The following is a 55,504-nucleotide window of genomic DNA, read 5'->3' as shown; positions in this document are numbered from 1 at the left end:
CGCGCAGGTCGGCAGTGGCGGCCAGCGGCGCAAGGGCCTGGAGGGCAAGGGTCCGACCCCGCCCGCCGAGATGCGCAAGGGCCACAAGAAGAACCGCATCGCCACCGCCAAGGCGAAGCAGACCACGCGCCGCCCGGCGCCCCGGGGCCGCGGCGGCAAGTCCGCCTCCGAACTGGTCGTCGGCCGCAACCCGGTCGTCGAGGCGCTGCGCGAGGGCGTGCCCGCCAACACGCTGTACGTGCAGCAGTTCATCGACAACGACGAGCGGGTGCGCGAGGCGCTCCAGCTCGCGGCCGAGCGCGGCGGCATCAACCTCATGGAGGCGCCCCGCCCCGAGCTCGACCGGATGACGAACGGGCTCAACCACCAGGGCCTCGTCCTCCAGGTGCCGCCCTACGAGTACGCGCACCCCGAGGACCTCGTCGGGGCCGCTCACGACGCGGGCGAGGACCCGCTGATCGTGGCGCTCGACGGCGTCACCGACCCGCGCAACCTGGGCGCCGTGGTCCGTTCCGTCTCCGCCTTCGGCGGGCACGGCGTGGTCGTGCCCGAGCGGCGCGCGGCGGGCATGACGGCGGGCGCCTGGAAGACGTCCGCCGGTACGGCCGCCCGTACGCCGGTCGCGCGCGCCACCAACCTGACGCGCGCCCTGGAGGCGTACAAGAAGGCCGGGATCACGGTCGTGGGACTGGCCGCCGACGGGGAGGCCGCGCTGGGCGACCTGGCGGTGCTCGACGGTCCGGTCGTCATCGTCGTCGGCAGCGAGGGCAAGGGCCTGTCGCGGCTGGTCGGCGAGACCTGTGACGTGCGGGTGCGCATCCCGATGCCGGGCGGCGCGGAGTCCCTCAACGCCGGTGTCGCGGCGGGGATCGTGCTGTACGAGACGGCGCGCCGCCGGGCCTGAGCGCCCCCGAATGCCCGTTCGCCCCGTCACCTGATCGGGGCGAAGCGGGCAGGGCCGCCCACCTTGACGCGGTCCGGACAGTTCGGCGGGGTCAAAGCAGTGTCCTAACGACACGTCACTCGGTTAGATGAGTGTGGACACCAGAACACCCCGCACACCCTCGGGGGGCCGAGCGCCGGGCTTCGGGACGCCGGCCCCGGACGACACTCCCGCGTTCAGCATGGTGAAGGTGCCGAGCGATCCGGCGCAGGTCGTCGTCAACCATGCGAGCTTCCGCGTGGAACTGGGGGCGTCGACGCGGCGCGCCCGTTCGACCGCCGTCGCACGGCACTTGAGCGCCACGCAGGGCACCGCGCGCCCCGCGGGCCGGCCCGGCGAGGCCCGGCGCCGCCCCGTCGTCTGGAGCGGCCGCTCCGCCCCCGACGACACGGGCGCCCACCGGCTGCTCCAGGCCGTGCGGGCGGGCGGCGTGCGCCACGGCGAGGAACCGGCGGACGCCGGGGCGACGCAGGTCATCCCCCGCGTCGACGGCTTCTCCGGGGGCGGCGGCTACGACGACGACATGGGCGACGCGACCGTGCGCACCCCGGTCGTCGGCGGGCAGCGCACCCCCGACTCCGCCGCCGGAACCCGCCTGCTGCCCCAGATGCGCCGCGTGGGCAGCGCGTACGACGAACAGACGTACGACGAACAGGCGTACGGCGCGGCCGGGTACGACGACCCGGGCCAGGACGGCCGCGACGGTTACGGCGACGGCTTCGCGGACGACGAGACCGCCGAGGGCGCCGACGGCACCGGACGGCACGCCGGCACCGCGCAGGCCGACGTGCGCCACGCCTACTACCCCGGCCGCCGTATGAACCTCGGCGTGGTCCTGCTGCCGCTGCGGGTCTTCCTCGGCTTCATCTCCCTCTACGCCGGCATGGGCAAGCTGTGCGACCCCGTCTACTTCGACGGCGGCGAGCGCGGCTCCATGGTCAAGTGGCTCAACTCCCTGCACCCCTGGGAGGCGGCCGAACCGCTGCGGCAGTTCGCGCTGCAACACCCGGTCGGCGCCGGGCTGGTCATCGCCTTCCTCCAGGTGCTCGTCGGTGTCCTGACCGTGCTGGGGCTGTGGCAGCGGGTCGCGGCCGTCGTCGGCGCCGGGCTCTCGGCGGCGCTCATCGTCACCGTCAGCTGGAAGACCGTCCCGGTCTATGACGCGCCCGACATCATCTGCCTCGCCGCCTGGTCCCCGCTGATCATCGCCGGGGCGCCCGTCTACTCGGTCGACGGCCGGCTCGCCGCCGGGGCCTGGCGCCGGCTCGGCCCGCGCTCCGACATCTGGGACCTGCGGCGTTACGTCCTGCGCCGGGGCGCCCTGCTCACCACCGTCGTCACCGGGCTGACGCTGCTGATCGGCTCGCTGCTCGGCGGCGCGGTGCGGGACGCCGACCGGATCGTCGTGCCGGGGCCCGGCGAGGCACCGCACAACGAGCAGCCCGGCTCCCCGCTGCCGGAGACGCCGGGCGCGCGGCACCGGAAGGTCAGCCCGTCGGCCTCCGCCGAGGCGCCGTCGCAGGGGGCCACGTCCTCGCCGTCGCGGTCCGCCTCGGCACCGGGCGCGAGCCGGACGACGGGCGCGGTCACCGGCGGGCAGCCCAGCCAGACGCAGGGCACGGCCGGGCAGGCACCGCCGCAGAACCAGGCACCGGCCCAGCGGGCGCCGAGCACCAGCGCCGGACCGTCCACCGCGGGCGGCACGGGTGGCGCCGGCGGCACGGCGAGCGGCGGGACCAGCGGCACCGGAGGCTCCGGAGGCAACGGTTCCGGCGGCTCCGGCGGCTCCGGCGGCTCGGACCGGCTGGTCGGCGGACTGCTGGGGTAGGGCGACGAGTACGCCGTACGCCGGTGAACGGCAGGGGCCCCGCGCGGACTGTGCGCGGGGCCCCTGCCGTCGTGCGTGCCGTCTTGTGCAGCCCTGACGGGTGCCGTCACGCGTCGTCCTGGCCTGTGCCGTCCCGGAGGGGCGGGCTTCAGCGGGGGAGGCCCGCCAGTTCCTTCGCGGCCTCGCGGAGGTCCTTCGCCGTGTCGATGGCCCGCCAGTACGCGCCCTGCGGCAGCGGGAAGCCCGCCAGGCGCCGCTCCCGGGCCAGCCGGGGGAACGTGGTGCGCTCGTGGTCGCCCCGTTCGGGCAGCAGCGAGGCGAACTCGGGGGAGAAGACGTAGACACCCGCGTTGACCTCGAACGGGGAGGGCGGGGCCTCGATGAAGTCCGTGATGTGCCCGAAGCCGTCGGTCTGCACGGCGCCCCAGGGGATGCGCGGGCGGGCCAGTGCGAGGGTCGCGACGGCGTCCCGCTCGGTGTGGAAGTCCGCCATGTCGCGCAGCGGGAAACGGGTCCAGATGTCGCCGTTGGTGGCGTACCAGGGCCGGTCGGGGTGGGGGAGGTGCGCGGCGGCGTACTTCAGGCCGCCGCCGCGGCCGAGCGGCTCCGTCTCGACGACGGTGGTGACGGAGACGGGCAGGTCGGCGGAGTCCAGCCAGTCCTGCAACACCTCGGCGAGGTGGCCGCAGGAGACGACGACGTCCGTCACGCCCGCCTCGGCGAGCCAGGTGAGCTGGTGGCCGATGATCGGCGTGCCCGTGCCGGGGATCTCGACCATCGGCTTGGGGCGGTCGTCGGTGTACGGGCGCAGCCGGGTGCCTTGGCCTCCGGCCAGGATGACGGCTTGGCGGGGGCGGGAGGCGGTGGTCGGATCGGTCATGCGGATAGGTTAGGGGGCCTTTTCAGGGCTGCGCCCTGATGGCCCTCGGTTGTGTGCCTATGAGCTCGGGGGTGGGGTTCGTCGGCGGGTGCGGGGTGAGTGTGGTTGCTCGCGCCCCGCGGCGGAGCCGCAATTGAGGACAGCCCCGCGCCCCTTCAGGGGCGCGTCCCCGCGGGACGTCGCCCCTGTGGGGCGCCGCGCACCGTACCCCCCGCTCAGCCCTGGAACGCTGCCACGCCCGTGGCGAAGGACGTGTCGCAGACCGGGCGGGCGTAGGACTGGGCGCGGGTGGGGCCGTAGACGCGGACCGCGGCGCGGCCGAGGGCGCGGGCGATGGACGCGCAGTGCTTCGCCAGGGAGGGGCGTTCGTCGACCGCCTGCTGGAGGTGGGTCAGCGCGACGGCCGGGTCCTTCTCCTGCATCTCGAGCAGGAGCTTGTCGCGCAGCACGTCCTGCGGGGCGCGGGCCTTGGCGTGACCGGCGGGGCGGGACAGCTCGGCGTCGGACGCGGCCAGCACCGAGTCGGAGGAACTCCCGGACCAGTTGACCCGGGTGACCGCGAGTGTTCCGGAGAGCACCATGACGACGGGCAGGACGAGGGCGAGGGAACGGCCGATCCGGCGGGCGGGGCCCGGACCGCGCCGTGTCCGCGAGGTAGTGGAGTGCTTCACGCGAGTGAGCGTAGCGTGCGGTGATGACAAGGGGACATTCCGTCACCGGTTCGGGGGATGTCGAACCCCGTGATTCTGGGTACGGGGTTGACGCACACGGCTCGAAACGTCCGGTCTGCCGGGGTCTTTCCGGCATCCGTGCGGGCAGCGAAGAGGGCCCCGCGGCCGGCCGCGGGGCCCTCTTTCGTTCTCTCGGGTGAATCGCCGCGCCCGCCGGTTCCACGGCGGCGCGGGCGCCCGGGTCAGTCCGTCAGGCGCTCGCCCGTCGAGGTGGAGAACACGTGGGTCTCGCCCGGACGCGGCACGACGTGCAGCTGGGCGCCCTTGTCCGGCACCTGACGGCCGTTGACGCGGACCACGAGGTCCTTCGTCTCGCCGCCGACCTCGGCGGTGCCGTAGACGTAACCGTCGGCGCCGAGCTCCTCCACGACGTTGACGGAGACGGCCAGACCGGCCGGCGCGTCCTTGGACTCCTTGGAGAGCGCCGAGGCGGCGCCGCCGTTCTGCTCGACGATGTCGAAGTGCTCGGGACGGACGCCGACGGTGACCGTGCGGTCGCCCTTGTCGGCGGCGGCCTTCAAAGCGTCACGGTTGACCGGGACGACGCTGTTGCCGAACTTGACGCCGCCGTCGGTGATCGGGACCTCGACCAGGTTCATCGCCGGGGAGCCGATGAAGCCCGCGACGAAGAGGTTGGCCGGCTTGTCGTACATGTTGCGCGGCGAGTCGACCTGCTGGAGCAGACCGTCCTTGAGCACGGCCACCCGGTCGCCCATCGTCATGGCCTCGACCTGGTCGTGGGTGACGTAGACGGTGGTGATGCCGAGGCGGCGCTGCAACGAGGCGATCTGCGTACGGGTGGAGACACGGAGCTTGGCGTCCAGGTTGGACAGCGGCTCGTCCATGAGGAACACCTGGGGCTCACGCACGATGGCGCGGCCCATCGCGACACGCTGGCGCTGACCACCGGAGAGCGCCTTCGGCTTGCGGTCCAGGTACTCGGTCAGGTCGAGGATCTTGGCGGCCTCCTCGACCTTCTGCCGGATCTCCGCCTTGTTGACGCCGGCGATCTTGAGCGCGAAGCCCATGTTGTCGGCGACCGTCATGTGCGGGTAGAGCGCGTAGTTCTGGAACACCATGGCGATGTCCCGGTCCTTGGGCGGCAGGTGGGTGACGTCGCGGTCACCGATGCGGATGGCGCCGCCGTTGACGTCCTCGAGCCCCGCGAGCATGCGGAGCGAGGTGGACTTGCCGCAGCCGGACGGGCCGACCAGGACGAGGAACTCGCCGTCCTCGATGTCGATGTCGAGCGCGTCGACGGCGGGCTTGGTGGAACCCGGGTAGATCCGGGTCGCCTTGTCGAACTGGACAGTGGCCATGGTGAATGGGCCCCCTTCTACCGGCAGGAACGTGCCGGACGATCCGTTGTGGAAGGTGGTGCGCCACTACGGCTGATTCCGTTGTGGTGTGGTCCACACGAGTGAACTGGCACAGGACGGTACCTGGAGTTCACCTGATCTGTCAGTAGTTCCGGTCCTGTGAACTTCGCGGTAATTCCTGACAGGGCCCCCGGAGCCGATGGGTACACTGCAACACGCACGCCCGTGCGGTACCGCGTGCACGCCTCCTTAGCTCAGTCCGGCCAGAGCAACGCACTTGTAATGCGTAGGTCGTCGGTTCGAATCCGACAGGGGGCTCGGTCGTACGGCAGTGGAGCGGATGCGGGGCCCGGGTCAGTCGACCCGGGCCTTTCGCGTTGCCGTGCGGGTGCGGGTGCGGGGGCGGGTCAGGGGGCGGCAGGCCAGGCCGATCAGGACCGACGTGAGGTGGCCGAGGTCGGTGACCGTGCGGCCGGTGGCCAGGGGGACGGCGAACGCGGTGAGCAGGACGGCGGCGTAGGCGTACCGCCAGGGGCGCGGCACGCGGTACGTGAGGACGCCCAGGACGCCGGCGAGCGCGTAGCTGACGCCCGTGTCGAGAGTGTCGACGGCGGAGTGCGGGGCCGCGCCGAGGTGTATCGCCCACAGCAGGGCGCCCTCGCTGACGAGCGTGGCCAGGACGTGCGCCAGGGCGCACACGGCGAGCCAGCGCGGGGTGCCGAGCCAGTGCTCGGCGCGGGCGTGGAAGAGGGTGTAGAGGGCGGCGTACGGGAGCCAGTGGCCGTCGCCCGTCCACAGGGCGCTGGAGAGCAGCACGCGCAGGGGGTGCTCGGACAGTTCGTGGAGGTTGGTGGAGCGGTGCCGCAGGAACTCGTGTGCGAACCCGGGGGACATGCGGTGCAGCGCGACGGTGGTCCCGAAGAGGACGAGCAGCCAGAGGTATGTGCCGGGCGCGCGCCGTATGTACGTCCACAGGAGGCCGCCGCACCTGCGCGGCGCGCTCCACGCGCGCGTGGCCGTCGTCGCACGCTCACCCATGACCTCAAGGGTCGCAGGGGGGCCGGTGGACCGCAGTGGGGCGTGCGCGGGCCATGTGTGACACTGCCCGGGTGATCCGTACCGTGACCCCCGACGACATCCCCGTGCTGCACGCGATGATCCGCGAGCTGGCCGAGTACGAGAAGGCGGCCGATCAGGCGCGGGCGACCGAGGAGCAGCTGCGTGAGGCGCTCTTCGGGGAGCGCCCGGCGGCCTTCGCGCACCTCGCGGAGTCCGGCGGCGAGCCGGTCGGATTCGCGCTGTGGTTCCTGAACTTCTCCACCTGGCGCGGCGTCCACGGCATCTACCTGGAGGACCTGTTCGTGCGCCCGCACGCGCGCGGGGGCGGGCACGGCCGGGCGCTGCTGACCGAGCTGGCCCGGATCTGCGTGGCGCGCGGCTACGAGCGGCTGGAGTGGGCCGTACTGAACTGGAACGCCCCCTCGATCGCGTCCTACGAGGCGCTGGGCGCCCGTGCGCAGGACGAGTGGACGACGTACCGGCTGACGGACGGGGCGCTGGCGGCGCTCGGCGGGACGGACGGCGGGACGTCGGGCGCCGGGTCGGCGGACTGACGCGGCGGGCCGGGCGGCGGACTCAGCGGACCGACTCGGGGACCGGGGTCTCGGCGGGCGTGGTGTGCTTGGGCGCCCGGGCGGTCACCATGACGCCGGCGACCACGGCGGCCAGCAGGAACACGGCCGCCGCCCACCACAGGGCGGTCGTGTAGCCGTGCACGACGCCCTCGCGGACGACCAGGTTCCGGCGGGCGGGGTCGGTCAGGTGGGCGGCGATGTACGCGCTCGCGCTGCTCGTCGCGATCGTGTTGAGCAGGGCCGTGCCGATGGAGCCGCCGACCTGCTGCGAGGTGTTGACGGTGGCCGAGGTGACGCCCGAGTCGCGGGCGGCGACCCCGGCGGTGGCGGTGGAGAAGACCGGCATGAACGTCAGTCCCATGCCGAGGCCCATCAGCAGCAGCGGGGGCAGGATCTCGGTGGTGTACGAGGAGTGCACGGTCATCCGGGTGAGGATCACCATGCCGATCGCCGACAGGAGCATGCCCGGCACCATGAGGGCGCGCGGCGGGACGTGGTGCAGCAGCCGGGCGGAGATCTGCGTCGAGCCCACGATGATCGCCACGGTGAGCGGCAGGAAGGCGAGGCCCGCGCGGACCGGCGAGTAGCCGAGGATGACCTGGAGGTAGTAGGTCATGAACAGGAACATGCCGAACATGCCGATGACGGCCAGGGCCATGGTCAGGAAGCAGCCGGCCCGGTCGCGGTCGCGGATGATGTGCAGCGGCAGCAGCGGGTCGGGGGCCCTGGTCTGCCACCACACGAACGTGGCGAGCAGCGCGGCGGACACCGCGAACAGGGCGAGCACGAACGGGTCGGTCCAGCCGCGGGGCTGGGCCTCGCTGAAGCCGTAGACGAGGGCGACGAGGCCGCCGCAGCCCAGCAGGACGCCGGGCACGTCGAGGCGGGCGTCGCCGCGGCGCGGGTGGTCGTGCAGGAGGGCGAGCCCGCCGAGGACGGCGACGGCGGCGATCGGGATGTTGACGTACAGGCACCAGCGCCAGTTCAGGTACTCGGTGAGCAGTCCACCCGCGATGAAGCCGATCGCCGAGCCGCTGCCGGCCAGGGCGCCGTAGATGCCGAAGGCCTTGCCGCGTTCCCTGGGGTCGGAGAACGTGGTGGTGAGCAGGCTGAGCGCGGACGGGGCGAGGACGGCGGCGAAGACGCCCTGCAGCGCGCGGGCGCCGAACAGCATGCCGGAGCCGGTCGCGGCGCCGCCGAGCGCGGAGGCGATGGCGAAGCCGGCCAGTCCGACGAGGAAGGTGCGTTTGCGGCCGACGAGGTCGGCGATCCGTCCGCCGAGCAGCAGCAGGCCGCCGAAGGCCAGCGTGTAGGCGGTGATCACCCACTGCCGGTTGGCGTCGGACATGTGCAGGGCGTGCTGTGCGGAGGGCAGGGCGATGTTCACGATCGTCGCGTCCAGGACCACCATCAGCTGGGCCAGCGCGATGATCACGAGGACCCACCAGCGGCGGGGGTCGGCCTCCGTTGCTTCGCCCATTCGGGTGGCGCTCATGGGGTTCAGAACATCACGAATACGGGCATATCGCATCTCTGCGGAGGGGGTGGGGCCCGCTGGGGGCCGGGGCTTTGTCAGTGGGGTGGTGCAGCATGAGGGCGTGGTGGTCGAGGGCGTGGTGAGGGCGGTGGCGGGAGTGTCGGACGCGGTACGAGTGCGGGGAGGTGAGGTCGGGTGAAGAAGGCGCGGGTGGTCGCGCCGGCGCGGCGGCCGGAGGTGCGGCTGCCTCCGCCGGAGCCGTACGGGGGCGGGCCGCTGGAACCGGAGGGGGACTACGACGGGCTGGAGTTCGCGGACGCCGACCTGGCCGGACAGGACGGCACGGGCTCCCGGTTCATGGACTGCGCGCTGACGGGCTGCGCGCTGGACGACACGCGGCTGGCGCACGCGCGGCTGTACGACAGCCGGCTGACCGGCATACGCGGGGTGGGCACGAACCTGGCGGACGCCACCCTGCGGGACGTGGAGCTGCTGGACGCGCGGCTGGGCGGGACACAGCTGCACGGGGCGGTGCTGGAGCGGGTGCTGATACGCGGCGGCAAGATCGACTATCTGAACCTGCGGGCGGCCCGGCTCCGGGACGTCGTCTTCGAGGGCTGTGTCCTGGTCGAGCCGGACTTCGCGGGGGCGCGGCTGGAGCGGGTCGAGTTCGTGGACTGCGTGCTGAAGGAGGCGGACTTCGGCGCGGCGCGGTTGAAGGACGTCGACCTGCGCCGGGCGGCCGAGCTGGGCATCGCCCGGGGGGTGGAACGGCTGGCGGGAGCCGTGATCAGCCCGGCCCAGCTCATGGACCTGGCGCCGGTGCTCGCGGCGGAACTGGGGGTGAAGGTGGCGGCGGTGGACTGAGAGGGGAGATGGGCTGAGGGAGGGAGACGGGCCGAGGGGAGGTGGACCGCCGGGCGACGCGGGCCGTCAGGCGACGCGGGCCGTCAGGCGACGCGGGGGAAGCGGGCTTCCAGGGTCCAGATCGCCGGGTTGTCGCGGAGCGGTTCGTGCAGGTCGGTCAGGTCGGCGAGCAGGTCGTGCAGGAAGTCGCGGGCCTCGCGGCGCAGTTCGGTGAACTGGAAGGTGAGCGGGTCCTCGTCGCCGGGCATCCAGTCGGCCTCGATGTCCACCCAGCCGAAGCGGCGCTCGAAGAGCATGCGGTCGGTGGACTCGGTGAAGTCGATCTCGGCCTGCTGCCGGCGGGCGGACCGGCTGCCGAGCGGGTCCCGGTCGAGCTGCTCGACGATGTCGCACAGGGCCCAGGCGAAGTCGAGCACCGGCACCCATCCCCAGGCTGTGGACACCTCCCGGTCCGACCGGGTGTCGGCGAGATAGACGTCGCCACAGAAGAGATCGTGCCGCAGGGCATGCACGTCGGCGCGGCGGTAGTCCGTCTGCGGCGGATCGGGAAAACGGGTGGAGAGGGCGTAGCCGATGTCGAGCACGGCCTGATGGTGTCACGGCGGGACGGGGGGTCGCGCCGGGGGAGGTGGCCGGGGCGGCCAGGCGGCCGTCGGCGGCCGGGGCTGGAGGCGTGGCCGGCCCCGACAACGGCAACCGCCGGACGCCGCCGCGCACGGCGAAGCCCCCGCGCGGCGACGGCTTCGTGCGGCGGGGGCTCCGGGGTGGTACGGCGGGGCTTCGGCGGTGGCGGGTGTCAGACGTTGACGCCGAAGTCCTGGGCGATGCCGGTCAGGCCCGAGGCGTAGCCCTGGCCGACGGCGCGGAACTTCCACTCCGCGCCGTTGCGGTAGAGCTCGCCGAAGACCATGGCCGTCTCCGTGGCCGCGTCCTCCGACAGGTCGTAGCGGGCGATCTCCGCGCCGCCGGCCTGGTTGACGATGCGGATGTACGCGTTGCGGACCTGGCCGAAGTTCTGCGAGCGGGACTCGGCGTCGTAGATGGAGACCGGGAAGACGATCTTGTCGACGTCGGCCGGGAGAGCCGCCAGGTTGACGTTGATCGCCTCGTCGTCGCCGGCGCCCTCGCCCGTGCGGTTGTCGCCGGTGTGGACGATGCTCTGGTCCGGCGTCTGCTTGTTGTTGAAGAAGACGAAGTGCTGGTCGGAGTAGACCTTGCCCTGGGGGTTGACCGCGATGGCGGAGGCGTCGAGGTCGAAGTCCGTGCCGGTGGTGGTGCGGACGTCCCAGCCGAGGCCCACGGTGACGGCGGTCAGGCCCGGAGCCTCCTTGGTGAGCGAGACGTTGCCACCCTTGGACAGGCTTACAGCCATTGTTGGGAGTCCCTTCGCTTGGTTCGTTCCCGTACGTGTGTGGGCCGCGGTGCGGCTAACCCATTGAACGCGGTGGGGGGCCCGGATGGTTCCGGGCGCTTTACCTTTTTTACCCGAGAGGGGGGCGCGCCCGAGAGGGCGGGTGGCCGGGGGCCGAAAACCTGGTGACGTACCCCCGTGCCGGACGGGAACATGGAAGGCATGTCCGGTCCCTATGTCGTGCGTGGTTCCGTCGTGTTGCCCGAGAGCGAGCTCGTGTGGAGGTTCTCGCGATCCTCGGGGCCCGGCGGGCAGCACGTCAACACCACCGACACCCAGGTCGAGGTGCGGTTCGACGTGGCCGGGACCGAGGCGCTGCCCGAGGTGTGGAAGCGGCGTGCGCTGGAGCGGCTGGCCGGGCGGCTGGTCGACGGGGTGCTCAGTGTGCGCGCCTCCGAGCACCGTTCGCAGTGGCGCAATCGCGAGGCGGCCGCCGTGCGCCTCGCCTCGCTGCTCGCCGAGGCGACCGCGCCCCCGCCCAAGCCGCGCAGACCGACGCGGATTCCGCGCGGAATCAACGAACGACGGTTGCGTGAGAAGAAGCAGCGTGCCGAGACCAAGCGGGGGCGTTCCGGCCGCGGCTGGCAGTAATTCCCGCACCGCGTCCGTGAATTCACCGGGTGCGAATGCAACGCCCCCGTGCGTCCCACTCCCCGGGCCGTCCCGCGCCCGGATCGTTTTCCCGCGCCGTCCCCCGTTATCCGAGCGCCCGATACCGGCCCCGGAAGTACGTCAGGGGGCCCGCCCCCGAATCGGGTGCGGTGGCGGTGAGGACGCGGCCGACGACGAGGGTGTGGTCGCCCGCCGGCACCCGCTGCTCCGTGCGGCACTCCACGGTCGCCAGCGCACCCCCCACCAATGGCGCCCCCGACGCCCGGCCGCGCACGTAGGCGATGTCCTCGAACAGCAGCCGGTCGCTGATGCGGCCCTTCATCGCGAACCGCCCCGCGATGTGCCGCTGGCTCTCGGCGAGCACCGAGACCGCCCACAGCGGCTGTTCGTCGAGGAGTTCGTCCATGCGGGAGCCCTCGCGCAGGCTGACCATGACCAGGGGCGGGTCGAGGGAGACCGACAGGAAGGCGGTGGCCGTCATGCCCACGTCCTCCCCGCGCGGGCCCTCGGGGTCCAGCGCCGGCTCGTGCGCGGTCACCAGGACCACGCCCGCGGCCAGGCGGGACATGGCGGCACGGAACTCGTCGTCGCTCACCCCTTCAGCATGCCCGCCGGCGGCGGGACCGGGGCCGGCGGGACGGGCGGACGAGAGGGGCTGCGGAGGGATCTGCGAGGTGTTGAGCACGGTCACGACGGTAGTTGCCGTGTTCGCGACGGCGCATCGGGCCAGGGGTCCAGACGGGTCCTAGGACCCGGGCCGCAGCCCGGACCGGTGACGGGCGACTGGCGGCCCCCGCGACCGGCGCCCCCTCCGCGCGATGATCCGGAACGGCCACGCGCCCGCTCCCGGCGTCGTATGCTCGCAGTCGTTCATGGGGACCCCACAGGGCTTTGAATTGTGTTCGGTAAAAGAACACGGGAGAACACGGGAAAACGCAGAACGCGGGAAAAAGCAGAAACCCCTCCCAAATGCTCACCTTTTGCTGTGACTTGAGTCACAAGATGCGTATTTTGTTGACCCTGTGTGCCGAGTGAGCAGCGCGCTGTGATTCAGTAGCGGTGAGGATGCAGGGCGTACGCCGAAGACAACCCTGGGGTTACGGAGTTACCGCGAGATCTCGAGGGGAGGGCGCATGGAGACCGACTCGGAGCCGTACGTCCGTCTTGCGACTCTGCGGAAGCTCCACGAGGTCATGGCGGACATCCACACCGCCCGCAGTCTGGCGGACACGTTGCAGACCGTCGCCGACGGCGTGGTCAACGGCCTCGGATACGAACTGGCGGCCGTCAACCTCGTACGCCCCGACGGCGACCTCGTGGTCGCGGCCCTGGCCGGAAGCTCCACCGTCGAGCAGATGATGGCGGGCCGGGTCGGCTCCCGCGCCGCCTGGAACCGGCGGCTCAACATGGGCGAGGCCTGGGGCGACCTGCGGTTCATATCCCACGCCGAGGGCTGGATCCTCGACGACGACGACGTTCCCCAGTGGCGTTCGGACGGGCCCGAACCCCGCTTCGAGGACGAGTGGCACCCCTCCGACCGCCTGTTCGCACCCCTGTACGGTCCGGGCGGCAGCGGTTCCTCCGGCGAACTGATCGGCGTCCTCTCCGTGGACCGGCCGCGCAACGGCCGCCGGCCCGGCGCCTGGGGCCGCGAGGCGCTCCAGATGTACGCGTTCCAGGCGGCCACCGCGATCAGCAACGCCCGGTTGCGCGCCAACATGCAGCGCGCGCTGGTGCGGCTCGAACGGGACCAGCAGGCGCTGCGCGCCAGCGAGGAGTCCTTCCGGCAGGCCTTCGAGTACGCCCCCTCCGGCATGGCCATCGCCGAGATGGGCGGTGACCAGCACGGCCGCATCCTGCGCAGCAACGACGCGCTGTGCCGGCTGCTCGGCAGGCCCGCCGCCTCGATGCGCCGCTACTCCTTCTCCGACCTGGTCCATCCCGAGGACATCAGCACCCTGCTGCGCACCTCCGCGGAGGGCGGCCGCGCCGAGCTGCGCCTCGGGCGCCGGGACGGCACGTACGTCTGGGTCTCACTGCGCAACTCCGTCGTCGCGGACGCCGCCGACGGGCCCCGCTTCCTGCTCACGCACGTCGAGGACATAGAGGAGCGCAAGCGGCGCGAGCTCCAGCTCGCCCACCGGGCCTCGCACGACTCGCTCACCGGACTGCCCAACTCCGCCGAACTGCGCTCCCGGCTCTCCGCCCGGCTCTGTCAGCGCCCGCACGCCGTGGCCGCCGACGGAGCCGAGTCGGCCGACGCGGCGCACGGGCAGTACGGCGAGTACGGCGAGCACACGGCCTTCGGCGGTCACGCGGTCTTCGACGGGCACACGGCCTTCGGCGGCTTCGGCGAGCCGGGCCTCACGGACACGCCCCCGGCCGGCCACCCCGCGGTGTACGACACCGGCGGGCACGGCTTCGGCCCGCTCTCGGCCCGGGGACCGTACGACGGCTTCGACCACCATGTGCACACCGTCGCCCCGGCCGACGGGACGGACGACGGCACCAAGGGGCTCGCGGTCCTCTTCTGCGACCTCGACGGCTTCAAGTCGATCAACGACCGCTTCGGGCACAACGCCGGTGACGCCGTCCTCGTCGAGGTGGCCGGTCGGCTGACCCGGGGCGTGCGGGACGGCGACACCGTCGCCCGGCTCGGCGGCGACGAGTTCGTGGTGCTGGCCGACGGCCTCGGCCGCGCCGACGCCCAGGACCTCGCCGTACGGCTGCGCAACGAGATCATCCAGCCCATTCGGGTCGACGGACGGGTCATGCGGGTGGGCGCCAGCTTCGGCATCGGCTGGGCACATTGCGGCATGACGGCGGACGAGGTGTTGAAATCCGCTGACGAACGGATGTACGTCGAGAAACGATCCCGTCCCAAACAGCACAGGCGTGCGGGATAGCTCCAGCTCACCGCGGGGGTGAGCAGGAAGACACCGGTACGGGCCTCCGGAAGCGGGTACGCTCGCAGTTCAGCCCAGCACGCATCCGCACCCCCACCCGCTAGGAGCACCAAGGGATGACGCCCGGCAACAACGGCGCGAGCACGCCCGAGGACGACGACCCGTTCGGCTACCTCTACGCCGACGGTCAGGCCAACGGAGCCCAGCCGCCGAGCGGCGGCTACGGCTACCCCAACTCGGTCAACAGGGTGCGGGCGGTCGGTCAGCGGCAGTACGGCGGCGCACAGCAGCCGCAGCAGCCGCAGGCGACCGGCCAGTACGGGCAGGCGGGGGCACCGGGGCAGACGGCGGCGTACGGCCAGGTCCCGCAGCAGCAGGCGTACGGCACCTATGGGCCGCCCGGACAGCCGAACCCGCACTACGCGGCCCCCGAGACCGTCCCCGGCGGGGCGCCGCCCAGCCGCAGGGACCCCGCGGGCGGCAGCGGCGGCGGGCGCGGGCGGGGCCCGAACACCAAGGGCCTGCTGATCGGCGCGATAGCGGTGGTGGCCGCCGTGGTGATCGGCATCAGCGTCGCCATGCTCGGCGACGACTCCGACGGCGACAAGAAGAACACCGCGGGCGACACCACCCCGTCGGCGAGCCAGAGCCCCTCCCCGAGTGGCTCGGACGCGGACGCCTCCGGCGACACGGAGGAACTGCCCAAGATCGACGCCAAGGCGCTCAAGCTGGAGGGCGGCGCCACCATCGCCTCGGAGGTGGAGGGCGCCGAGGCCGACGGCGGCAGCTATGTGACCGGCCTGAACACCGTCGGCTCCCAGGTCACCTGGACCGTCAACGGCATCCCCAAGGACGGCGCCTACACGGTGTTCGCGCACTACAGCGCGGCCGGCGACGACCAGTCGATGACGATGACGGTCAACGGCAAGGAGTTCGGCAGCAAGGTGAACCTGGGCAACTTCGCCCACGCCAAGGACGGCGACTTCGCCAAGGGCTGGACCAAGACCTACGTCTGGCCCACGCTCAACAAGGGCACCAACACGATCACCCTCTCCTGCCAGGACGGCGACAAGTGCGACGTCCTCCTGGACCAGCTCTGGCTGAAGGAAGGCCAGGTCAAGGACTGAGGGGCCGTCACGCCGCCGTCGTCTCCGGGGTCACCGCGACCCGTGTGAGCAGCTCCTCGTAGTCCCGCCGGTCGAATTCGCCCGCCGTCGGTGACAGGACCGTCGCCGCGGACAGGGCGGTGGCACGTGCCAGCCGGTCGGGCCACGGCAGGTGATCCACCAAGGCCGACAGCAGGCCCGCCACCGCCGAGTCGCCCGCGCCCGTCGGGTTGCCGCGCAGTCCGCGCGGCGGCACCGCGCGCCAGCGGCCCTCGGCGTTCACCGCGAGCAGCCCCTTCGCGCCCAGCGAGGCGACCACGGTGTGCGCGCCCCGGCGCCGGGCGTCCCGGGTGGCCTGCGCGGGGTCGTGCGCCCCGGTGAGCTCGGCCAGCTCCTCCGCGTTCGGCTTGACGATGTCGGGGCGGGCGGCCACCCCGCGGCGCAGCGGCTCGCCGCTGGTGTCCAGGAGCACCGGCACCCGGTGCGCCCGCGCGGTACGGACCAGCCCCGCGTACGCGCCCACCGGCACCCCCGGCGGCAGGCTCCCGCACAGGGCGACCGCGGCGGCCGAGCCCAGCAGCTCCTCGTAGGCCCGCTGGAACGCGGACCACTCGGCGGGAGAGATCAGCGGTCCCGGCTCGTTGAGCTGGGTGGTGTCCCCGGTGGCGGCGTCCACCACGGCGACGGTCCGCCGGGTGGCGCCGGCCACGGGTATCAGCGCGTCCACCACGCCGGAGCAGTCGGCCAGCCGTTCCCGCAGGGCGTCACCGGTGCGGCCGCCGGCGAAGCCGGTGACGGTCGCCCGGTGGCCGAGCGCGGCGAGCACGCGGGCCACGTTCAGCCCCTTGCCGCCGGGCCGTTCGGTCACCTCGGTCACCCGGTGCGCGGTGTGCGGGCGCAGTGCGGGGACGCGATAGGTGAGGTCGAGAGCGGTGTTCAGTGTGACCGTGAGGATCACCCGGGCCGACCTCCCTCGGATCGTGCGGTGACGCGTGTGCGTACTCCCAGCGTGCGTGCTGTTTCCACAGTGCGCGCGCCGGTGGCGGTTGAGGAGACTCGATCATGCCAAAGAGTCGGTGGTGGGCCCAGACCCCCGGGCCCACCACCGACTCCCGAAGGGCGGTCAGCAACGGGGCGAATCAGCCCAGTTGGGGATCGATCACCCACTCGCCCCGGCGCATCACGCCCTTCAGCGCGAACTCCTCGTCGAGAACGACCAGGTCGGCATAGGTGCCCGGCGTCAGCGAGCCCACCTCGTCGGCCTTGCCCAGCAGCCGCGCGGGGTTGGCCGAGAGGGCGGCGACGACGTCCTCGACCGGGAGGCCGTCGACCGTGACCGCCCGCTGGAACGCCCGGTCCAGGGTGAGCGTGGAGCCGGCGATCGAGCCGCCCTCCACCAGCCGCGCCACCCCGTCGCTGACCTCGACCTCCAGCGGGCCGAGCAGATAGCGGCCGTCGCCGAAGCCGGCCGCGTCCATCGCGTCGGTGATGAACGCGACCCGGGCCGCGCCCGCGTGACGGAACGCCAGTTGGAGGGCGGCCGGGTGGAGATGCGTGCCGTCGTTGATCAGTTCGACGGTGACCCGCTCGTCCTCCAGCAGCGCGGTGACCGGGCCGGGGGCGCGGTGGCCGAGAGTCGGCATCGCGTTGAACAGATGCGTGGCCACGGTCGCGCCCGCGTCGATGGCGGCGACGGTCTGCTCGTAGGTGGCGTCCGTGTGCCCGACCGCGGCGATCACGCCCTGCTCGGTGAGGAGCCGTACGGAGTCCAGGCCGCCGGGGAGTTCGGTGGCGAGGGTGACCATCCGGGCCTGCCCGCGGGCCGCGTCGACCAGCTTGCGCACCTCGGCCGGGTCGGGGTCGCGCAGCAGGGCGGCGGAGTGGGCGCCCTTGCGGCAGGGGGAGATGAAGGGGCCCTCGAAGTGGATGCCGGCCAGGTCGCCCTGTTCGGCCAGTTCGGACAGCAGCCCGGCGCGCTGGGCGAGCTGGTCCGTCTCCTCGGTGACGGTGGAGGCGACGAGGGTGGTGGTGCCGTGCTCCCGGTGGGTGCGGATGCCGGTCAGCACGTCCTCGACGGAACCGGAGGTGAACGAGGCACCGCCGCCGCCGTGGTTGTGCAGATCGACGAAGCCGGGGACCAGCCAGTGGCCGGAGAGGTCGACGGTGGCGGTGCCGGGCCCGGCGGCGGGCCGGGCGTCGGCGCCGGACGCGGCGGTGATGCGCGCGCCCTCGACGACCACGCGGCCGTCGTCCACGATCCCGGTGGGCAGCACCGTCCGGGCACCGGCGAGAACCTTGCTAGGGGCCATCAGGTGGTTACCTCCGAGGAATCGAGGGATCAACCGAGGGATCGGTCGAGGGGTCAGTGGTGTCACGGACGGTGGGCACGACCGGCGTGGGTTCCTTTCGCGGGCCGCCCGCGGCGTGCAGGTCCCAGGCGAGCAGGCCCGCGCCCAGACAGCCGGCGTTGTCGCCGAGGCCCGCGTGGACGACGGAGGGCAGCTTCTGGAAGGTGACGCGGTCGCGCAGGGCCCGGCGCAGCGGGTCGAACAGGGTGGGCCCGGCCTCCGCCAGCCCGCCGCCGATGATCAGCGTGCGCGGGTCGAGCAGGGTGAAGGCGGTGACCAGACCGTCGGCGAGCGCGTCGACGGCGGCCTGCCAGACCTCCATCGCCCGGGCGTCCCCGGCGGCCACGGCCCGGGCGCAGTCCGCCGCGTCCGCCTCCGGGTTCCCGCAGGCGGCGGCCCAGGCCAGGCCGACGGCGGAGGCGGAGGCGTACCGCTCCAGACAACCGCGCTGCCCGCAGGGGCAGTCGACGCCGCCGGGCCGTACGACGACATGGCCGATCTCGCCCGCGAAGCCGTGCGCGCCCGCCTCCACCCGGCCGTCGATGCCGATGGCGCCCGCGATGCCGGTTCCCAGCGGTACGAACAGAAAGCGGTCGGCGCCCTGACCGGCGCCGATGCGGCCCTCGGCCAGGCCGCCGGTGCGTACGTCGTGGCCGAGGGCGACGGGGACACCGCCGAGCCGCTCGCTCAGCCGGGCGCGCAACGGTACGTCGCGCCAACCGAGGTTGGCCGAGTAGACGGCCACGCCCCGCTCGTCGTCGACGATGCCGGGGACGGCGACGCCGGCCGCGACCGCCGGTTCGCCGAACTCGCTGACGCCGTGGGCGCGGAGTTCGGCGGCGAAGTCGAGGACCGCCGTCGTCACCGCCTCGGGGCCCCGCTCGCGGCCGGTGGGCCGGCGCGCGCGGTACAGCAACTTGCCTTCCGCCCCTACCAGGGCGGCCTTCATCCCGGTGCCGCCCACATCAAGGGCGATGACGTGTTTCACGTGGAACAGTGTGACGCTCGGACCCGGAGAGGTCTAGTCCACTAGAGTGGTGTAGACCTTATAGCCGAATCGTTTCGGCATACGAGACGGTAACCACACACAACCAGCGGAAACAGGAGTGGTCGGTGCGGCGGCGCGGGGCTCGGAGGACGACGGTACTGGGCGCGGCGGTCACCGCACTGGGGATGACGGCGACCCTCGCCGGCTGCGGGGGGCCGGGCGGCTCCGGGGACGTCACCCTGAAACTGGTCGCGGCCGACTACGGGGACTCGGCGGCCAACTCCTCCCAGAAGTACTGGAACACGCTGGTCGACGCGTACGAGGACAAGCACCCGGGCGTGAAGGTCGACGTCAGCGTCTACTCGTGGAACGACGTCGACCGCAAGGTCAAACAGATGGTCGACGCGGGCGACGCCCCCGACCTGGCGCAGATCGGCGCCTACGCCGACTACGCGGCCGCCGACAAGCTCTACCGCGCCTCCGACCTCCTCTCCATCCCCGTCCAGGCCGACTTCGTCCACGAACTGAGCCAGGCGGGGGAGCTGAACCGGGTGCAGTACGGGATGCCGTTCGCGGCCTCCACCCGGCTGCTCTTCTACAACAAGAAGCTGTTCGCCAAGGCCGGGATCAGCCACCCGCCCACCACCTGGGAGCAACTGGCCGCCGACGCGCGCGCGTTGAAGTCGGCCGGAGTGAAGACGCCGTACGCGCTCCCGCTGGGCCCCGAGGAGGCGCAGGCCGAGACGTTGCAGTGGCTGCTCAGCGGCGGTGGCGGCTACACCGACAGCATCGGCAACTACGACCTGGACTCGGCGGAGAACGTCGCCACGTTCGGCTGGCTGAAGGACGAGCTGGTCGGCAAGGGGCTCACCGGGCCCGTCGCGCCGGCGAAGCTCAACCGGGCGGACGCGTTCGCCGCGTTCGCGCGCGGCGAGGTGGGGATGCTCAACGGGCACCCCACGCTGATGAAGGCGGCGCGGGCCAAGGGCCTGAAGTTCGGCATGGTCCCGATGCCCGGGAACGGCGGCGGGAACGGGGACGGCCAGGAACGGGCGTCGATGGGCGTGGCCGACTGGATGATGGCCTTCAAGCAGCACGGCCACCAGGAGCAGATCGGGGACTTCCTCGACTTCGTCTACAGCGAGAAGAACGTGCTGGCGTTCTCCCGCGAGTACGACCTGCTGCCGGTGACGACGTCCGCCTCCGAGGACATGGCCTCCTCCGCGCGGGACGCCGACCTCGCCCCGTTCCTGGAGCAGCTGCCGGGCGCGGAGCTGTATCCGGTGGGCAAGACCTCGTGGGCGACGGTGAGCGCGGGGCTCAAGAAGCGGATCGGGACGGCGGTGTCGGAGCAGGGCAGCGCGGCCGCGGTGCTGGGGCAGCTCCAGCGGTCGGCGATCCGGGAGGACGCGGGGGAGTAGGGGCCTGACCTCCCCGTTTCCGATGGCCGGGGGCGTTGTCAGTGGGGGGCCCTACTGTGGAACGCATGGAGGAACCGGAGAGCGTCGAGACAGAGCGGCCGGGGGAACTGGGCGCGCGCGAACGGGCTGTGCTGGCCATGGAGCGGCGTGGCTTCGCCGGCCCCGGCGTGAAGGAGCGCGCGATACGTGAGCGGCTCGGGCTCGCCCCCGTCCGCTACTACCAGCTGCTCAACGCCCTGCTCGACGATCCCCGGGCCCTCGCCCACGACCCGGTGACCGTCAACCGGCTGCGCCGGGTGCGCGAGGCCCGGCGCGCGGAGCGGTAGGCGGGCGGAGCGGTCGGCGGCCCGGCGCGGTCGGGCCGGGCGTACGGCTCAGGTGTACGGGCGGCCCAGCCGTGCGGGCGGCTCAGGCGGGTACGGGCGGCTCAGGCGTACGAGCGGGCCTGCGCGGATAGTGTCGAAGACATGGGCAGCCACACGGACTCCATGGACCCCGGGGACGCGTCGCACCGCACGGGTGACGCCGATCCGACCGAGCCGACCGTTCCGACGGTTCCGACCCCCGCGACCGAGGCCGGGCGCGAGGGGCTGGAGGCGATCCTCGCCCGTCCCGGCCGGGCGGTCCTCGCCTTCGACTTCGACGGGACGCTCGCCCCGATCGTCGCCGACCCCGAGCAGGCCCGGGCGCACCCCGACGCGGTGCCCGCGCTCGCCGCGCTCGCGCCGAAGGTGGCCTCGGTGGCCGTCGTCACCGGGCGCCCGGCGGGTGTCGCCGTCCGCCACGGGGGGTTCGCCGGGGTCGCCGGGCTCGAACACCTGGTGGTGCTCGGGCACTACGGCGCCGAGCGGTGGGACGCGGTGACCGGCACGGTCAGCGCGCCGGCGCCGCACCCCGGGGTCGCCGCCGTGCGGGCCGAGCTGCCGGGGGTGCTCGACGGGGTCGGGGCGTGGCGCGGGACCTGGGTGGAGGAGAAGGGCGGCCGGGCCGTCGCGGTCCACACGCGCCGGGCGGCCGATCCGCAGGCCGCGTTCGAGGCGCTGCGCGTGCCGCTGTCCGAGCTCGCGGCCCGGCACGGGCTGATCGTCGAGCCGGGGCGGATGGTGCTCGAGCTGCGGCCGCCGGGGATGGACAAGGGGGTGGCGCTGTCGGAGTACGTGCGGGAGGTGGGTGCGGGGGCGGTGCTGTACGCGGGGGACGACCTGGGTGACCTGCCCGCCTTCGCGGCGGTGGAGGGGTTGCGGGGGGAGGGGGTGCCGGGGGTGCTGGTGTGCAGTGGCAGCGAGGAGGTGGCGGAGCTGGCGAAGCGGGCGGATGTCGTGGCCGACGGCCCGGCGGGCGTCGTACGGCTGCTGCGGGCGCTGGCGGCGCGGCTGGGCTAGGCGAATTTCTTTCGCCCCCGCCGCCCCTACCCTTCCCGTCCCTCAAGGGGCTCCGCCCCTTGGACCCCGTGCGCAGTTCCCCGCGCCCCTGATCAGGGGCGCGGGGAACTGCGCAATCTTTTGGGGGTCCGGGGGCTTGCCCCCGGAGGGACGGGAATGGGAAGGGGCGGCGGAGGCGAGGAAACCCCCCGGTCACCCCCCGGGCGTTCAGCTCTCCAGCGCGTGAAGCTGCTCCAGGAACCAGCGCGACGGAGGCAGGGCCGTGCCCGCCGCCGCGAGGCGCTTCGCGCGTTCGGCGCGTTCACCCACCGGCATGGACAGTGCCTCGTGCAACGCCTCCGCCGTCGCGACGACGTCGTACGGGTTCACCACCACCGCGTCCTCGCCCAGCTCCTCGTACGCCCCCGCCTCCCGCGACAGCACCAGCGCGCACCCCTCGTCGGAGACGAGCGGTACCTCCTTGGCGACCAGGTTCATGCCGTCCCGTACGGGGTTGACCAGGGCGACGTCGGCCAGCCGGTACGCCGCGAGCGACCGGGCGAAGTCGTCTTCGACGTGCAGCAGCACCGGTGTCCACCCGTCCGTCCCGTAGCGCGCGTTGACCGACTCGGCCACCCGCCGCACCTCCTCGGTGTACTCCCGGTACACCGCGAGGTCCTGGCGGGAGGGGTAGGCGAACGCCACGTGGACCACCCGCTCGCGCCACTCCGGGCGGGAGGCGAGCAGCTGCTCGTAGGCGAGGAGTCCGCGCACGATGTTCTTCGACAGTTCCGTCCGGTCGACCCGGACGATCGTCTTCCGCTCCGGGCCGATCTCCTCGCGCAGCACCGCCATCCGCTCGTCCACGTCGGCCTCGTGCGAGCGCGCGCGCAGGAAGTCGGCGTCGGCGCCGAGGCCGTGCACGCCGATCCGCGTGGAGCCGAGCCCGCCGACGAGCGCGTCCGCGCACGCGGTGAACGCGTCGGCCCAGCGGTGGGTCAGGAAGCCGAGCCGGTCGGCGCCGAGCATGCCGCGCAGCACCTGCTCGGCGATGTCGTCCGGGAGCAGCCGGAAGTAGTCGACCGGCGCCCACGGGGTGTGCGAGAAGTGCGCGATCCGCAGATCGGGGCGGAGCTCCCGGAGCATCCCCGGGACCAGGGTCAGGTGGTAGTCCTGGACCATCACGGCCGCGCCCTCGGCCGCCTCCTCGGCCAGCGCCTCGGCGAAGGCGCGGTTGTAGGCCTCGTAGGAGGCCCACTGGCGCCGGAACTCCTGGTCGAACACCGGCTCGAGCGGGGTCTGGTACAGCATGTGGTGGACGAACCAGAGCACGGAGTTGGCGATGCCGTTGTACGCGTCCGCGTGCACGTCGGCCGGGACGTCCAGCATCCGTACGCCGTCCTCGCCGACCCCGCGCCGCACGGCCTCGCGGTCGCCGTCGCTCAGCGCCGAGCAGACCCACAGCGCGCCCGCGTCCGGCCCGATGGCCGAGAGCCCGGAGACCAGTCCGCCACCGCCCCGTTTGGCGTGCAGCGAGCCGTCCTCCCGCACCGTGTAGGAGACGGGTCCCCGGTTGGAAGCGACCAGGACCTGAGCAGCACCGAACGTGGAAGCCATACGCCTGAACCTAGCCCGGCCCCGAAACCCTCAAACGTGGACGGGCAGCACAGTGCGCCTCACGCCACCCTCCGGTCCGCGTACTCCGCGATCTGGGTCATCGGGGGACGCTCCTCCGTGTCCACCGGATGCGTGCGCGGCTCGAAGCCGTTCGGGCCGCGTTCGAACTGGGTGAGGGTCGGCCGCAGCAGGTGGCCGCGGGCCAGGCGGAGCTGGGCGGTGCGGTAGATCGCCGCGGCCATGCGCCCCAGCGCCTGGCCGTCCTGGTGCCGGTGGCGGCGCACGCCGACGTCGACCTGGGCGAGCGCGTCGAGGCCGACCGTGTGCAGCGCGTCCACCAGCATGCCGAGCTCGACGCCGTAGCCGACCGGGAACGGGAGCTGTTCGAGCAGTGAGCGGCGGGCCGCGTACTCGCCGCCGAGCGGCTGGACGAAGCCGGCCAGCAGCGGCCAGTGCATGTTCAGCAGCGGGCGGGCCATCAGCTCGGTGACCCGGCCGCCCTGCCCGGCGGCGCCGGCCAGCGGACGGTCGTACATCGCCTTGACCAGCTGCACCTCGGGGTCGGTCAGCAGCGGTCCGACGATGCCGGTGACGAAGTCGGAGGAGAACTCGCGCAGATCGGCGTCGACGAAGCAGACGACGTCGCCGCGGGTGACCAGCAGCGAGCGCCACAGCACCTCGCCCTTGCCGGGGAGGGCCGGGATGCGCGGCAGGATCGCGTCGCGGTGCACCACCCGCGCGCCCGCCGCCGCGGCCACCTCGGCGGTGCGGTCGGTGGAGCCGGAGTCGACGACCACGATCTCGTCGACGAGCGGCACCTGCCGGACCAGGTCGCGGTGGATCGCGGCGACGATCTCGCCGACGGTCGCCTCCTCGTCGAGCGCGGGGAGCACCACGCTCACCGACTGGCCCGTGGCCCGCTTGGCGGCCATGACCTGGTGCAACGGGCGGTCTGCCACGGACCATGAGCGTGCGCTCAGCCAATGCTCGACTTCCTGCAGCACGGTCGGTGGCTCCTTTTGTGATCCATCTCGCGGTACGGACGACTCTCTCAAGTGTCCTGGCCTTCGGTTACAGTCTTGAACAACGCCGATGACCGCCGCATGCCGGGGGTCGCCGACGTCACAACCGAATACCGCTCATCCAGAGGGGCAGAGGGACACGGCCCGATGAAGCCCCGGCAACCCTCCAGCCGGTCTCGTAATCGCTGATCATCGTCGATCACTTCGCGAGGCTCCCGGCTAGGGAAGGTGCCAAATCCGTCTCACGGCGAGATGCGTCGTGAGGAAGATGAGGAGAAAGGGCCTCGCCTCACATGGCTGTGCAGACTGTCGCAGAATCCACCGACTCCACCCCCTCCGGCGCCGGTTCCGTCGATCTCGGCCCCGCCGCCGCGCTCTCCTGCCGCGAATGCGGCCACCGCGTGCCGCTCGGACCGGTCTTCGCCTGCGAGGAGTGTTTCGGGCCGCTGGAGATCGCGTACGACTTCTCGGCGCACGACACCGAGGAACTGCGCCGGAAGATCGAGTCCGGCCCCGCGAACATCTGGCGGTACGCCCCGCTGCTGCCCGTCCCGGCCGACGTGGCGACGAAGCCGAACATCAACCCCGGCTGGACCAAGCTCGTCAAGGCCGACAACCTCGCCCGTGAGCTCGGCGTCACCGGCGGGCTGTACGTCAAGGACGACTCCGGCAACCCGACGCACTCCTTCAAGGACCGTGTCGTCGCCCAGGCCATCGAGGCCGCCCGCGCCTTCGGCTTCACCACCCTGTCCTGCTCCTCCACCGGCAACCTGGCCGGCGCGGTGGGCGCCGCCGCCGCCCGGGCCGGCTTCCGCTCCTGCGTGTTCATCCCGCACGACCTGGAGCAGGGCAAGGTCGTCATGGCGGCCGTCTACGGCGGCGAGCTCGTCGGCATCGAGGGCAACTACGACGACGTGAACCGTTTCTGCTCCGAGCTGATCGGCGACCCGGCCGGCGAGGGCTGGGGCTTCGTCAACGTCAACCTGCGGCCGTACTACGCCGAGGGCTCCAAGACGCTGGCGTACGAGATCTGCGAGCAGCTCGGCTGGCGGCTGCCCGACCAGCTCGTGGTGCCGATCGCCTCCGGCTCCCAGCTGACGAAGATCGACAAGGGGCTGCGGGAACTGATCCAGCTCGGGCTGGTCGAGGACAAGCCGTACAAGATCTTCGGCGCCCAGGCCGAGGGCTGTTCGCCGGTGTCGACCGCGTTCAAGGCGGGCCACGACGTCGTACGGCCGCAGAAGCCGGACACCATCGCCAAGTCGCTGGCGATCGGCAACCCGGCCGACGGCCCCTACGTCCTGGACATCGCGCGCCGCACGGGCGGGGCGGTGGAGGACGTCAACGACGAGGAAATCGTCGACGCGATCCGGCTGCTGGCGCGGACCGAGGGCATCTTCGCGGAGACCGCCGGCGGTGTGACGGTCGGCGTCACGCGGAAGCTGATCGAGGCCGGTGTGCTCGACCCGTCGCTGACGACCGTCGTCCTCAACACGGGGGACGGCCTCAAGACGCTGGACGCGGTGGCGGGTACGGGGCTCACCGCGACGATCCGGCCGTCCCTGGACTCCTTCCGGGAGGCGGGGCTCGCGTAGCCGGCCGGCTCGCGCCCCGCTTTCCCCCACCGCGCCCCTACGGGGCGCCTCGCATCCGACCGGAGGTCATCACCCCCATGAGCGTCACCGTTCGCATCCCCACCATCCTGCGCACCTACACCGGCGGCAAGGCCGAGGTCGGCGCCGAGGGCGCGACCCTCGGCGAGGTCATCGCGGACCTGGAGAAGAACCACACCGGGATCGCCGCCCGGGTCCTGGACGACCAGGGCAAGCTGCGCCGCTTCGTCAACGTGTACGTCAACGACGACGACGTCCGCTTCGAGCAGGGGCTCGACACGGCGACGCCGGAGGGTGCGGGCGTGTCGATCATTCCGGCGGTGGCCGGCGGCTGAGCGGTTCCCGCGGTCGAGCGGCTGACGTTACCTTCGGTAATGTCGATCACCGTGTGTTCATCGGATTGCCCCCTCCGTGAGAGAAACGGAGGGGGCAATTCTGCATGGTTGAGCACGGTACAGTTGGGGAACGCGCCCCGGATTTCTGTGACCGGGGCAGGGGGATCCTGCCGCGCTTCCGACAAGAAGTAGCCAAAGTGTGCGGACCTTTTGCGACTATTGCTCCTTTTGTGCGGCCCGACTTGCCCTGAATTCCGGGGAATTCTCCGTATATTCCCGACCCGTCGTGCCCAGATTTCTCGTCCGACTGACCTGTTGCAGACGGCAGTTGGACAGATACATTCAGCCGCGGTCGACGCGTTCCGGCGCACGCCCCCAACCGTTGGGGGGTGAGGTCTGACCCGGGTCCGCGAAGTGCGGGTCCGTGCAAGGGCCAGTAATAGGGGAGTTGGGCATGGCTCAGGGCACCGTCAAGTGGTTCAACGCGGAGAAGGGGTACGGCTTCATCGCGGTCGACGGTGGTGCGGATGTGTTCGTCCACTACAGCGCGATCCAGATGGACGGTTACCGCACTCTGGAAGAGGGCCAGCGGGTCGAGTTCGAGATCTCGCAGGGTCAGAAGGGGCCGCAGGCGGACATGGTCCGCGTTGCCGGCTGACGCGCGCGCCGACTGAAAGTTCGACGTGAACGAAGGGCTCGTGGGCACCGTCGGGTGCCCGCGGGCCCTTCGGTCTGTCCGGGTCCGACGGGGTGGCGCTTGCACTCTCGGGGGGTGAGTGCTAATCATTGGCGTTAGCACTCACACGGTGAGAGTGACAACGAAGGACCGGGTCGGTGAGGCCCTGGCGAGGTGGGGCAAGGAACCATCCGCCGGTGCCGTCCGTCGCGGGCGCGGGCGCGGTCCGGAGCAATCCACCCCAGTCCGGGAGGACCACTTCACATGGCCAAGATCATCGCGTTCGACGAGGAGGCGCGGCGCGGCCTCGAGCGCGGCATGAACCAGCTCGCGGACGCCGTGAAGGTGACGCTCGGCCCCAAGGGCCGCAACGTCGTCCTCGAGAAGAAGTGGGGCGCCCCCACGATCACCAACGACGGTGTCTCCATCGCCAAGGAGATCGAGCTCGAGGACCCGTACGAAAAGATCGGCGCCGAGCTGGTCAAGGAAGTCGCCAAGAAGACGGACGACGTCGCCGGCGACGGTACGACCACCGCCACCGTCCTCGCCCAGGCGCTGGTCCGCGAGGGCCTGCGCAACGTGGCCGCCGGTGCCAACCCGATGGCCCTCAAGCGCGGTATCGAGAAGGCCGTCGAGGCCGTCTCCGGTGCCCTGCTCGACCAGGCCAAGGAGGTCGAGACCAAGGAGCAGATCGCCTCCACCGCCTCCATCTCCGCCGCCGACACCCAGATCGGCGAGCTCATCGCCGAGGCGATGGACAAGGTCGGCAAGGAAGGCGTCATCACGGTCGAGGAGTCCCAGACCTTCGGTCTGGAGCTCGAGCTCACCGAGGGCATGCGCTTCGACAAGGGCTACATCTCGGCGTACTTCGCGACCGACATGGAGCGCATGGAGGCGTCGCTCGAGGACCCCTACATCCTCATCGCCAACTCCAAGATCTCCGCGGTCAAGGACCTGCTCCCGCTCCTGGAGAAGGTCATGCAGTCGGGCAAGCCGCTGCTGATCATCGCCGAGGACGTCGAGGGCGAGGCCCTGTCGACGCTGGTCGTCAACAAGATCCGCGGCACCTTCAAGTCCGTCGCCGTCAAGGCCCCGGGCTTCGGTGACCGCCGCAAGGCCATGCTCGGCGACATCGCCATCCTCACGGGCGGCGAGGTCATCTCCGAGGAGGTCGGCCTCAAGCTGGAGAACGCCGGTCTGGAGCTCCTGGGCCGCGCCCGCAAGGTCGTCATCACCAAGGACGAGACCACGATCGTCGACGGCGCCGGCTCCGCCGACCAGGTCGCCGGCCGGGTCAACCAGATCCGCGCCGAGATCGAGAACAGCGACTCCGACTACGACCGCGAGAAGCTGCAGGAGCGCCTGGCGAAGCTCGCCGGCGGTGTCGCGGTCATCAAGGCCGGTGCCGCCACCGAGGTCGAGCTCAAGGAGCGCAAGCACCGCATCGAGGACGCCGTCCGCAACGCGAAGGCGGCCGTCGAGGAGGGCATCGTCGCCGGTGGTGGCGTGGCCCTGCTCCAGGCCTCCCAGGTCTTCGAGAAGCTGGAGCTCGAGGGCGACGAGGCCACCGGTGCCGCCGCCGTCAAGCTGGCGCTCGAGGCCCCGCTGAAGCAGATCGCCGTCAACGCCGGCCTCGAGGGCGGCGTCGTGGTGGAGAAGGTGCGCAACCTGACCCCGGGCCACGGCCTCAACGCCGCGAGCGGCGAGTACGTCGACCTGGTCAAGGAAGGCATCATCGACCCGGCGAAGGTGACCCGTTCCGCGCTGCAGAACGCCGCCTCCATCGCCGCGCTGTTCCTGACCACCGAGGCCGTCATCGCCGACAAGCCGGAGAAGGCCGCCCCGGCGGGCGCTCCGGGCGGCATGCCGGGCGGTGACATGGACTTCTGATCCTCACAGGGCCCGGCCACCCACCGGGCCCACCGAGGATCGGACACGTCCGAAACGCGTCGAGGGCGGCGCTCCCCGTACGGGGGGCGCCGCCCTTCGGCGTGTCCGGAGCCGGCGGAGTCGGGGATGGCCCCGGTCACCGTCACGGGGCCGGTGGGAATGCCGGGACGGCGCCCGCGCATTGACCCTCGTGTGCGCATTACATGCGCGTGCACATACTGACCGGTTCTCCCATGCCCCCGAGGAGCCCCTTCGATGACCGCCCCCGCCTCCGCCGCCACGTCCGAGTCCGCCGCTCGCGTCGCGCGGATCCTCTCCCGGCCCGTCGCCCTGAACGGACTGACCGTCCCCAACCGCATCGCCATGGCGCCGATGACCCGCTCGTTCTCCCCGGGCGGTGTCCCCGGCGAGGACGTGCTCTCGTACTACGCACGCCGGGCCGCCGCGGGCGTCGGGCTGATCGTCACCGAGGGCACCTACGTCGGCCACGCCTCGGCCGGGATCAGCGACCGCATCCCCCGGTTCCACGGCGAGGAGCAGCTCGCGGGCTGGGCGAAGGTCGCCGAGGCGGTGCACGCGGCGGGCGGCACGATCGTGCCGCAGCTCTGGCACGTCGGCATGGTCCGCGAGCAGGGCCAGGCGCCCTTCCCCGACGCTCCCGCCGTCGGCCCCTCCGGTCTGCGTGTCGGCGAGGAGGAGGCCACCGGCCGGGCGATGACCCGACAGGACGTGGACGACGTCATCGGCGCGTTCGCCGACGCGGCCGCCGCCGCGGAGCGCATCGGCTTCGACGGCGTCGAGCTGCACGGCGCCCACGGCTACCTCCTCGACCAGTTCCTCTGGGCCGCCACCAACCGCCGCAGCGACGCCTACGGCGGCGACCCGGTCGCCCGTACGCGGTTCGTGGCGGAGATCGTCGAGGCGGTGCGCGCGCGGGTGTCGCCGGAGTTCCCGGTGATCCTCCGCTACTCGCAGTGGAAGACCGGCAATTACGACGCGCGGCTCGCCGGGACGCCCCAGGAACTGGAGGCGATCCTCACGCCACTCGCCGAGGCCGGGGTGGACGCCTTCCACGCCTCCACCCGGCGCTACTGGCTGCCCGAGTTCGACGGCTCGGACCTCAACCTCGCGGGCTGGTCGAAGAAGCTCACCGGCCGCCCGGCCATCACCGTCGGCTCGGTCGGCCTCGACGGCGACTTCATCGGCTCCCTCTTCAACGGCGAGGGCGCGACCGTCCGGAACATCGACGAACTCCTCGACCGTCTGGAGCGCGACGAGTTCGACCTCGTCGCCGTCGGCCGCGCGCTGCTCCAGGACCCCGAGTGGGCGGCGAAGGTGCTGGCCGGCCGCTTCGACGAACTGGCCCCCTACGACGCGGCCTCGGCGAAGACCCTGAGCTGAACCTGCGAGCGGGGGCCGCTCACAGGCCCCCGCCCATCGGTTCGATGTCGACGCGCACCGGGTGGCCCCACACGCGCAGCACCTCGTAGTCGGTGAACTCGTGCACCAGCCGGTACGCCATCGCCGGGCGGGGCCCCCGGCGCTGCGCGTTCAGGTACAGCTCCGCCTCGCGCCGGTCCCGGCGCGGGGTGCCGCACAGCTGCCACTCCTGCCCGTTCCACGCCTCGGGCAGCCAGCGCTGCTGCGGCTGCGGGCGGTCCTCCCGCGTGCCGTACCGGGAGGCGACGCGCTCGCCGGGACCGGTCGCCGTCCGGCGCGGCCCGCCGCCGTCGTACTCCGCGCGCCGGGCCGCCCGGCGCCGCGTCTCGCACAGCAGGCACAGGTCGGGCGCGTCCTCGTCGACGGGCCCGGTCGGATGTTCGGCACACCGGGTGGTGGGCTTCTCCCCGCTGAGGCTCTCCTCCAGCAGGTCCAGCGCCCGCTTCAGGTCGTCCTTGGCCTCGTACAGCTTGGCGTCCGGAGTGTCGGGGTTCAGCGCCTCGCCGTGCTCCCCGAGCACGCGCAGAGCACGGCCGAGCGCGGTGAGCTGTGCGTGGTTCATGTCCGCCAGGGTCGCACACGCCACCGACAGCGCGGGGTGCCGCCGGTCACGCGGGGGTGGTCCAGCGTTCCTCGCCGTCGTGCGGCTCGCCGGTCGGCCGCATGCCGAGGGCTGCCGCGACGGCGGCGGAGGCGCGGTGCTCGGGGTGCACGTGGGCGGTGAGCCGCCCGGCACCCCGGGTGCGCAGCCAGTCCGCCATGACGGCGGCGCCCTCCTTCGCGTAGCCGTTGCCCTGGTGGGCGTGGCCGACGACCCAGGCGAGTTCGGCTTCGAGGTGGTGGGAGCCGCCGGACCGGGACAGCGTCGCCTGCACGGTGCCGACCAGCACGCCGTCGGCGCGCCGCCGCAGCATCCAGTTCAGCCAGCCCTGCGCGTGGTCGGGCGAGTGCCCGGCCGACTGGCGCCGGTAGCGTCGTTCCAGTTCGTCACGGGTCGGCGGGGTGCCGCCGATGTAGGTGTGCAGGCGCGCGTCGTCGAGAAACGTCGTGGCCTCTTCCGCGTGTGCGACACGCAGCGGTTCCAGGCGCAGCCGCCGCCCCTCCAGAGGGACGGCGACCGGCCAGGGAAGGGGTTCGGACACGGCTCAGCGCCGCCGCTTCAGGTCTTCGACGAACGGGACCCAGGCGGAGGCTCGGAACACGAGCTTCGGGCCGCCGGGGTTCTTGGAGTCGCGCACGGGGACGACGGCGGGGTGCCCGTCGGCGACTTCCAGGCAGTTGCCGCCGCTGCCGCCACTGTGCGTGGACTTACGCCAGCGGGCGACTTCGAGGCAGTCGCCACCGCTGCCGTCGCTGTAGCTCGACTTCTGCCAGCGGGCTATTTCCAGGCAGTTGCCGCCGCTGCCGTCGCTGTAGCTCGACTTGTGCCAGGTCGCTGCGCTCAGGTCGTAGTCAAGGCTGATCTCCATGGCAGTAATCCTCCGCCACCGATTCGATCAGGGCCAGGGATTCTCGCGGAGCGAGTGCTGAGGCTGCCAACAATTCGTAGGCGAGTTCGTACCGGGTGACTGTGGCTGGGTCGTCTTCCAGCCTGCCGGTTCCGGGCCCCTCGAAGTAGACGAGACGAGGCGCGTCGTCGAAGGCCATCAGCTTCACCGCGCCGCCCATCAAGGTGTGGGCGCCGCCCGCGAAGGGCAACACCTGCACGATCACCCGCCGTTGGCGAGCCATGGTGGCGACGTGGCCCAGGGCTTCGGCCATCACCTCGGGTCCGCCCGTCGTCCGACGCAACGCAGCCTCGTCAAGCACGACCCACAACGACGGCTTTGTTGGATTGTCGAGGAGCTTCGTTCGCTCCATGCGTGCTTCTACGAGGCCGTCGATCTCCCCGGCCGGTGCCGTTGGCTGGTGTGCGATGAACACGGCCTCGGCGTACCCCGGTGTTTGCAGCAACCCGGGGATCAGCATGGGCGCGTACTCCCGGATGGCCACCGTCCTGGCCTCCGCCTCCGCCGCCTCCGCGAAGTGCTCCGGGTACTCCGACTTCGCCGCCGCGCGGCAGTTGCGCAGGAAGAAGTCCACGCCGAGGACTTCATCCAGCATCCGCGCGTACTCCGGTTGCATCCGCCTCGTGCCCGCCTCCAACTGGCCGATGTACGAGCCGCTGACGAACAGTCGGCCGCCCAACTCCTCCTGGCTCAGGCCCGCTTTCTCGCGCGCGTGGCGCAACTCCGCGCCCAGCAGCGCGCGTGGCGACGACGACGGGTCCAGATCCTTCGGTCCCGGCATGGCTTGGTCCCCCTGCCCTCTTCGTCCTGTCCTCTTCGTCCCACGGCATCCGTTGTTGGGGTGGAACGTCTGGCCAGGTTAGACCGCGGGCATACACGCTGGGTGGCGTATCGCAAACTCAGCGTAAGGAAAGTGAGGCGCACAGTGCGGTCGACGGAAGAGGTCGTGGCGTCGTTGCGGGAGGCGTTGGCGGACGCCGGTGTCGTGTTGCCGTCGCTGGGGGTGGACCCGGTGACCGGCGCGAGCGACGAGCCGTTCGCCCTCGTCGCGTTGGGACGCTGCAACGTACGGACGGCCGAGCGGCTGACCGCGGCGCTGCGCGGCGAGCGGCCGCCGGTCGGGACGTACGCCGTGGACGTACGGGACGGGCGGATGGGCGAGGTGTGTGGACACGTGGGCGGCCGGGTGCAGCTGCGCCCGATCGGCGGCGGACGGGAGTGGGACTGCCCGCCGGACGGCCTGCGGCAGCCCCCGCCCGACGCGGTACTGCGCGAACGCGTCCGCTGCATGAACCAGGAGGCCCGCCTGCCGTGACCGGCGGCGGGCGTATCCCTCGGGCCGGGCGTCAGCCCATGGTCTTCGCGCCGTCCAGGGCCTCGCGGATGATGTCGGCGTGGCCGGCGTGCTGGGCGGTCTCGGCGATGATGTGCAGCAGGACCCGGCGGGCCGACCAGCTGGTGTCCGCCTGGAACCAGGGGGCCTTCGGCAGCGGGTGGGAGACGTCCAGGTCGGGCAGGGTCGCGACGATCTCGTCCGTGCGGCCGGCGACCTTCGCGTACTCGGCGAGGATCCCGGCGACCGTGTCGCCGGGCAGCATCCGGAACTCGTCGGCCCGGCGGGCGAAGTCCTTCTCCGTGAAGGAGGTGAAGTCCGGCATCGCCGAGGTGCCCTTCACGATGAACTCCGCCCAGCCCCGCTCGACCGACGTGACGTGCTTGATCAGGCCGCCCACGCACAGCTCGCTCGCCGTGGTCCGCCGGCCGGCCTGCTCCTCGTCGAGGTCGCGGGCGGTGAAGGTGAGGAACTGCCGGTGCTTGCGCAGGGACTCAAGGAGGTCGGCGCGCTCGCCGGTGAGGGTCTGCGCGGTGGAGTCCATGGTGTCGCTCATGACCATCGGGTCCTTCCGTGGGTGCGGTGCGCCGGGGGCCGGGACGTGCCCGGGGTTCCGGTGCGGCGTCGGGGACCACAGTAGGAGTCCTGTAGGACGGATCCCGTCCTAATGAGGACACCGTTCTCCGGAGCGGGCGCGACAATGACCCGCATGACCCGTCGCGCCCCCGACCCCGCCGTCCTCCGCGTCCGCTGGCGCGAGACCCTGCTCGCCGCCCGCGGCGACCACCCGGGACCCGACCCGGACCCGTACGCCGACGACCTCCTCCGCCGCTGGTCGGAGCCGCAGCGGCGCTACCACACGCCCACCCACCTCACCGCCGTCCTCGACCACGTCGACACGCTGCACGCGCACGCCGAGGACCCCGCCGCCGTCCGTCTCGCCGCCTGGTTCCACGACGCCGTCTACCTCCCCGACCGCTCCGAGAACGAGGAGCGTTCGGCGCGGCTGGCCGTCCGGGCGCTCACGGAGGCGGGGGTGCCGGAGGCCCGTACCGCCGAGGTCGCGCGCCTCGTCCGCCTCACCGTCACCCACGCCCCCGAGCCCGGTGACCGCGACGGTGCCGTCCTCTGCGACGCCGACCTCGCGATCCTCGCGTCCCCGTCCGATGCGTACGCGGCCTACACGGCCCAGGTCCGCGAGGAGTACGCCTTCGTGCCGGACGACGCCTTCCGTGCCGGGCGGGCGGATGTGCTGGAGCAACTGCTCGCGCTGCCACGCCTGTTCAGCACGCCGTACGGTGCCGAGGCATGGGAGGAGCCGGCCCGCCGCAACCTTCGCGCGGAACGTGATCTCCTGACTTCCTGAGTCGAACAAATCGGTCGTACGCGCTCCGCCCCGCGCCTACCCTCACCCCTATGCAGACCATGGGCGGGGAACAGGTGACCGAAGCCGTCGCGTACGCGGTGTCCGTGCTGGAGGAGGGCGCCGGACGGGACTGGGAGGGGACCAAGGCCGGCGCCTCGGAGTGGAGTTGCCGGTTCACCGCGGAGCACCTCGCCGGCACCCTGATCGCGTACGCGGGGCGGCTGGCGGCCCGGGCCCGGCAGGACGTCGGCTTCGGCACCGTCCTCGACGACGACGCCGGCAACGCCGACATCCTGGACGTGCTGCGCACCGGCGGCGCCCTGCTCGCCGCCGCGATCGCCACCGCGCCCCGCGAGGCGCGCGCCTTCCACCCGTACCCGTACGGCAGCGCGAACCGCGAGGGCTTCGCCGCGATGGGCGTCACGGAAGTCCTGCTGCACACCTACGACATGGCCACCGGACTCGGCCTCCCCTACGACCCGCCGGCCGAGCTGTGCAAGGGCGCACTGGAGCGGATCTTTCCGCACGTACGCCCCGGGCACGCCCCCTGGCCCACGCTCCTGTGGGCGACAGGGCGCGGCGACCTGCCCGGCCGGCCCCCGGTCACCGAGTGGCGCTGGCGCAACAACCTGGTGATCCCCGCCGAACGCCTCACCCTCCAGGGCGTCACCCCCGCGGCCGCCGCCGACCTCGCCGCGGGCGGCCCCGGCGGCTTCGACTGGGTCGACGACGGTCCCTACGAGGGCGAGGAGGCGGGCGAGGCCGGCACGCGGACGGCGGCCGGGATGATGCGGCAGGCGTACGAGCAGGGGAGGCACCGGCCGGAGTGGGGCATCTTCGCCCTGGTCCGCGAGGAGGACGGCCGCGCCGTCGGCGCCATGGGCTTCCACGGGCCGCCGGACGAGGAGGAACGCGTCGAGGTCGGCTACGACCTGGCCGCCTCCGCCCGCGGCAACGGGTACGCCACACAGGCGCTGCGCGCGCTGTCGGCCTGGGCGGTGGCCCGCGACGACGTGCGGACCGTGTTCGCGAAGACGGCCCCGGCGAACACCGCGTCCCAGGCCGTTCTGACCCGCGGGGGCTTCCGTCCCGTCCCGTCCGAGGGCGACCTGCGCGTCTACGAGCTACGGAGCGAGAAGGCGTGACGCGCCCGGCGGGGTCACGGCAGCACGCTCCCCTTCCGCCGCCGCAGCCCCGCCAGGGTCAGCAGCCGCACCACCTCCCGGCTGCTCACCTCCACCGCTCCCGCGGCCACCGCGTCGGCGTACCGGTGCGACGGGAGGTCGTAGTGGTCGCGTTCGAAGGCGCGGCGCGGTACGCCCAACGCGTCGGCGAACGCGTGGAGTTCGGCGTAGGAGACGTCACTGACCAGGTGCGACCACAGGCGGCCGTGGCCGGGCCAGGTGGGCGGGTCGACGTATATCGTCACGAGGGACGCGTTCCTCCCATGACCGGCCCGAGCGAGCCCACCGCCGCGACCTTCACGCCCGCCTTGTGGCAGACCCAGTGCGGGTCGGGTCCCAACTCCGGTTCCACCTCCAGCGCGTGGGGCTCGCCCGAGGGGCACACCGGGCACAGCGGCCAGCGGCCGTACTTCTCCAGGAGCGCGTCCTGCACGTCCTGCGCGACCAGGCCCGCCACGAAGGCGGAGCCGTCGGGCCACTGCTCCACCCACCAGCGGCGCTGGGTGACGGAGTCCTCGACGAGCGAGACGACGTCGGCCTGGGCGACGTCCCCCGCGACCAGGTCGGCGAGCACACGTGCGCGGGCCGTGTGGAGCACCTGCTCCAGGGGGCCGATGGACGGGGACGGACCTGTGGGGTTCATGCACCCATTGTGCGCACTCTTGACCGCGCCACCCCGTCGAAAATATCTTTCACAGGGTGAGGTACGACCTGAAGGAAACTTCCGGAGCGCCCCCTGCGCCGCCCGCTCCCGCCGCGCTCGCCGCGAAGGTGCGGACGCTCGCTCCGTCGATGACGCGTTCGATGCAGCGTGTCGCCGAGACCGTCGCCGCCGACCCGGCCGGCTGTGCCGCGCTCACCGTCACCGGCCTCGCCGAGCGCACCGGCACCAGCGAGGCCACGGTCGTGCGCACCGCCCGGCTGCTCGGCTACCCCGGCTACCGCGATCTGCGGCTCGCGCTCGCCGGGCTCGCCGCGCACCAGCAGTCCGGCCGCGCCCCCGCCGTCACGGCCGACATCGCGGTGGACGACCCGCTCGCCGACGTCGTCGCCAAGCTCGCCCACGACGAGCAGCAGACCCTCGCCGACACCGCCGCCGGACTGGACACCGCACAGCTCGGCGCGGCCGTCGCGGCGCTCGTGGCGGCCCGGCGGATCGACGTGTACGGGGTCGGCGCGTCCGGCCTCGTCGCGCAGGACCTCACGCAGAAGCTGCTGCGCATAGGGCTGATGGCGCAGGCGCACAGCGATCCGCACCTCGCCGTCACCAACGCGGTGCAACTGCGCGCGAAGGACGTGGCCGTCGCCATCACCCATTCGGGTTCCACGGGCGACGTCATCGAGCCGCTGCGGGTCGCGTTCGAACGCGGCGCGACCACCGTCGCGATCACCGGCCGGCCCGGCGGCCCGGTCGCCCAGTACGCCGATCACGTCCTGACGACGTCCACGGCCCGCGAGAGCGAGCTGCGGCCGGCCGCGATGTCCTCCCGTACGAGTCAACTGCTCGTCGTGGACTGCCTGTTCATAGGGATCGCCCAGCGCACGTACGAGACGGCGGCGCCCGCGCTGGCCGCGTCGTACGAGGCGCTCGCCCACCGTCACGCGCCCCGCGGCGGCGGCTCGTCACGCTGAAGCGCCGTCTCCCGCACACTCACCGGAAAGAGCCGCACCGCCATGACCCCCTCCCTGCCCCCGGACGCCCCCCGCGACCTGCGCGCCCAGCTGGAGACCCTGACGACCGAGGCGTTCCGCCCGGAGCTGGCCGGTATCGACCAGCTCTCCACCCTGGAGATCGCCACCCTGATGAACGGCGAGGACGCCACCGTCCCGGCCGCCGTCGCCGCCCGGCTGCCGGAGATCGCCGCCGCGATCGACGCCCTCGCGGAGCGCATGGCCCGGGGCGGCCGGCTCCTCTACGCGGGCGCGGGCACCGCCGGGCGGCTCGGGGTGCTGGACGCCTCCGAGTGCCCGCCCACCTTCAACACCGAGCCGACGCGGGTGGTGGGCCTGATCGCGGGCGGTCCCGGCGCGGTGGTGACGTCCGTGGAGGGCGCCGAGGACTCCAAGGTGCTCGCGGAGGACGACCTGCGGGCGCTCGGCCTCACCCCCGACGACACGGTGGTCGGCGTCTCCGCCTCCGGCCGCACCCCGTACGCCATCGGCGCCGTCGAACACGCCCGTGCGTGCGGGGCGTTGACGATCGGCCTGGCCTGCAACGCGGGCAGCGCGCTGGCCGCCGCCGCGGACCACGGCATCGAGGTCGTCGTCGGCCCCGAACTCCTCACCGGTTCCACGCGCCTGAAGGCGGGCACGGCACAGAAGCTCGTCCTGAACATGCTGTCGACGATCACGATGATCCGGCTCGGCAAGACGTACGGGAACCTGATGGTCGACGTCCGCGCCTCCAACGACAAGCTCCGCGCCCGCTCCCACCGCATCGTCTCCCTGGCCACGGACGCCCCGGACTGGCAGATCGAGGTCGCCCTGACGGCGACGGACGGCGAGGTGAAGCCCGCGATCCTGATGCTGCTGGCCGACGTCAACGCGGCGACGGCCGCGCACCTGCTGCGCGAGAACGGCGGCCATCTGCGGGCCTCGCTCAAGGCGGCGACGGACCCGGCGCACCGCTGAACCTCCGAAGCGGGGATCAGGTCGTCAGGCCGTGCCGGAACGCGTAGACCACCGCCTGGACGCGGTCGCGCAGGTTCAGCTTGGTGAGGATGCGGGAGACGAACGTCTTCACCGTCTCCTGGCTGATGACGAGGGCCGCCGCGATCTCGCTGTTGGACAGTCCGTCCGCGATCAGGCGCAGCACCTCCAGCTCACGCGGGGTGAGCGGAATGTCCTGCGGGGTGCCCTCGGTGGGGCGGATGCGGGCGGCGTAGCGGCCGACGAGCTGCCGGGTGACGTCGGGGTCGAGCAGCGCCGCGCCCATGGCCACCGTGCGGATGCCGTGCAGCAGACGGTCCGGCGGGGCGTCCTTGAGGAGGAAGCCGCTCGCCCCGGCGCGCAGCGCCTCGTACACGTACTCGTCCAGGTTGAACGTGGTGACCACGAGCACCTTGACGGGGTGGGCGACCCCCGCGCCGGCCAGCAGGCGGGTGGCCTCCAGGCCGTCGAGGACCGGCATCCGGATGTCCATGACGACGACGTCCGGCTTGAGCTTCTGGGCGAGTTCGACGCCGGCCTGGCCGTCGCCGCACTCGCCCGCCACCTCCATGTCGGGCTGCGCGTCGATGATCGTGACCAGGCCCATCCGGATCAGCGCCTGGTCGTCGCAGACCACGACCCGGGTCGGGGCGGCCCCGGGCGCCGCCGGGGCGCCCGGGAACCGGGGCGGGGTGCTCACGAGCCGCTCCGCGCCGGTATCCGCGCCCGGACGACGAAGCCGCCGCCCGTGCCGGCACCCGCGCTGAAGTCGCCGCCGAGGACGTCGACCCGCTCGCGCAGACCGGCCAGGCCCCGTCCGCTGCCGCCGACGTTGGCGGACCGCGAACCGGTGCCGTCCGTGCTGACCTCCACCGTGATCTCCCTCTCGCCGTGTCGCACCTGGACCGAAGTCCGGCTGCCGTGAGCGTACTTGAGGGCGTTGGTCAGTGCTTCCTGCACCACCCGGTAGGCCACGAGATCGGCGCTGCCGGTGGACTCCGGCGGGGTGCCCTCCTCGGTGAACTCCACCGGCTGGCCCGCCCGGCGGGTCTGTTCCACGAGGGTGAGGACGCGGCCGACGGCCGGTGTCCTGGGCTCCTTGGGCTCGCCCGAGCCGGTGCCGGTGCCGTGGTCGGGGTTGAGCAGGTCCAGCAGGTGCCGCAGGTCGGTGATGGCCCGGCGGCCGGTGTCGGAGACGGCGCTCAGGGACTGCTCAAGGCGTTCCGGCGCGGCGGTCAGATAGCGGGCGGCCTCCGCCTGCACCACCATCGCGGTCACGTGGTGCGTCACCACGTCGTGCAGTTCCCGGGCGATCCGGGTGCGTTCGGCGGTCCGCGTCTCCACCTCGACCCGCTTGCGGCGCTCGGCCTCCGCGATCCGGTTGGTCCGCAGCCAGCCTCCGGCGCCCCAGGCGAGGCCCAGCGCCACGTAGAACACCACGAACCCCTCGGGGGACTCGCCGGTGCCGCCCGCATCGGTCGAGCCGAGCTGCGAGAGCGTGATCGCCAGCGGCACGTACGCGGCGGTGAGGAGGGCGAGGCAGATCCGGCGGTGCCGTTCGAGGTGCGAGCCGGTGCTCAGCAGGGCGATGGCCATCGCGGTGCCCGCGAAGGTGTGGTAGCCGCGCAGCTGATCGGTGGCGAACCCGCAGCTCACCAGGGCCAGTGTGAGGGCCGGCCAGCGCCTGCGGACCGCGAGCGGAAGGGACTCCAGGACGATCACCACGACGGCCAGTGCGTCGTGGGAGCGGTCCGGTACGCCTCCGAGGACGGTGCCGTTGCTGCTCAGCGCCGGGATGAACGAGCCGGCGAAGAGGAACAGCGCGAGCGGCAGGTCGCGGAGAGTGACGTCCAGGCGATGCCACGACTCGGCGAGGCGGTGTCCCGCCTCGCCGAGTCTGCGCCGCATCGCGTCGGCGGGCTGTCGCGTCATCACCGGGCGAGTGTAGCCAGGGCGTTGACGCGCTCGGTGCGACGCCGGGGGACGATGTTGCCGCGGCGGTGGGCCACCACCAGGAAGCCGATCGTCAGCAGCGCGCCGAACACCACCGAGTAGACGCTGGCCTCGGGGCCGAACTTGCCGCCGGTGAGGAGGTCGTTGCCCGTGAGGGTGGCCTTCAGCAGACCGTGGGTGTCGCCGTTGCCCGAGACCTGGGTGGAGAAGATGCCGGACTCGGCGAAGTTCCAGGCGAAGTGCACGCCCATCGGCAGCCACAGGTTGCGGGTGGCGATGTACGCGGCACCGAGCATGGCGCCGGCCTCGATGGCGATGGCGAGGGCGCCGACGATCGTGGCGTCGTCGTTGAGGAGGTGCATCGCGCCGAAGACCAGGGCGGACAGGACCAGCGAGATGTACGTGCCCAGGCCGCGCTCCACCAGCCGGAACAGCAGGCCGCGGAAGACGAGTTCCTCCGTCGCGGCGGCGCCGGCCATGAAGCCGATCAGCCCGATGGCTCCCGACACCGAGTCGATGCCGTGGACCTTGTAGTCACCGAGGAGCCAGATGTTGCTGATGACGCAGCCGAACATGATCGCGCCGATGACGATGCCCCGGAGCGTGGCGCTCGGCGCGCCCTGCGCCTCCAGCTCGGTGACCCGGCGGTTCTCGGTGCGGCCCACGATCCAGCGGTAGGTGAACGTCATGGCGGCCACGGTGAGGGCGCCGACCAGGAGGCACAGCCAGGGATTGTCCTTCACCGCGCTGACGGCGCCGCCGCTGATCGCGTAGACCACGAACACGACGACTATCTGCAGGACTATCTTCCAGGCCTTCATGACGACTCCCTTGCCGGTTCCGCTTCCGGTTCCTTTTCCGGTCCGCGGCCCGGCGTTCCGCGGTGATCAGAACGCTACGGATTCGCTGTCGGGGAATCGTCACCGTGCGGTGGACACCTGTCTGTAGCTCGCGCGGGGGACAGCGGGGCGGGCGTCGCTCGGCCGAGGCCCCAACGGGCTGCTCAGGGCGTCCGTTGGGGCCGTTATGGGCGGGTATGACGGCTCAGGAGCCGCTGGGACGCTCCCGGTAGGCGTCCACGACCGCCCGTCGCAGCACCGCGGTCTCCTCCATCACCGTCCCCTTCCTGCCCGCCGTGACGTCCGCGGTGAGGTAGGCGCGCTCGCCGAGGTACGCCAGCGTCTTCCGGTCGAAGATCCACTGCGTGGCCGTCGAGGCGCGTTCGTCGACGCGGACGATGGCGACGCCGTGCCGCCCGGCCGGATCGACGGCGTCGTCCAGCCGCGTCACGCCCGGGATGCGGGCGGCGGCCTGGTAGAGCGCGGCGGCGTTCTCGGGCGGCATCACCGTCTCGTGCAGCAGCTCGCCGATCCGGTCGAACACGGTCTGGTCCCGCTCCTGGCCGTCCCTCGCCGGGACCAGCCGGTACAGCTTCTTCAGCAGGGCCGCCGGGTCGGTGGGCAGGGAGGCCAGCCAGGTGTACGTGGGCCGGTCGATGCCGGGGGAGAGGCCGGGGGAGCCGGCGGGCAGCAGCTCGCGCAGCGGTGCGTAGCCGCCGTCCTCGTGGATGAGGCCGACCTGCTTCACGGGGCCGGAGCGCTGCGAGCGCCACATCTCGCGTGTGTGCAGCTTGCCGGGGGTGAAGGAGCCGTCCGCCTGGCCCTCGGCCCCGGCGGTCAGGCTCTTGACGTAGGTGAACTGGTCGTCGCGGACCGGGACGGCGTCGGTGTCGGCGGCGACGGCGGCGATGCGGTCGAGGAGGACGGTGGCGCTGCCGGCGGGGGTGTGCGGGGAGGTGGCGGTGTCGGTACGGGTGGTGGGGGCGTCGTGGGTGACGAGGGTGACCGTCAGCGCGCCGGCCAGCGCGAGGGCGGCGGCGGGGAGCCAGAGGGCGGGGCGGGCGAGGCGTGGGCGGCCGGGCGCGGGGGTCTTCGTGGCGCCTTCGGTGTGCGTGGCCTGCTCGTCGTCGATGAGTCGCATCAACCGTTCCTTGTGGTGGAGGTGACGGTCAGGAGGCAGCTCCCGCTCGGGTGGGGCCGGCAACAGCCGGGCCAGTTCGGCGCGCATTTCCTGCACTTCACGCATCTCGCGGGTCTCGCGCGGATCGCGGGACGCGTGCGCCGTGTCGTCACCGTCGGCCCGCCCGGGCCGGTGGCCTGAGGGGTTCATCGGGATGTGCCCTCCTGGAAGTCCGTGAGTGTCAGGGCCGCGAACGCGTCCCCACGCCGTACCTCTCCGCGGCCGGGGGAGGGTTCCGCCCGCCCTTCCGTTTCCTCGGCCAGCTGTTCGTCGACGAGGCGGCGCAGCCGGGCGCGGGCGCGGGAGAGCCGGGACCGTACGGTGCCGACGGGCACCCCCAGCGCCTGCGCGGCCTCGGCGTAGTCCAGGCCGGACCACACGCACAGGGCCAGCACCTCCCGCTCCGCGCGCCGCAGCCTCCCGTACACCTGGCGCACGGCGGCGAGGGTACGGGCGTCGTCGAGCCGTCCGGCGGTCTCGTCGGCGAAGTCCGGCACGGGTTCCGGGGCCGGGCGGCGGGCGAGGAAGGCGAGCCGGCGGCCGGTGCCGCGGCGGGCGTTGCGGGCCTTGTTGGTGGCCATGCCGAGCAGCCAGGGCAGGACGGTGCCGCCGTCGGGCTCCAGCCGCTCGCGGTGGCGCCAGGCGTCGAGGAAGGTGTCCGCCATCACCTCCTCCGCGAGCGACCAGTCGCCGGTCAGCCGGTGGGCGTGGAGATGGACGGCGCGCGCGTACTCCTCGTAGAGCTCGGCGTAGGCCTCCCGGTCGCCCGCGCGCAGGCGCGCCCGCAAGGGGTCATTCATGTCGTGGTTCACGTAGGTCTCGCATCCGGTGGCACCTCACACCCTGGCCTCTCCGCATCCCGGGCGGGGTTCCCGTGACCTGTGCCACAGCGGGGGGAGGGTGAGGGCGCGGGGGACGCCGGCAGGACTATAGGCTGTAATTGGACTAGACCTGTTGGGGATGGGGTCGGTAGATCTTGGCGTAGGCGGACGTGGGCCCGCTGTCGTCGTCGGCCCTCTCGGGAATCGAGGATTCATGAGCAAGCGTGCAGTCCTGGAGGTGATCGCGCTCGACGCCGAGGACGCGGTCGCCGCCCAGGCCGGAGGCGCGGACCGCCTCGAACTGGTCGCCGACATGGCCGCCGACGGGCTGACCCCGCCGGTCGCGACCTTCGCCGGCATCCGCGCCGCCGTCGATCTCCCGCTGCGCGTGATGCTGCGCCTCGCGGACGGCTTCGCGGCCGGGGACCCGGCGCCGCTCGTGGCCGCCGCGCGGTCGCTGCGGGAGGCGGGCGCGGACGAGTTCGTCCTCGGCTTCCTCGACGGGGCCGGCGGTCCCGACCTGGCCGTCCTCGAACTGCTGGTGAGCGAACTGGCCGACTGCCGCTGGACGTTCCACCGCGCGATCGACCGCGCCGCCGACCGCGCCGGCCTGCGCAAACTCCTCGCCGACCTGCCGGGCCTGGACACCTACCTCAGCGCGGGCTCGGCGTCCGGCGTCGCCGACGGCCTGCCGACCCTGTGCGCCGAGGCCGCGCGGCAGGGCGAACCCGGCTACACCCAACGCCTCATGGCCGGCGGCGGCCTCACCCTCACCCACGTCCCCACCCTGCGCACGGCCGGCATCGACGCCTTCCACATCGGCGGCGCGGCCCGCCCGGAAGGCTGGCGGGGCCCGGTCTCGGCAAACGCGGTACGCCGCTGGCGCACGGCGGTGGACGGGCGGGGGTGAGCCGCACCGGTTCCCGCACCCGCCCGGAACCAGGGGGAACGCGGCGGGCGTCTTCCTTGATCCATCGGGTGAGGGAGGCGGTCAGGGTGGACGACGAGCGCGGGCGGGACGACGGGCCGCATCATCAGGCGCCCTGGTGGTGGGGGGTCGGGCCGGTGGGGGCCGTGCTGCTCGTCGTTGCCGGGGTCGGGGCGTTGGTGTGGTTGTACGTCGGGCCGTCCGGGATCTCGGACAATCCGGGTGCCGGTTACGGGGCCGGCAAGGTCGTCTGCATCGGGCTCGTGCTCGCGGGCGGGGCCGTGCTGGAGCGGTTCCGCAGCCGTGCGGCGGGGCGGGGGCGCGGGGACGGGGAGCGGGAAGGGGAGGGGTGAGTTTCCGCCGTCGTGGTTACGATCGGGGCCATGGTCGACGGCATGGTGGGGGCGTTCGGCGGGCTCTTCCGGGGGCGCAGGCGCGGCGCTGAGCTGGCTCGCGTCGATGCGGAGATCACCGCGTTCGGGGAGGCGCTCGCCCGGCATTCCTTCGTGCCGGGGCCGGAACAGGGGGAGCAGGTGCTCGCCGACTACCAGCTCGCACTGGACGCCTACGAGCGGGCCAAGCGGGACTTCGTCGGGGACCGGAACCTGCGGGACGCCGCCGATGTGCTGCGCGCCCTCGACGCGGGGCGGCATGCGCTGGCCTGCGTGGATGCCGTGCGCGAAGGGCGGCCGCGGCCCGAGCGTCGGCCGTTGTGCTTCTTCGACCCCCGTCACGGGACCTCCACCGAGGAGGTCGACTGGGCGCCGCCCGAGGGGGCCGTCCGGACCATCGCCGTGTGCGCGGCCGATGCCGTACGGCTGTCGGAAGGACTCGCGCCGATCGACACCGGGTCGCGGGAGAGGGGGGTCAGGAGGCGGCGGCCGGGGGCTGGGGCGCCTGAAGTGGGTGTCGGATCCGGTCGGGGGAGCGGGAAGAGCGCGGTTGCGCCGGTCGTCTCCGAGGCGGTCGACGCCTATGCCGCCTGGCCTCCGCGTACCGGGGCGCGGCAACGGTGGGAGAGTCGTGGGGCCACCGGGATCCAACTTCTGCGCGCCGCCCGGCGTGCGCCCGCGCTGCTGGTCGTTCGGCTGGACCGGGCCGAGGGTTCCTGGGTCGAGCTGGACGGGCCGCCCGGTGCGGGCCGCAGGCCGCTGCTCACGCACGGGTCCGTGCTGACGCGGGCCGTCGTGCCGCTGCCGGCCGACGGGCAGGACCGGATCCGGCTGCGCGTGCACACCAAGGGCGGGTGGCGGGCCTGGCTGCACCCCCTGAGGGACGTGCCCGCGCTGGGGGCGGGTGTGCGGTCCAGCGGCGGCTACGTCCTGCGGCACCCGGGCGGGCGGATGCCGTTGCGCGTCACCCAGGACGGGGGCGGGCACTTCTCGCTCCGCGCACTGCGCGCGGACCTCACGCCGGGCGCGACGCTGCTCGAAGGCGAGGGCTCCTTCGACGCGACGGCCACCGCCCCGCGCAAGCCCGGCCTGTTGTACGTCGAGTCGCGCGCCTCCTGGAGCATCGCGCCGGCGTGACGTCCGCCCCCGGCCCGTCACCCCAACTGCTCGGGCAGCTCCGTCGCGTGGGTGATCGTCAGGCCCGAGACCGCGCGGGTCAGGCAGACGTACAGGCGGCGCAGGCCGGTGCGGTCGTCGGGTTCGGCGTCGACGATCGCGCGCGGCTCGTCCAGGACCACGTAGTCGTACTCCAGGCCCTTGGCGAGGGAGGCCGGGACCAGGGTGAGGCGGGTGTCCGGGGTGGTCTCCTCGCCGGGGGTCAGATGCGGGACGCCCGCCGCGTCCAGGGCCTCGGTGAGGGCCGGGATGCGGGTGTCGGCGGCGATCAGGCCCGTCGAACCCTCGTTGGCCAGCGCGTCCCGGCAGGCCGCGAGCACGTCCGCGTCCCCGGCCGCCCGCCGGATCTCGAACGTGCCGGGGTTCTCCCGTACCGACGCCACCGGGGTCAACCCGGGTGCGATGTACGGGAGGAGGCGGGAGGCGTAGGTGATGACGTCGGTGGGGACACGGAAGCCCGCCGTCAACTCCTCGATCAGCGCGTCCTGTTTGCCGAGGTGGGTCAGCGCCTCCTGCCAACTCCTCGTCGCCCAGGGGGTGGTGCCCTGCGCCAGGTCGCCCAGGACGGTCGCCGAACCGGTCGTGCAGCGGCGGCCCACCGCCCGGTACTGCATCGGGGAGAGGTCCTGCGCCTCGTCCAGGACGACATGGCCGAGCGAGTGCGTGCGCTGGACCAGGTCCGTCGCCTCGTCGATCAGCACGGCGTCCGCCGCCGACCACTTCGCCGACCTCACCGACCGCACCGGCCGGCTCCAGAGGATCTCCTTCTGCTCGGCCTCGTCGAGGACGCCGTCGGCGTGCGCGGCGAGGAAGTCGGCGTCGGTGAGCAGACGCAGGACCAGCTTGGCCGGTTCGACCGGCGGCCAGACGGCCTTCACGGCCGCCTTCACCGCCGCGTTGCGGGCGACGGAGTCCTGCACACGGTCGTCCGGGGCCTCCCCGGAGCGTTCCATCTGGACGAGCACGGCGTGCGCGATGCGCTGCGGCAGTGCCTCACGGGCGGCGCCGTAGCGGATGTCCCGGTCCAGCAACTCCTGGACCAGCTCCTCCAGTTCGTACGCCGGTACGCGCCAGCGGCGGGAGCCGCGGACCACGACCACCGGCTCGGTGGGCATCGTCACGTGGGAGTACACGGCCCGGCGCAGCACCTCGGCCATCCGGGCGTCGCCCTTGACGACGGCCGCGGCGGCGCCGTCCGTGCCGCGCACCTCGACGTGCGCGACCAGGTCGTCCACCGTCGCCTGCCGTACCTCCAGCTCGCCGAGCGCCGGCAGCACCTGCTCGATGTACTGCAGGAAGGAGCGGTTCGGGCCGATGACGAGGGTCCCGGTGCGGGCCAGGCGCTCGCGGTGCGCGTAGAGGAGGTAGGCGACGCGGTGCAGGCCGACGGCGGTCTTTCCGGTGCCGGGGCCGCCCTGCACGCACAGGCTGGCGGCCAGCCCCGACCTAACGATCTCGTCCTGCTCCGGCTGGATCGTCGCGACGATGTCGCGCATCGGGCCGACGCGCGGGCGCTCGATCTCCTGCTGGAGCAGCTTGCTGGTGGCGGCCGCCTCCGCCGGGTCGGAGAGGTGCTCGTCCTCGTACGCGGTGAGGTCGCCGCCGGTGTAGCCGAAGCGGCGGCGCAGCGCGATGTCCTGCGGGTCCTGCTTCGAGGCGCGGTAGAACGGCTGCGAGACGGGGGCGCGCCAGTCGATCACCATGGGGTCGCCGTCGGTGTCGTGCACGTGCCGGCGGCCGATGTAGAACTTCTCCCCTTCCGCGCCCTCGGCCCGCTCGGCGCCGGGGGAGTGCAGGTAGTCGAGACGGCCGAAGAAGAGGGGGGTGTCGCTGAGGTCGGCGAGGGCCTTGATCCGCTCGTCGATCTGGTGGGCGAGGGCGGCGGCGTTCACCCAGTTCGCGGTGACGTCCTTGATGTCCAGCGCCTGGACGTCCTCGCGCATCGCGCGGAGGGCGGCGCGGGAGTGGGTGAGGTGGGCGCGTTCGCGGGTGAGCGGGTCCGGCGGCTCCGCGTCGGGGGTGGCCGGTGGGACGACGGGCGGGGTGGACACGGGCGGTTGCCTCCGGGGCATGACGGTGGGCCGGCCGGGGGGTACCGGGATACGGGGTACCGGGACGGCCGGCTGTCGTGTGTGGGCTCGGCAGTGCGGTCTGCCGTCCGGTTTCCGTCCGGGCGGCGGCGCTCCGGATGAGGGAGGCGGGGGAGAGACGGGATTGTAGGTGACGGGGGTGAGGTGGGGCGAATGGTTATTTCGGTGGGTGGGCCGGGGTAGGGGGTGCCCCCTAGTGCCGGCGTAGGGGATCCGTCCACCCTGAGGTGGAGGGGTGGGGGGTTCGACCGGTGCTGGGGTGGAGGGGTGGGATCCCTCCGGGGGGTGACGCGGGCGGGGGGGTGCGTGCGCGCACCCTGGAGACATGAGTGCAGCGACCTTTTCTCCGGTTTCCGGGCAGCGGGCTTCGCAGGCGATGGTGCACGGGGCGGATCGGTCCCGGCGTCGGGTCAGTGGGGTGGTGCGGGCGGTGGGGGTGTTCGCCGGGGCGGCGTTCGATGTGGTGGTGCGGGGGGAGTACGGGGAGGACGAGGTGGGGGCGGGGGTTCGGCGGCGGCGTTGAGGGGGGCGGCGGGGGCGAGGAAAACGCCCGTCCGCACCCCTCACCGGCTCCTCTGTGAGCGCCAGGCCACGTACAACGCCGACGCCACCGCCGCGCCCCGTACCACCCATGGCCACGTCTCGCCGACCGCGTCGTTCATGTGGCCCTTGGCGATGGCCTCGCCCCAGCGGCCCTCGGACCGTCCCCACAGCCATACCGCTCCCGCCGCGACGACCGTGCCCGGCAGCACCATCACCGCCCACTTCACCTCCGCCGGCGTCAGCCGCCGTGACGCGTAGGCGATGATCCAGCCGAGGCCCAGCGCGATCCAGCTGCCGAGCACCGCACCGACGACGAGCAGCACGGCGGCGAAGAGGAGCAGCGGGTTCTGCCGGCCGGTGAGGCGGGGAAGGCGCGGGCGCCGTGCGGCCTTTTCGGTGGGCGCGGCGACGGGCTCGCCCGGCGCGGCAGGCACGGCGGACGCCTCCGGCGCCTTGGGCGTACCGGACGCCCCCGGTGCCCCCGGCGCCCGCAGCAGCTCCGGGATCTCCACCCCGCCCACGAACCCCGGCACGCTGTCACCGAGGTCGAAGGAGCTGACCTCCTTGCGCCACCAGTCCGGCGGCGCCCCCGGCGTATCGCCCAGCTCGTGCGTCCCCGCGAGATGCGGCGGCGAGGGGGCGTGCGGATCGGCGGGGACGGAGGGCGGCGCGGACGGCGCGTCCGGCGCGGCGCCCCCCGACCGGGGCCGCGGCAGCACCTTCCGCAGCCGCTTCCCGACCGCCGGGCCGGACGGGCCGGGCGGGCCCGCCGGTTCCGTCGGCCCCGCCGACTCCGCCCGCTGCACCGGCACCGACGCCGGCGGCTCGACCGTCACCCCCGGTGAGCCCCCCGCCGCGGCCACCACCGCGTCCGGACTGCCGAGCCGGTCGATGATGCGGCGCACGGCGGCCGGACTGTCGACGGCGGTCCGCCCGCGCCGCCGGTCGATCTCGTCCCGCAACCCGGCCACCAGCCGCATCCGGTCCGCCGACGGCAGCTGCCGCTGCGCCAGATCCGCGACCCGGCTCAGATACTCGTAGACGACCTGGTCACTCTCAATCCCCACGAACCCCTCCGGGGGCAGGCGCCGAAACCTCGCGGCAACGACAGTACCGCGCCCGTCAGCGGCCCTCCTCGGTGAGGAGTTCGTCGGCGTCGACGATGCGGTAGGCGTAGCCCTGTTCGGCCAGGAAGCGCTGGCGGTGGGCGGCGAAGTCCTGGTCGAGGGTGTCGCGGGCGACGACCGAGTAGAAGTGCGCCTGGTGGCCGTCGGCCTTCGGACGCAGCACCCGGCCGAGCCGCTGCGCCTCCTCCTGCCGGGAGCCGAACGTGCCCGAGACCTGCACGGCGACCGTCGCCTCCGGCAGGTCGATGGAGAAGTTGGCCACCTTGGACACCACCAGCACGCTGATCTCGCCGCTGCGGAAGGCGTCGAAGAGCTTCTCGCGCTGGGCGTTGGTCGTCTCGCCCTTGATGACCGGGGCGTTCAGATGCTCGCCGAGCTCGTCGAGCTGGTCGATGTACTGGCCGATGACGAGGATCTGCTGCCCGGCGAACCGGCGCACGATCGCCTCGGTCACTTTCCGCTTCGTGGCGGTCGTGGCGCAGAAGCGGTACTTCTCCTCCGTCTCGGCCGTGGCGTAGGCGAGCCGCTCGGAGTCGGTGAGGTTGACCCGTACCTCGACGCAGTCGGCGGGCGCGATGTAGCCCTGCGCCTCGATCTCCTTCCAGGGCGCGTCGAACCGCTTCGGGCCGATGAGCGAGAACACGTCGGACTCGCGGCCGTCCTCCCGGACCAGCGTCGCGGTCAGGCCGAGCCGACGGCGGGCCTGGAGGTCGGCGGTGAACTTGAAGACCGGGGCGGGCAGCAGGTGGACCTCGTCGTAGAGGATCAGGCCCCAGTCCCGGGAGTCGAACAGTTCGAGGTGCGGGTAGACACCCTTCCGCTTCGTCGTCAACACCTGGTACGTGGCGATGGTGACGGGGCGGATCTCCTTCCTCGTCCCGCTGTACTCGCCGATCTCGTCCTCGGTCAGGGACGTCCGCTTCACCAGCTCGTGCTTCCACTGCCGGGCGGAGACGGTGTTGGTGACGAGGATCAGCGTCGTCGACTTCGCCTGCGCCATCGAACCGGCGCCGACCAGCGTCTTTCCGGCGCCGCAGGGCAGGACGACGACGCCACTGCCGCCGTGCCAGAAGTTCTCCACCGCCTGCTTCTGGTACGGGCGCAGCGCCCAGCCGTCCTCCACCAGCTCGATGGGGTGCGCCTCGCCGTCGACGTATCCGGCGAGGTCCTCGGCCGGCCAGCCCAGCTTGAGCAGCGTCTGCTTGATCTGGCCGCGTTCGGAGGGGTGGACGGCGACGGTGTCCGCGTCGATGCGGGTGCCGACGAGGGGGGCGATCCGCTTCGACTTCAGGACCTCCTCCAGGACCGGGCGGTCGGTGGTGGTCAGGACGAGGCCGTGGGCGGGGTGCTTGCTGAGGGTCAGGCGGCCGTAGCGGTCCATCGTCTCGGCGATGTCGACGAGGAGGGCGTGGGGGACGGGGTAGCGGCTGTACTCGACGAGGGCGTCGACGACCTGTTCGGCGTCGTGGCCGGCCGCGCGGGCGTTCCAGAGGCCGAGGGGGGTGACGCGGTAGGTGTGGATGTGTTCGGGGGCGCGTTCGAGTTCGGCGAAGGGGGCGATGGCGCGGCGGCAGGCGTCCGCCTGGTCGTGGTCGACCTCCAGGAGCAGGGTTTTGTCCGACTGGACGATGAGGGGTCCGTTCACCTGTGTGTCTCCATCTCGCTGCGCGTCGGACTGGCCAATCGTCCAGTGTGCAGCATGGGGGGCGGTTGGGGTGAAGGGTGCGTCGGGTGGGGGTTCGCGTGGGGGAGGGGTCTCGCCCCCGCCGCCCCTACCCTCCCCCAAGCTCTCAACTTCGTTCGAGCAGGGGGGACCCCCATCATCCCTTCAAGGGGCTCCGCCCCTTGGACCCCGTGGGTGCGTTGTCGGGTGCGGGTGGGTGGGGGCTTCTCGCGCAGTTCCCCGCGCCCCTTTGGGGCTCGCGCCCGCCGCGGGGGAGCCGCGCAGACGGCACAGCCCCGCGCCCCTTAATGGGGCGCTACCGTTGGTCGGATGAGCACCGAGGATCGCCCGGCGGGGTCGGGGACTGTGGCCGTATCGCCCCGTTCGCTCGCCGAGGATCTTCGGGGGCGTCCGGATGGGGCGCTTTCGCGTCTCCTCCGTAGCCGGCCCGACCTCGTCACACCCGTTCCCGCCGATCTCACTCAGCTCGCCACGCGGGCCGCCACCCGGGCCAGTGTCGTGCGGGCGCTGGAGCGGCTGGACCGGTTCGCGTCGCAGACGGCGCAGGCCCTGGCCGTCGCGGCCGATCCGGCGTCGTACGACATGCTCCGTGTCCTCATGGCCGGTGACGACGGCGACGCCGACGTCGAGCGGGCGCTTCCCGGCGCCGTCGCCGTCCTGCGCGAGCAGGCGCTTGTCTGGGGGGCGGACGACCGGCTGCGGCTCGTCCGCACCGCTCGTGAACTTCTCGCGCCCTCGCCGCAGCACCCCTCCGCCACCGGGCTCGGTCCGACCGTCGCCGAGGCCGCCGCCGGGATGTCGCCGGGGCGGATGCAGGAGATCGTCGCCGCCGTCGGGCTGCCGACGACCGCCGACACGGTCTCCGCGATCGCCGCGCTCACCGCCCTGTTCACCGATCGCGCCCGCATGTCCGCGCTCCTGGACGACGTCCCCGCGGACTCCCTCGACGTCCTCTCCCGGCTGGTCTGGGGGCCGCCCTACGGCCAGGTCACCGCCGACCCCGCGCCCCGCCTGCGCGCGCTGCTCGACCGCGGCCTGCTGCTGCCCACCGCACCCGGCACCGTCGTACTGCCCCGCGAGGTCGCCCTGCACCTGCGGGGAGGCCGTGCGCACCGGGAGTCGCAGCCGCTGCCGCCCGCGCCGGTCGCGGCCGCCACCCACCGTCCACAGGTGGTGGACGCGACGGCCGCCGGGCAGGCGTACACCGCGCTGACCACCGTCGAGGAGCTGCTGAAGGCGTGGGACGGCGGCGGCCCCGCCGTGCTGCGCGCGGGCGGGCTGAGCGTGCGGGACCTCAAGCGGACCGCCGTCACCCTGGACGTGCCCGAACCGGCCGCCGCGTTCTGGCTCGAACTGGCCTACGCCGCCGGTCTGCTCGCCTCCGACGGCGAGGCCGACGAGCGGTACGCGCCCACGCCCGCGTACGACGACTGGCTGCGGCTGCCCGCCGCCGAGCGCTGGGTCCTGCTCGTCACCAATTGGCTGTCGGCGACGCGGACGGCGGGACTGGTCGGCGGGCGGGACGCGAAGGACCGGGCGCTCGCCGCGCTCGGCCCGGGGCTCGACCGCTCGGTCGCCCCCGAGGTGCGGCAGCGGGTCCTCGCGCTGCTGGCCGGGTTGCCGGTGGGGGCCGCGCCCGATCCGGATTCCGTCCTCGCCCGGCTCGCCTGGGAGCGGCCCGCGCGCGGCGACCGCGCCGGTGCCGACGATCCGCGCGCCCGCCTCGCCCGGTGGACGCTGGCGGAGGCGGAGCAGCTGGGGGTGACGGGGCGGGGCGCGCTGTCGGCGCACGGGCGGGCGCTGCTGCTGCCCGCCGGGTCCGCCGCCGACGCCGGGGACCCCGCGGAGCGATCCGCTGCTGCTGCCGGTACCCCCGCGGAACGGTCCGCCGCCGCTGCCGGTGCCGCCCGGTTGCTCGCCCCGCTCCTGCCCGAGCCGCTCGATCACGTGCTGCTCCAGGCCGACCTGACCGCCGTCGCCCCCGGACCGTTGCAGCGCCCGCTCGCCGACGTGCTCGGCGTCCTCGCCGACGTCGAGTCCAAGGGCGGCGCCACCGTCTACCGCTTCACCCCCGCCTCCGTGCGCCGCGCCCTCGACGCCGGCCGTACCGCCTCCGACCTGCACGCCTTCCTCGCCGAGCACTCCCGTACGCCGGTGCCGCAGCCGCTCGCCTACCTCATCGACGACGTGGCCCGCCGGCACGGGCAGCTACGGGTGGGCGCGGCCTCGGCGTACGTACGGTGCGACGACGACGCGCTGCTCCGCGAGATTCTCGCCGACAAGCGGTCGGCGGGACTGCGGCTGCGCGCGCTCGCCCCGACCGTGCTGGCCTCTGCGGCCGACCCGGCGACCCTCCTGGAGGGGCTGCGCGGCATGGGCTACGCGCCCGCCGCCGAGTCCGCCGAGGGTGACGTGCTGATCACCCGCGCCGACGCCCACCGCACGCCTCCGCGCACCGCGCCCGAGCCGGTGCCGGACGGGCCGCCGGTGCCGGACGCGACGCTGCTCGCGGCGGCCGTGCGCGCGATCCGTGCGGGCGACCGGGCGTCCACGGCCGTGCGCCGACCCGGTCCGGACGGAACCGCGGGTTCCGACGGTTTCGGCGCGTCCGGTGGTTCGGCCGGTTCCGGCGCGTCCGGTGCCCTGCCGCGTACCTCCGCCGCCGAGACCCTCGCCACGATGCAGGCGGCCGTCCTCACCGGCGACTCCCTCTGGATCGGCTACGTCAACGCCGAGGGCACCGCCAGTCAGCGCGTCATCGCCCCGGTCAAGGTGGAGGGCGGCTTCGTCACGGCCTACGACCACACGGCCGACGAGGTCCGTACGTACCCGTTGCACCGGGTGACGGGGGTGGCGGAGCTGGCGGAGGACTGACGGAGGACTGACCAAAATCCTTTGCGAGGATGGGGGGCATGACCTCTTCTGCGCCGATCGTCGGCTTCGACCTGGACATGACGTTGATCGACTCCCGGCCGGGGATCCGTGCCTGCTACCGCGAGCTGTCCGCCCGGACGGGGACGTACATCGACGCCGACCTCGCGGTCACGCGGCTCGGGCCGCCGCTCGGGGAGGAGCTGGCGCACTGGTTCCCGGCGGAGCGGGTGGACGACGTGGCGGAGCTGTACCGGTCGATCTACCCCGAGTACGCCGTCGCGCCGACGCTCGCGCTGGCGGGGGCGCGGGAGGCGATCGCGGCGGTGCGGGGGGTCGGGGGGCGGGCGGTTGTCGTGACCGCCAAGTACGAGCCCAATGCGCGGTTGCATCTGTCACATCTCGGGATCGAGCCGGACGAGGTGGTCGGGGGGTTGTGGGCGGAGCAGAAGGCGGAGGCGTTGGTCGCGCACGGGGCGGGGGTTTACGTGGGCGATCACGTGGGGGACGTGCGGGGGGCGCGGGCGGCGGGGGCGTTGTCCGTGGCGGTGGCGACGGGGCCGTGCGGGGTGGCGGAGTTGCGGAGGGCCGGGGCGGATGTGGTCCTCGCGGATCTGACGGAGTTCCCGGGGTGGCTGGGCGAGTACGTCCGGGTGGCCGCCTGAGGGTTTGGCTCGGGTGGGTGGGGTTCGTTGACGGGTGCGGGCGGGTGGGGACTTCTCGCGCAGTTCCCCGCGCCCCTGAAAACCCGGGCGCCCCCTGCTGTTGAGGGCGCGGGGAACTGCGCGACCAGCCACGACGTGCCCGCAGCCGCCGCACAACCCCCCGTCACACCCCCTGGCGCGAACCCTCGCGTGCCCGGCGGCGGCCCTCCGACACCGAGCGCAGCACCCCCGCCGCGGCGAGCAGGAAGCCGACGCCCATCAGCATGCTCAGGCCGTACATGTACGACGGCAGCACCGACGTACCGAGCAGCAGCGGCGCCACCGTGACCATCGTGGCCACCGCGCCGAGGAAGAAGACGATCGCGCCGGCGCGGATCAGCCGCTCGCCGGCTCCGGCGGAATTCGTTTGGGTTTTGTCGCGCACCCGACCAGGGTAGTTCCAGCCCGAGGGGAACACTCCGGCGACGTCTTGTCACCGGCCCGTGGACCACTAGCCTGGGTACCGGCGGGTCACAGGACCCGCCCCAGTGCTATCGAGGGCACTCATCCGAGCGGTTTCCGACGAGTACGAGGACGAGGACAGGCATGCCTACCGGCAAGGTCAAGTGGTTCAACGGGGAGAAGGGCTTCGGTTTTCTCTCCCGCGACGACGGCGGTGACGTCTTCGTGCACTCCTCGGTCCTCCCCGCCGGAGTCGACGGCCTCAAGCCCGGCCAGCGCGTGGAGTTCGGCGTGGTCGCCGGGCAGCGCGGCGACCAGGCACTCTCCGT

Annotated in this window: 55 protein-coding genes, 1 tRNA gene and 1 riboswitch (2 of these 57 running past the window's edge); of the genes, 27 read left to right on the top strand and 29 right to left on the bottom strand. The window is 72.9% G+C overall.

Annotated elements, in window-relative coordinates; all coding sequences use genetic code 11:
• Both rlmB and OIE12_RS14995 read left to right on the top strand, forming a co-directional pair.
• Positions 1-904, top strand: partial view of a 23S rRNA (guanosine(2251)-2'-O)-methyltransferase RlmB gene (rlmB, locus tag OIE12_RS15000; RefSeq protein ID WP_329135572.1) — the 3' portion only. 38 nt of this gene lie to the left of the window's left edge; only the last 904 of its 942 coding nucleotides appear in the window; its start codon lies beyond the left edge, outside the window; the stop codon is at positions 902-904.
• Positions 905-1,037: 133 nt separating this feature from the next.
• Positions 1,038-2,771: a DoxX family protein gene (locus OIE12_RS14995; protein ID WP_329141971.1), complete on the top strand. Its 1,734-nt coding sequence runs from the start codon at positions 1,038-1,040 to the stop codon at positions 2,769-2,771.
• A 148-nt stretch (positions 2,772-2,919) separates the two neighbouring features.
• On the opposite strand, the gene OIE12_RS14990 is transcribed toward OIE12_RS14995, so the two are convergent.
• From OIE12_RS14990 to OIE12_RS14980, 3 genes are all read right to left on the bottom strand, one after another.
• On the bottom strand, positions 2,920-3,651 hold the full coding sequence (locus OIE12_RS14990) for a nucleotidyltransferase family protein (protein ID WP_329135570.1): 732 nt from the start codon (positions 3,649-3,651) through the stop codon (positions 2,920-2,922).
• A 215-nt stretch (positions 3,652-3,866) separates the two neighbouring features.
• On the bottom strand, positions 3,867-4,322 hold the full coding sequence (locus tag OIE12_RS14985) for a hypothetical protein (protein ID WP_329135568.1): 456 nt from the start codon (positions 4,320-4,322) through the stop codon (positions 3,867-3,869).
• Positions 4,323-4,564: 242 nt separating this feature from the next.
• Positions 4,565-5,701: an ABC transporter ATP-binding protein gene (locus OIE12_RS14980; RefSeq protein ID WP_329135567.1), complete on the bottom strand. Its 1,137-nt coding sequence runs from the start codon at positions 5,699-5,701 to the stop codon at positions 4,565-4,567.
• Positions 5,702-5,944: 243 nt separating this feature from the next.
• On the opposite strand from OIE12_RS14980, the gene OIE12_RS14975 reads away from it, so the two are divergent.
• Positions 5,945-6,019: transfer RNA gene (locus OIE12_RS14975), tRNA-Thr, on the top strand.
• Between the two features lie 36 nt (positions 6,020-6,055).
• On the opposite strand, the gene OIE12_RS14970 is transcribed toward OIE12_RS14975, so the two are convergent.
• The gene (locus OIE12_RS14970; protein WP_329135566.1) at positions 6,056-6,739 is read right to left on the bottom strand and encodes a rhomboid-like protein; all 684 of its coding nucleotides are present in this window, start codon (positions 6,737-6,739) and stop codon (positions 6,056-6,058) included.
• 71 nt (positions 6,740-6,810) lie between these two features.
• Between OIE12_RS14970 and OIE12_RS14965 the strand changes: the two genes are divergently transcribed.
• Positions 6,811-7,314, top strand: a complete 504-nt coding sequence (locus OIE12_RS14965) for a GNAT family N-acetyltransferase (RefSeq protein ID WP_329135564.1) — start codon at positions 6,811-6,813, stop codon at positions 7,312-7,314.
• A 22-nt stretch (positions 7,315-7,336) separates the two neighbouring features.
• On the opposite strand, the gene OIE12_RS14960 is transcribed toward OIE12_RS14965, so the two are convergent.
• Complete coding sequence (locus OIE12_RS14960; RefSeq protein WP_329135562.1) at positions 7,337-8,830, bottom strand: MFS transporter; 1,494 nt, start codon at positions 8,828-8,830, stop codon at positions 7,337-7,339.
• A gap of 177 nt (positions 8,831-9,007) precedes the next feature.
• Between OIE12_RS14960 and OIE12_RS14955 the strand changes: the two genes are divergently transcribed.
• Positions 9,008-9,679, top strand: coding sequence for a pentapeptide repeat-containing protein (locus OIE12_RS14955; RefSeq protein WP_329135560.1), 672 nt, complete (start codon positions 9,008-9,010; stop codon positions 9,677-9,679).
• 83 nt (positions 9,680-9,762) lie between these two features.
• Here OIE12_RS14955 and OIE12_RS14950 read toward each other — a convergent pair whose 3' ends face one another.
• Together OIE12_RS14950 and OIE12_RS14945 are read right to left on the bottom strand one after the other, a co-directional pair.
• The gene (locus OIE12_RS14950; RefSeq protein WP_329135558.1) at positions 9,763-10,263 is read right to left on the bottom strand and encodes a hypothetical protein; all 501 of its coding nucleotides are present in this window, start codon (positions 10,261-10,263) and stop codon (positions 9,763-9,765) included.
• A 212-nt stretch (positions 10,264-10,475) separates the two neighbouring features.
• On the bottom strand, positions 10,476-11,051 hold the full coding sequence (locus tag OIE12_RS14945; protein ID WP_329135556.1) for a TerD family protein: 576 nt from the start codon (positions 11,049-11,051) through the stop codon (positions 10,476-10,478).
• 192 nt (positions 11,052-11,243) lie between these two features.
• Here OIE12_RS14945 and arfB point away from each other — a divergent pair, with 192 nt between their 5' ends.
• Positions 11,244-11,681: an alternative ribosome rescue aminoacyl-tRNA hydrolase ArfB gene (gene arfB, locus OIE12_RS14940; RefSeq protein ID WP_329135554.1), complete on the top strand. Its 438-nt coding sequence runs from the start codon at positions 11,244-11,246 to the stop codon at positions 11,679-11,681.
• Between the two features lie 106 nt (positions 11,682-11,787).
• On the opposite strand, the gene OIE12_RS14935 is transcribed toward arfB, so the two are convergent.
• Positions 11,788-12,270 (bottom strand): flavin reductase family protein, encoded by a 483-nt coding sequence (locus OIE12_RS14935; RefSeq protein ID WP_234307533.1) that lies wholly within the window; start codon positions 12,268-12,270, stop codon positions 11,788-11,790.
• A 565-nt stretch (positions 12,271-12,835) separates the two neighbouring features.
• On the opposite strand from OIE12_RS14935, the gene cdgB reads away from it, so the two are divergent.
• Together cdgB and OIE12_RS14925 are read left to right on the top strand one after the other, a co-directional pair.
• Complete coding sequence (gene cdgB, locus OIE12_RS14930; protein ID WP_329135552.1) at positions 12,836-14,608, top strand: diguanylate cyclase CdgB; 1,773 nt, start codon at positions 12,836-12,838, stop codon at positions 14,606-14,608.
• Between the two features lie 116 nt (positions 14,609-14,724).
• Positions 14,725-15,735 carry a carbohydrate-binding protein gene (locus OIE12_RS14925; protein WP_329135550.1) on the top strand — a complete coding sequence of 337 codons (1,011 nt, stop codon included), beginning with the start codon at positions 14,725-14,727 and terminating at the stop codon, positions 15,733-15,735.
• A gap of 7 nt (positions 15,736-15,742) precedes the next feature.
• Here the strand turns inward: OIE12_RS14925 and OIE12_RS14920 are convergent, their stop codons facing one another.
• The 3 genes from OIE12_RS14920 to OIE12_RS14910 all read right to left on the bottom strand — a co-directional run bounded on the left by OIE12_RS14920 (position 15,743) and on the right by OIE12_RS14910 (position 19,050).
• Positions 15,743-16,672, bottom strand: a complete 930-nt coding sequence (locus OIE12_RS14920) for a 1-phosphofructokinase family hexose kinase (protein WP_329135548.1) — start codon at positions 16,670-16,672, stop codon at positions 15,743-15,745.
• A gap of 181 nt (positions 16,673-16,853) precedes the next feature.
• Complete coding sequence (nagA, locus tag OIE12_RS14915) at positions 16,854-18,023, bottom strand: N-acetylglucosamine-6-phosphate deacetylase (protein WP_329135546.1); 1,170 nt, start codon at positions 18,021-18,023, stop codon at positions 16,854-16,856.
• Between the two features lie 7 nt (positions 18,024-18,030).
• A complete protein-coding gene (locus tag OIE12_RS14910) occupies positions 18,031-19,050 on the bottom strand; it encodes an ROK family protein (RefSeq protein ID WP_329135544.1) in 1,020 nt (339 codons plus the stop codon).
• A gap of 125 nt (positions 19,051-19,175) precedes the next feature.
• Between OIE12_RS14910 and OIE12_RS14905 the strand changes: the two genes are divergently transcribed.
• The 3 genes from OIE12_RS14905 (at position 19,176) to otsB (ending at position 21,853) form a co-directional block, all read left to right on the top strand.
• Positions 19,176-20,471 carry an extracellular solute-binding protein gene (locus OIE12_RS14905; RefSeq protein ID WP_443053827.1) on the top strand — a complete coding sequence of 432 codons (1,296 nt, stop codon included), beginning with the start codon at positions 19,176-19,178 and terminating at the stop codon, positions 20,469-20,471.
• Between the two features lie 65 nt (positions 20,472-20,536).
• A complete protein-coding gene (locus OIE12_RS14900) occupies positions 20,537-20,797 on the top strand; it encodes a DUF3263 domain-containing protein (protein WP_329135542.1) in 261 nt (86 codons plus the stop codon).
• A gap of 141 nt (positions 20,798-20,938) precedes the next feature.
• A complete protein-coding gene (gene otsB / locus OIE12_RS14895; protein ID WP_329135540.1) occupies positions 20,939-21,853 on the top strand; it encodes a trehalose-phosphatase in 915 nt (304 codons plus the stop codon).
• A gap of 207 nt (positions 21,854-22,060) precedes the next feature.
• Here otsB and OIE12_RS14890 read toward each other — a convergent pair whose 3' ends face one another.
• Both OIE12_RS14890 and OIE12_RS14885 read right to left on the bottom strand, forming a co-directional pair.
• Positions 22,061-23,449, bottom strand: coding sequence for an alpha,alpha-trehalose-phosphate synthase (UDP-forming) (locus tag OIE12_RS14890; RefSeq protein ID WP_329135538.1), 1,389 nt, complete (start codon positions 23,447-23,449; stop codon positions 22,061-22,063).
• 59 nt (positions 23,450-23,508) lie between these two features.
• On the bottom strand, positions 23,509-24,453 hold the full coding sequence (locus OIE12_RS14885) for a glucosyl-3-phosphoglycerate synthase (RefSeq protein WP_329135536.1): 945 nt from the start codon (positions 24,451-24,453) through the stop codon (positions 23,509-23,511).
• Positions 24,454-24,585: 132 nt separating this feature from the next.
• Positions 24,586-24,746: riboswitch (SAM riboswitch) on the top strand.
• A gap of 18 nt (positions 24,747-24,764) precedes the next feature.
• Between OIE12_RS14885 and thrC the strand changes: the two genes are divergently transcribed.
• The 5 genes from thrC (at position 24,765) to OIE12_RS14860 (ending at position 30,386) form a co-directional block, all read left to right on the top strand.
• Entirely contained in the window at positions 24,765-26,066 is a 1,302-nt protein-coding gene (gene thrC / locus OIE12_RS14880) for a threonine synthase (protein ID WP_329135534.1), read from the top strand.
• Positions 26,067-26,143: 77 nt separating this feature from the next.
• Positions 26,144-26,419 (top strand): MoaD/ThiS family protein, encoded by a 276-nt coding sequence (locus tag OIE12_RS14875; RefSeq protein ID WP_329135532.1) that lies wholly within the window; start codon positions 26,144-26,146, stop codon positions 26,417-26,419.
• A gap of 454 nt (positions 26,420-26,873) precedes the next feature.
• Complete coding sequence (locus OIE12_RS14870) at positions 26,874-27,077, top strand: cold-shock protein (RefSeq protein WP_003986833.1); 204 nt, start codon at positions 26,874-26,876, stop codon at positions 27,075-27,077.
• Positions 27,078-27,359: 282 nt separating this feature from the next.
• A complete protein-coding gene (gene groL, locus OIE12_RS14865) occupies positions 27,360-28,985 on the top strand; it encodes a chaperonin GroEL (RefSeq protein ID WP_329135530.1) in 1,626 nt (541 codons plus the stop codon).
• Between the two features lie 255 nt (positions 28,986-29,240).
• Positions 29,241-30,386: an NADH:flavin oxidoreductase gene (locus OIE12_RS14860; protein ID WP_329135528.1), complete on the top strand. Its 1,146-nt coding sequence runs from the start codon at positions 29,241-29,243 to the stop codon at positions 30,384-30,386.
• 19 nt (positions 30,387-30,405) lie between these two features.
• Here OIE12_RS14860 and OIE12_RS14855 read toward each other — a convergent pair whose 3' ends face one another.
• Genes OIE12_RS14855 through OIE12_RS14840 form a run of 4 tightly spaced genes read right to left on the bottom strand, consistent with a single transcriptional unit; the run spans position 30,406 to position 32,714 of the window.
• Positions 30,406-30,987, bottom strand: coding sequence for a hypothetical protein (locus OIE12_RS14855; protein ID WP_329135526.1), 582 nt, complete (start codon positions 30,985-30,987; stop codon positions 30,406-30,408).
• A 46-nt stretch (positions 30,988-31,033) separates the two neighbouring features.
• Complete coding sequence (locus OIE12_RS14850) at positions 31,034-31,567, bottom strand: GNAT family N-acetyltransferase (RefSeq protein ID WP_329135524.1); 534 nt, start codon at positions 31,565-31,567, stop codon at positions 31,034-31,036.
• Positions 31,568-31,570: 3 nt separating this feature from the next.
• Entirely contained in the window at positions 31,571-31,894 is a 324-nt protein-coding gene (locus tag OIE12_RS14845; protein WP_329135522.1) for a DUF397 domain-containing protein, read from the bottom strand.
• Positions 31,878-32,714, bottom strand: a complete 837-nt coding sequence (locus OIE12_RS14840; protein WP_329135520.1) for a helix-turn-helix domain-containing protein — start codon at positions 32,712-32,714, stop codon at positions 31,878-31,880. The genes OIE12_RS14845 and OIE12_RS14840 overlap by 17 nt, the downstream gene beginning before the upstream one ends.
• Before the next feature lie 144 nt (positions 32,715-32,858).
• Here OIE12_RS14840 and OIE12_RS14835 point away from each other — a divergent pair, with 144 nt between their 5' ends.
• The gene (locus tag OIE12_RS14835; protein WP_030380111.1) at positions 32,859-33,248 is read left to right on the top strand and encodes a hypothetical protein; all 390 of its coding nucleotides are present in this window, start codon (positions 32,859-32,861) and stop codon (positions 33,246-33,248) included.
• 31 nt (positions 33,249-33,279) lie between these two features.
• Here OIE12_RS14835 and OIE12_RS14830 read toward each other — a convergent pair whose 3' ends face one another.
• Positions 33,280-33,822, bottom strand: a complete 543-nt coding sequence (locus OIE12_RS14830) for a DinB family protein (protein ID WP_329135518.1) — start codon at positions 33,820-33,822, stop codon at positions 33,280-33,282.
• Positions 33,823-33,975: 153 nt separating this feature from the next.
• Between OIE12_RS14830 and OIE12_RS14825 the strand changes: the two genes are divergently transcribed.
• A complete protein-coding gene (locus OIE12_RS14825; RefSeq protein WP_329135517.1) occupies positions 33,976-34,632 on the top strand; it encodes an HD domain-containing protein in 657 nt (218 codons plus the stop codon).
• 50 nt (positions 34,633-34,682) lie between these two features.
• The gene (locus OIE12_RS14820) at positions 34,683-35,777 is read left to right on the top strand and encodes a GNAT family N-acetyltransferase (protein ID WP_329135515.1); all 1,095 of its coding nucleotides are present in this window, start codon (positions 34,683-34,685) and stop codon (positions 35,775-35,777) included.
• Positions 35,778-35,791: 14 nt separating this feature from the next.
• Here the strand turns inward: OIE12_RS14820 and OIE12_RS14815 are convergent, their stop codons facing one another.
• The gene (locus OIE12_RS14815; RefSeq protein ID WP_329135513.1) at positions 35,792-36,061 is read right to left on the bottom strand and encodes a DUF4031 domain-containing protein; all 270 of its coding nucleotides are present in this window, start codon (positions 36,059-36,061) and stop codon (positions 35,792-35,794) included.
• Positions 36,058-36,459: a hypothetical protein gene (locus tag OIE12_RS14810; protein ID WP_329135511.1), complete on the bottom strand. Its 402-nt coding sequence runs from the start codon at positions 36,457-36,459 to the stop codon at positions 36,058-36,060. The genes OIE12_RS14815 and OIE12_RS14810 overlap by 4 nt, the downstream gene beginning before the upstream one ends.
• Before the next feature lie 56 nt (positions 36,460-36,515).
• Between OIE12_RS14810 and OIE12_RS14805 the strand changes: the two genes are divergently transcribed.
• Positions 36,516-37,448 (top strand): MurR/RpiR family transcriptional regulator, encoded by a 933-nt coding sequence (locus OIE12_RS14805; RefSeq protein ID WP_329135510.1) that lies wholly within the window; start codon positions 36,516-36,518, stop codon positions 37,446-37,448.
• 42 nt (positions 37,449-37,490) lie between these two features.
• Complete coding sequence (gene murQ, locus OIE12_RS14800) at positions 37,491-38,447, top strand: N-acetylmuramic acid 6-phosphate etherase (protein ID WP_329135508.1); 957 nt, start codon at positions 37,491-37,493, stop codon at positions 38,445-38,447.
• A 16-nt stretch (positions 38,448-38,463) separates the two neighbouring features.
• Here the strand turns inward: murQ and OIE12_RS14795 are convergent, their stop codons facing one another.
• From OIE12_RS14795 to OIE12_RS14775, 5 genes are all read right to left on the bottom strand, one after another.
• Entirely contained in the window at positions 38,464-39,165 is a 702-nt protein-coding gene (locus OIE12_RS14795; protein WP_329135507.1) for a response regulator transcription factor, read from the bottom strand.
• Positions 39,162-40,373 carry a sensor histidine kinase gene (locus OIE12_RS14790; protein ID WP_329141965.1) on the bottom strand — a complete coding sequence of 404 codons (1,212 nt, stop codon included), beginning with the start codon at positions 40,371-40,373 and terminating at the stop codon, positions 39,162-39,164. Before OIE12_RS14790 ends, OIE12_RS14795 begins: the two co-directional genes overlap by 4 nt.
• Before the next feature lie 23 nt (positions 40,374-40,396).
• Positions 40,397-41,239, bottom strand: a complete 843-nt coding sequence (locus OIE12_RS14785) for a CPBP family intramembrane glutamic endopeptidase (RefSeq protein ID WP_329135505.1) — start codon at positions 41,237-41,239, stop codon at positions 40,397-40,399.
• A 223-nt stretch (positions 41,240-41,462) separates the two neighbouring features.
• The gene (locus OIE12_RS14780) at positions 41,463-42,485 is read right to left on the bottom strand and encodes a CU044_5270 family protein (protein ID WP_329141963.1); all 1,023 of its coding nucleotides are present in this window, start codon (positions 42,483-42,485) and stop codon (positions 41,463-41,465) included.
• A gap of 98 nt (positions 42,486-42,583) precedes the next feature.
• Positions 42,584-43,237 (bottom strand): RNA polymerase sigma factor, encoded by a 654-nt coding sequence (locus OIE12_RS14775; protein ID WP_329135503.1) that lies wholly within the window; start codon positions 43,235-43,237, stop codon positions 42,584-42,586.
• 235 nt (positions 43,238-43,472) lie between these two features.
• On the opposite strand from OIE12_RS14775, the gene OIE12_RS14770 reads away from it, so the two are divergent.
• The 3 genes from OIE12_RS14770 (at position 43,473) to OIE12_RS14760 (ending at position 45,715) form a co-directional block, all read left to right on the top strand.
• Positions 43,473-44,168, top strand: a complete 696-nt coding sequence (locus OIE12_RS14770) for a copper homeostasis protein CutC (RefSeq protein ID WP_329135502.1) — start codon at positions 43,473-43,475, stop codon at positions 44,166-44,168.
• 86 nt (positions 44,169-44,254) lie between these two features.
• Positions 44,255-44,539: a hypothetical protein gene (locus OIE12_RS14765; RefSeq protein WP_329135500.1), complete on the top strand. Its 285-nt coding sequence runs from the start codon at positions 44,255-44,257 to the stop codon at positions 44,537-44,539.
• 30 nt (positions 44,540-44,569) lie between these two features.
• Positions 44,570-45,715 carry a hypothetical protein gene (locus OIE12_RS14760; protein WP_329135498.1) on the top strand — a complete coding sequence of 382 codons (1,146 nt, stop codon included), beginning with the start codon at positions 44,570-44,572 and terminating at the stop codon, positions 45,713-45,715.
• Between the two features lie 17 nt (positions 45,716-45,732).
• Here the strand turns inward: OIE12_RS14760 and OIE12_RS14755 are convergent, their stop codons facing one another.
• From OIE12_RS14755 to OIE12_RS14745, 3 genes are all read right to left on the bottom strand, one after another.
• Positions 45,733-47,826, bottom strand: coding sequence for a HelD family protein (locus tag OIE12_RS14755; protein ID WP_443053826.1), 2,094 nt, complete (start codon positions 47,824-47,826; stop codon positions 45,733-45,735).
• 581 nt (positions 47,827-48,407) lie between these two features.
• Complete coding sequence (locus OIE12_RS14750) at positions 48,408-49,454, bottom strand: HAAS signaling domain-containing protein (protein WP_329135494.1); 1,047 nt, start codon at positions 49,452-49,454, stop codon at positions 48,408-48,410.
• Positions 49,455-49,509: 55 nt separating this feature from the next.
• Positions 49,510-51,159, bottom strand: coding sequence for a DNA repair helicase XPB (locus OIE12_RS14745; RefSeq protein WP_329135493.1), 1,650 nt, complete (start codon positions 51,157-51,159; stop codon positions 49,510-49,512).
• A 348-nt stretch (positions 51,160-51,507) separates the two neighbouring features.
• Between OIE12_RS14745 and OIE12_RS14740 the strand changes: the two genes are divergently transcribed.
• Together OIE12_RS14740 and OIE12_RS14735 are read left to right on the top strand one after the other, a co-directional pair.
• Positions 51,508-54,072 (top strand): helicase-associated domain-containing protein, encoded by a 2,565-nt coding sequence (locus OIE12_RS14740; RefSeq protein ID WP_329135492.1) that lies wholly within the window; start codon positions 51,508-51,510, stop codon positions 54,070-54,072.
• Between the two features lie 38 nt (positions 54,073-54,110).
• On the top strand, positions 54,111-54,734 hold the full coding sequence (locus tag OIE12_RS14735; protein ID WP_329135490.1) for an HAD family hydrolase: 624 nt from the start codon (positions 54,111-54,113) through the stop codon (positions 54,732-54,734).
• A gap of 163 nt (positions 54,735-54,897) precedes the next feature.
• Here OIE12_RS14735 and OIE12_RS14730 read toward each other — a convergent pair whose 3' ends face one another.
• Positions 54,898-55,158 (bottom strand): hypothetical protein, encoded by a 261-nt coding sequence (locus OIE12_RS14730; RefSeq protein WP_329135489.1) that lies wholly within the window; start codon positions 55,156-55,158, stop codon positions 54,898-54,900.
• A 161-nt stretch (positions 55,159-55,319) separates the two neighbouring features.
• On the opposite strand from OIE12_RS14730, the gene OIE12_RS14725 reads away from it, so the two are divergent.
• Positions 55,320-55,504 carry the 5' portion of a cold-shock protein gene (locus OIE12_RS14725; RefSeq protein WP_329135487.1) on the top strand. The gene runs 199 nt beyond the window's last position, so the window shows 185 of its 384 coding nt (coding positions 1-185); it begins with the start codon at positions 55,320-55,322; its stop codon lies off the right edge, out of view.

The sequence above is a fragment of the Streptomyces sp. NBC_00670 genome, from assembly GCF_036226765.1.
In the GTDB taxonomy this organism is placed as follows: Bacteria; Actinomycetota; Actinomycetes; order Streptomycetales; family Streptomycetaceae; genus Streptomyces.
This window is presented reverse-complemented; position numbering and strand designations above follow the sequence as displayed.

Excerpts from the sequence above, each read along its gene's own strand:
- OIE12_RS14980 (WP_329135567.1), bottom strand. The coding sequence starts at position 5,701 with ATGGCCACTGTCCAGTTCGACAAGGCGACCCGGATCTACCCGGGTTCC.
- OIE12_RS14900 (WP_329135542.1), top strand. The coding sequence starts at position 20,537 with ATGGAGGAACCGGAGAGCGTCGAGACAGAGCGGCCGGGGGAACTGGGC.
- OIE12_RS14855 (WP_329135526.1), bottom strand. The coding sequence starts at position 30,987 with ATGAACCACGCACAGCTCACCGCGCTCGGCCGTGCTCTGCGCGTGCTC.
- OIE12_RS14945 (WP_329135556.1), bottom strand. The coding sequence starts at position 11,051 with ATGGCTGTAAGCCTGTCCAAGGGTGGCAACGTCTCGCTCACCAAGGAG.
- OIE12_RS14755 (WP_443053826.1), bottom strand. The coding sequence starts at position 47,826 with ATGCCCCGGAGGCAACCGCCCGTGTCCACCCCGCCCGTCGTCCCACCG.
- OIE12_RS14785 (WP_329135505.1), bottom strand. The coding sequence starts at position 41,239 with ATGAAGGCCTGGAAGATAGTCCTGCAGATAGTCGTCGTGTTCGTGGTC.
- murQ (WP_329135508.1), top strand. The coding sequence starts at position 37,491 with ATGACCCCCTCCCTGCCCCCGGACGCCCCCCGCGACCTGCGCGCCCAG.
- cdgB (WP_329135552.1), top strand. The coding sequence starts at position 12,836 with ATGGAGACCGACTCGGAGCCGTACGTCCGTCTTGCGACTCTGCGGAAG.
- arfB (WP_329135554.1), top strand. The coding sequence starts at position 11,244 with ATGGAAGGCATGTCCGGTCCCTATGTCGTGCGTGGTTCCGTCGTGTTG.
- OIE12_RS14990 (WP_329135570.1), bottom strand. The coding sequence starts at position 3,651 with ATGACCGATCCGACCACCGCCTCCCGCCCCCGCCAAGCCGTCATCCTG.
- groL (WP_329135530.1), top strand. The coding sequence starts at position 27,360 with ATGGCCAAGATCATCGCGTTCGACGAGGAGGCGCGGCGCGGCCTCGAG.
- OIE12_RS14925 (WP_329135550.1), top strand. The coding sequence starts at position 14,725 with ATGACGCCCGGCAACAACGGCGCGAGCACGCCCGAGGACGACGACCCG.
- OIE12_RS14780 (WP_329141963.1), bottom strand. The coding sequence starts at position 42,485 with ATGCGCGCCGAACTGGCCCGGCTGTTGCCGGCCCCACCCGAGCGGGAG.
- OIE12_RS14825 (WP_329135517.1), top strand. The coding sequence starts at position 33,976 with ATGACCCGTCGCGCCCCCGACCCCGCCGTCCTCCGCGTCCGCTGGCGC.
- nagA (WP_329135546.1), bottom strand. The coding sequence starts at position 18,023 with ATGGCCCCTAGCAAGGTTCTCGCCGGTGCCCGGACGGTGCTGCCCACC.
- OIE12_RS14890 (WP_329135538.1), bottom strand. The coding sequence starts at position 23,449 with ATGGCTTCCACGTTCGGTGCTGCTCAGGTCCTGGTCGCTTCCAACCGG.
- OIE12_RS14820 (WP_329135515.1), top strand. The coding sequence starts at position 34,683 with ATGCAGACCATGGGCGGGGAACAGGTGACCGAAGCCGTCGCGTACGCG.
- OIE12_RS14970 (WP_329135566.1), bottom strand. The coding sequence starts at position 6,739 with ATGGGTGAGCGTGCGACGACGGCCACGCGCGCGTGGAGCGCGCCGCGC.
- OIE12_RS14735 (WP_329135490.1), top strand. The coding sequence starts at position 54,111 with ATGACCTCTTCTGCGCCGATCGTCGGCTTCGACCTGGACATGACGTTG.
- otsB (WP_329135540.1), top strand. The coding sequence starts at position 20,939 with ATGGGCAGCCACACGGACTCCATGGACCCCGGGGACGCGTCGCACCGC.
- OIE12_RS14775 (WP_329135503.1), bottom strand. The coding sequence starts at position 43,237 with ATGAATGACCCCTTGCGGGCGCGCCTGCGCGCGGGCGACCGGGAGGCC.
- thrC (WP_329135534.1), top strand. The coding sequence starts at position 24,765 with ATGGCTGTGCAGACTGTCGCAGAATCCACCGACTCCACCCCCTCCGGC.
- OIE12_RS14790 (WP_329141965.1), bottom strand. The coding sequence starts at position 40,373 with ATGCGGCGCAGACTCGGCGAGGCGGGACACCGCCTCGCCGAGTCGTGG.
- OIE12_RS14935 (WP_234307533.1), bottom strand. The coding sequence starts at position 12,270 with ATGTCCCGCCTGGCCGCGGGCGTGGTCCTGGTGACCGCGCACGAGCCG.
- OIE12_RS14740 (WP_329135492.1), top strand. The coding sequence starts at position 51,508 with ATGAGCACCGAGGATCGCCCGGCGGGGTCGGGGACTGTGGCCGTATCG.
- OIE12_RS14875 (WP_329135532.1), top strand. The coding sequence starts at position 26,144 with ATGAGCGTCACCGTTCGCATCCCCACCATCCTGCGCACCTACACCGGC.
- OIE12_RS14870 (WP_003986833.1), top strand. The coding sequence starts at position 26,874 with ATGGCTCAGGGCACCGTCAAGTGGTTCAACGCGGAGAAGGGGTACGGC.
- OIE12_RS14810 (WP_329135511.1), bottom strand. The coding sequence starts at position 36,459 with ATGAACCCCACAGGTCCGTCCCCGTCCATCGGCCCCCTGGAGCAGGTG.
- OIE12_RS14840 (WP_329135520.1), bottom strand. The coding sequence starts at position 32,714 with ATGCCGGGACCGAAGGATCTGGACCCGTCGTCGTCGCCACGCGCGCTG.
- OIE12_RS14960 (WP_329135562.1), bottom strand. The coding sequence starts at position 8,830 with ATGAGCGCCACCCGAATGGGCGAAGCAACGGAGGCCGACCCCCGCCGC.
- OIE12_RS14860 (WP_329135528.1), top strand. The coding sequence starts at position 29,241 with ATGACCGCCCCCGCCTCCGCCGCCACGTCCGAGTCCGCCGCTCGCGTC.
- OIE12_RS14830 (WP_329135518.1), bottom strand. The coding sequence starts at position 33,822 with ATGAGCGACACCATGGACTCCACCGCGCAGACCCTCACCGGCGAGCGC.
- OIE12_RS14770 (WP_329135502.1), top strand. The coding sequence starts at position 43,473 with ATGAGCAAGCGTGCAGTCCTGGAGGTGATCGCGCTCGACGCCGAGGAC.
- OIE12_RS14845 (WP_329135522.1), bottom strand. The coding sequence starts at position 31,894 with ATGGAGATCAGCCTTGACTACGACCTGAGCGCAGCGACCTGGCACAAG.
- OIE12_RS14760 (WP_329135498.1), top strand. The coding sequence starts at position 44,570 with ATGGTCGACGGCATGGTGGGGGCGTTCGGCGGGCTCTTCCGGGGGCGC.